Annotated in this window: 59 protein-coding genes (2 of these 59 cut by a window edge); 30 read left to right on the forward strand and 29 right to left on the reverse strand. The window is 64.5% G+C overall.

What is annotated here, in order from left to right; translation table 11 throughout:
- The 5 genes from gspD to gspH all read left to right on the forward strand — a co-directional run.
- Nucleotides 1–183 carry the 3' portion of a type II secretion system secretin GspD gene (gspD, locus tag C7451_RS00585; protein ID WP_110297042.1) on the forward strand. It extends 2016 nt beyond the left edge of the window, so only the last 183 of its 2199 coding nucleotides appear in the window; its start codon lies beyond the left edge, outside the window; its stop codon occupies nucleotides 181–183.
- Nucleotides 184–275: 92 nt separating this feature from the next.
- The gene (gene gspE, locus C7451_RS00590; protein WP_244181503.1) at nucleotides 276–1769 is read left to right on the forward strand and encodes a type II secretion system ATPase GspE; all 1494 of its coding nucleotides are present in this window, start codon (nucleotides 276–278) and stop codon (nucleotides 1767–1769) included.
- Nucleotides 1762–2970, forward strand: coding sequence for a type II secretion system inner membrane protein GspF (gspF, locus tag C7451_RS00595; RefSeq protein ID WP_110297044.1), 1209 nt, complete (start codon nucleotides 1762–1764; stop codon nucleotides 2968–2970). Before gspE ends, gspF begins: the two co-directional genes overlap by 8 nt.
- An 11-nt stretch (nucleotides 2971–2981) precedes the next feature.
- Entirely contained in the window at nucleotides 2982–3452 is a 471-nt protein-coding gene (gspG, locus tag C7451_RS00600) for a type II secretion system major pseudopilin GspG (RefSeq protein ID WP_110297045.1), read from the forward strand.
- Nucleotides 3442–4035 carry a type II secretion system minor pseudopilin GspH gene (gene gspH, locus C7451_RS00605; protein WP_110297046.1) on the forward strand — a complete coding sequence of 198 codons (594 nt, stop codon included), beginning with the start codon at nucleotides 3442–3444 and terminating at the stop codon, nucleotides 4033–4035. The genes gspG and gspH overlap by 11 nt, the downstream gene beginning before the upstream one ends.
- On the opposite strand, the gene C7451_RS00610 is transcribed toward gspH, so the two are convergent.
- The 3 genes from C7451_RS00610 to ypfJ all read right to left on the reverse strand — a co-directional run bounded on the left by C7451_RS00610 (nucleotide 4036) and on the right by ypfJ (nucleotide 6815).
- Nucleotides 4036–5202 carry an alpha-hydroxy acid oxidase gene (locus tag C7451_RS00610; RefSeq protein ID WP_110297047.1) on the reverse strand — a complete coding sequence of 389 codons (1167 nt, stop codon included), beginning with the start codon at nucleotides 5200–5202 and terminating at the stop codon, nucleotides 4036–4038.
- Between the two features lie 125 nt (nucleotides 5203–5327).
- Nucleotides 5328–5855, reverse strand: a complete 528-nt coding sequence (locus tag C7451_RS00615) for a hypothetical protein (RefSeq protein WP_146215262.1) — start codon at nucleotides 5853–5855, stop codon at nucleotides 5328–5330.
- 81 nt (nucleotides 5856–5936) lie between these two features.
- Nucleotides 5937–6815: a KPN_02809 family neutral zinc metallopeptidase gene (gene ypfJ / locus C7451_RS00620; protein WP_110297399.1), complete on the reverse strand. Its 879-nt coding sequence runs from the start codon at nucleotides 6813–6815 to the stop codon at nucleotides 5937–5939.
- A gap of 145 nt (nucleotides 6816–6960) precedes the next feature.
- Here ypfJ and C7451_RS00625 point away from each other — a divergent pair, with 145 nt between their 5' ends.
- From C7451_RS00625 to C7451_RS00635, 3 genes are all read left to right on the forward strand, one after another.
- A complete protein-coding gene (locus tag C7451_RS00625; RefSeq protein WP_110297049.1) occupies nucleotides 6961–8115 on the forward strand; it encodes a patatin-like phospholipase family protein in 1155 nt (384 codons plus the stop codon).
- Between the two features lie 21 nt (nucleotides 8116–8136).
- Complete coding sequence (locus C7451_RS00630) at nucleotides 8137–8727, forward strand: DUF4893 domain-containing protein (protein WP_110297050.1); 591 nt, start codon at nucleotides 8137–8139, stop codon at nucleotides 8725–8727.
- A gap of 168 nt (nucleotides 8728–8895) precedes the next feature.
- Nucleotides 8896–10233 carry an amidohydrolase gene (locus C7451_RS00635; RefSeq protein WP_110297051.1) on the forward strand — a complete coding sequence of 446 codons (1338 nt, stop codon included), beginning with the start codon at nucleotides 8896–8898 and terminating at the stop codon, nucleotides 10231–10233.
- On the opposite strand, the gene C7451_RS00640 is transcribed toward C7451_RS00635, so the two are convergent.
- Complete coding sequence (locus tag C7451_RS00640) at nucleotides 10234–11052, reverse strand: division plane positioning ATPase MipZ (protein ID WP_208625108.1); 819 nt, start codon at nucleotides 11050–11052, stop codon at nucleotides 10234–10236.
- Between the two features lie 113 nt (nucleotides 11053–11165).
- Between C7451_RS00640 and panC the strand changes: the two genes are divergently transcribed.
- Nucleotides 11166–12011: a pantoate--beta-alanine ligase gene (gene panC / locus C7451_RS00645; RefSeq protein WP_110297401.1), complete on the forward strand. Its 846-nt coding sequence runs from the start codon at nucleotides 11166–11168 to the stop codon at nucleotides 12009–12011.
- Between the two features lie 107 nt (nucleotides 12012–12118).
- On the forward strand, nucleotides 12119–12415 hold the full coding sequence (locus tag C7451_RS00650) for an SEL1-like repeat protein (protein ID WP_023839049.1): 297 nt from the start codon (nucleotides 12119–12121) through the stop codon (nucleotides 12413–12415).
- Between the two features lie 3 nt (nucleotides 12416–12418).
- Here C7451_RS00650 and C7451_RS00655 read toward each other — a convergent pair whose 3' ends face one another.
- The 6 genes from C7451_RS00655 to C7451_RS00680 form a co-directional block, all read right to left on the reverse strand.
- Nucleotides 12419–14473 carry a S9 family peptidase gene (locus C7451_RS00655; protein ID WP_110297052.1) on the reverse strand — a complete coding sequence of 685 codons (2055 nt, stop codon included), beginning with the start codon at nucleotides 14471–14473 and terminating at the stop codon, nucleotides 12419–12421.
- A 78-nt stretch (nucleotides 14474–14551) separates the two neighbouring features.
- The gene (locus C7451_RS00660; RefSeq protein WP_110297053.1) at nucleotides 14552–15700 is read right to left on the reverse strand and encodes a GNAT family N-acetyltransferase; all 1149 of its coding nucleotides are present in this window, start codon (nucleotides 15698–15700) and stop codon (nucleotides 14552–14554) included.
- Nucleotides 15697–16494 carry a glycerophosphodiester phosphodiesterase family protein gene (locus C7451_RS00665; RefSeq protein WP_167398384.1) on the reverse strand — a complete coding sequence of 266 codons (798 nt, stop codon included), beginning with the start codon at nucleotides 16492–16494 and terminating at the stop codon, nucleotides 15697–15699. Before C7451_RS00665 ends, C7451_RS00660 begins: the two co-directional genes overlap by 4 nt.
- Nucleotides 16466–16933, reverse strand: coding sequence for a RidA family protein (locus C7451_RS00670; RefSeq protein ID WP_110297054.1), 468 nt, complete (start codon nucleotides 16931–16933; stop codon nucleotides 16466–16468). Before C7451_RS00670 ends, C7451_RS00665 begins: the two co-directional genes overlap by 29 nt.
- Nucleotides 16934–16958: 25 nt before the next feature.
- Nucleotides 16959–17564: an HAD family hydrolase gene (locus tag C7451_RS00675; RefSeq protein WP_110297403.1), complete on the reverse strand. Its 606-nt coding sequence runs from the start codon at nucleotides 17562–17564 to the stop codon at nucleotides 16959–16961.
- An 82-nt stretch (nucleotides 17565–17646) separates the two neighbouring features.
- On the reverse strand, nucleotides 17647–17937 hold the full coding sequence (locus C7451_RS00680) for a DUF3572 family protein (RefSeq protein WP_244181462.1): 291 nt from the start codon (nucleotides 17935–17937) through the stop codon (nucleotides 17647–17649).
- 73 nt (nucleotides 17938–18010) lie between these two features.
- Here C7451_RS00680 and C7451_RS00685 point away from each other — a divergent pair, with 73 nt between their 5' ends.
- A complete protein-coding gene (locus C7451_RS00685; protein WP_110297056.1) occupies nucleotides 18011–18373 on the forward strand; it encodes a response regulator in 363 nt (120 codons plus the stop codon).
- A 25-nt stretch (nucleotides 18374–18398) separates the two neighbouring features.
- Here the strand turns inward: C7451_RS00685 and C7451_RS00690 are convergent, their stop codons facing one another.
- Both C7451_RS00690 and C7451_RS00695 read right to left on the reverse strand, forming a co-directional pair.
- Entirely contained in the window at nucleotides 18399–19646 is a 1248-nt protein-coding gene (locus C7451_RS00690; RefSeq protein ID WP_110297057.1) for an acetyl-CoA C-acetyltransferase, read from the reverse strand.
- Nucleotides 19647–19708: 62 nt separating this feature from the next.
- Complete coding sequence (locus C7451_RS00695; protein WP_110297058.1) at nucleotides 19709–21571, reverse strand: ABC-F family ATP-binding cassette domain-containing protein; 1863 nt, start codon at nucleotides 21569–21571, stop codon at nucleotides 19709–19711.
- A gap of 259 nt (nucleotides 21572–21830) precedes the next feature.
- Here C7451_RS00695 and C7451_RS00700 point away from each other — a divergent pair, with 259 nt between their 5' ends.
- The 6 genes from C7451_RS00700 (at nucleotide 21831) to C7451_RS00725 (ending at nucleotide 26814) form a co-directional block, all read left to right on the forward strand.
- Nucleotides 21831–22439, forward strand: a complete 609-nt coding sequence (locus C7451_RS00700; protein WP_110297059.1) for an EF-hand domain-containing protein — start codon at nucleotides 21831–21833, stop codon at nucleotides 22437–22439.
- A 99-nt stretch (nucleotides 22440–22538) separates the two neighbouring features.
- Nucleotides 22539–23273 (forward strand): response regulator, encoded by a 735-nt coding sequence (locus C7451_RS00705; protein WP_110297060.1) that lies wholly within the window; start codon nucleotides 22539–22541, stop codon nucleotides 23271–23273.
- Entirely contained in the window at nucleotides 23270–24676 is a 1407-nt protein-coding gene (locus C7451_RS00710; protein WP_110297061.1) for a sensor histidine kinase, read from the forward strand. The genes C7451_RS00705 and C7451_RS00710 overlap by 4 nt, the downstream gene beginning before the upstream one ends.
- Nucleotides 24677–24726: 50 nt before the next feature.
- Nucleotides 24727–25740: a porphobilinogen synthase gene (gene hemB / locus C7451_RS00715; RefSeq protein ID WP_110297062.1), complete on the forward strand. Its 1014-nt coding sequence runs from the start codon at nucleotides 24727–24729 to the stop codon at nucleotides 25738–25740.
- Between the two features lie 6 nt (nucleotides 25741–25746).
- Nucleotides 25747–26298, forward strand: a complete 552-nt coding sequence (locus C7451_RS00720; RefSeq protein WP_110297063.1) for a gamma carbonic anhydrase family protein — start codon at nucleotides 25747–25749, stop codon at nucleotides 26296–26298.
- A 9-nt stretch (nucleotides 26299–26307) separates the two neighbouring features.
- Nucleotides 26308–26814, forward strand: coding sequence for a PAS domain-containing protein (locus C7451_RS00725; protein WP_110297064.1), 507 nt, complete (start codon nucleotides 26308–26310; stop codon nucleotides 26812–26814).
- Between the two features lie 7 nt (nucleotides 26815–26821).
- Here C7451_RS00725 and C7451_RS00730 read toward each other — a convergent pair whose 3' ends face one another.
- A complete protein-coding gene (locus C7451_RS00730) occupies nucleotides 26822–27079 on the reverse strand; it encodes a hypothetical protein (protein ID WP_146215263.1) in 258 nt (85 codons plus the stop codon).
- Between the two features lie 155 nt (nucleotides 27080–27234).
- Between C7451_RS00730 and C7451_RS00735 the strand changes: the two genes are divergently transcribed.
- Both C7451_RS00735 and C7451_RS00740 read left to right on the forward strand, forming a co-directional pair.
- On the forward strand, nucleotides 27235–27597 hold the full coding sequence (locus tag C7451_RS00735; RefSeq protein ID WP_110297066.1) for a DMT family protein: 363 nt from the start codon (nucleotides 27235–27237) through the stop codon (nucleotides 27595–27597).
- A 55-nt stretch (nucleotides 27598–27652) separates the two neighbouring features.
- On the forward strand, nucleotides 27653–28180 hold the full coding sequence (locus tag C7451_RS00740; RefSeq protein ID WP_244181464.1) for a thermonuclease family protein: 528 nt from the start codon (nucleotides 27653–27655) through the stop codon (nucleotides 28178–28180).
- A gap of 3 nt (nucleotides 28181–28183) precedes the next feature.
- On the opposite strand, the gene C7451_RS00745 is transcribed toward C7451_RS00740, so the two are convergent.
- The 6 genes from C7451_RS00745 to C7451_RS00770 all read right to left on the reverse strand — a co-directional run bounded on the left by C7451_RS00745 (nucleotide 28184) and on the right by C7451_RS00770 (nucleotide 36806).
- The gene (locus C7451_RS00745; protein WP_110297067.1) at nucleotides 28184–29176 is read right to left on the reverse strand and encodes an aspartyl protease family protein; all 993 of its coding nucleotides are present in this window, start codon (nucleotides 29174–29176) and stop codon (nucleotides 28184–28186) included.
- Nucleotides 29177–29256: 80 nt separating this feature from the next.
- Complete coding sequence (locus tag C7451_RS00750; protein ID WP_110297068.1) at nucleotides 29257–31665, reverse strand: ligase-associated DNA damage response DEXH box helicase; 2409 nt, start codon at nucleotides 31663–31665, stop codon at nucleotides 29257–29259.
- A gap of 47 nt (nucleotides 31666–31712) precedes the next feature.
- Nucleotides 31713–32393: an NnrU family protein gene (locus tag C7451_RS00755; protein ID WP_110297069.1), complete on the reverse strand. Its 681-nt coding sequence runs from the start codon at nucleotides 32391–32393 to the stop codon at nucleotides 31713–31715.
- 60 nt (nucleotides 32394–32453) lie between these two features.
- Nucleotides 32454–33764: an amidohydrolase family protein gene (locus tag C7451_RS00760; protein ID WP_110297070.1), complete on the reverse strand. Its 1311-nt coding sequence runs from the start codon at nucleotides 33762–33764 to the stop codon at nucleotides 32454–32456.
- Complete coding sequence (locus tag C7451_RS00765) at nucleotides 33761–35179, reverse strand: amidohydrolase (RefSeq protein ID WP_110297071.1); 1419 nt, start codon at nucleotides 35177–35179, stop codon at nucleotides 33761–33763. Before C7451_RS00765 ends, C7451_RS00760 begins: the two co-directional genes overlap by 4 nt.
- A gap of 43 nt (nucleotides 35180–35222) precedes the next feature.
- Nucleotides 35223–36806 carry a peptide MFS transporter gene (locus C7451_RS00770; RefSeq protein WP_110297072.1) on the reverse strand — a complete coding sequence of 528 codons (1584 nt, stop codon included), beginning with the start codon at nucleotides 36804–36806 and terminating at the stop codon, nucleotides 35223–35225.
- Between the two features lie 155 nt (nucleotides 36807–36961).
- Here C7451_RS00770 and C7451_RS00775 point away from each other — a divergent pair, with 155 nt between their 5' ends.
- The gene (locus tag C7451_RS00775) at nucleotides 36962–37555 is read left to right on the forward strand and encodes a nitroreductase family protein (RefSeq protein ID WP_110297073.1); all 594 of its coding nucleotides are present in this window, start codon (nucleotides 36962–36964) and stop codon (nucleotides 37553–37555) included.
- Nucleotides 37556–37581: 26 nt separating this feature from the next.
- Here C7451_RS00775 and C7451_RS00780 read toward each other — a convergent pair whose 3' ends face one another.
- From C7451_RS00780 to C7451_RS00795, 4 genes are all read right to left on the reverse strand, one after another.
- Nucleotides 37582–37854, reverse strand: a complete 273-nt coding sequence (locus C7451_RS00780) for a hypothetical protein (RefSeq protein ID WP_110297074.1) — start codon at nucleotides 37852–37854, stop codon at nucleotides 37582–37584.
- Between the two features lie 176 nt (nucleotides 37855–38030).
- Nucleotides 38031–38990: an alpha/beta hydrolase family protein gene (locus tag C7451_RS00785; protein WP_110297075.1), complete on the reverse strand. Its 960-nt coding sequence runs from the start codon at nucleotides 38988–38990 to the stop codon at nucleotides 38031–38033.
- A gap of 81 nt (nucleotides 38991–39071) precedes the next feature.
- Complete coding sequence (locus tag C7451_RS00790) at nucleotides 39072–39272, reverse strand: type II toxin-antitoxin system antitoxin (protein ID WP_060977552.1); 201 nt, start codon at nucleotides 39270–39272, stop codon at nucleotides 39072–39074.
- An 8-nt stretch (nucleotides 39273–39280) separates the two neighbouring features.
- A complete protein-coding gene (locus C7451_RS00795; protein ID WP_110297076.1) occupies nucleotides 39281–40195 on the reverse strand; it encodes an SPFH domain-containing protein in 915 nt (304 codons plus the stop codon).
- Between the two features lie 217 nt (nucleotides 40196–40412).
- Between C7451_RS00795 and C7451_RS00800 the strand changes: the two genes are divergently transcribed.
- On the forward strand, nucleotides 40413–40691 hold the full coding sequence (locus tag C7451_RS00800) for a hypothetical protein (RefSeq protein ID WP_110297077.1): 279 nt from the start codon (nucleotides 40413–40415) through the stop codon (nucleotides 40689–40691).
- Here the strand turns inward: C7451_RS00800 and C7451_RS00805 are convergent, their stop codons facing one another.
- Nucleotides 40692–41114, reverse strand: a complete 423-nt coding sequence (locus C7451_RS00805; RefSeq protein ID WP_110297078.1) for a hypothetical protein — start codon at nucleotides 41112–41114, stop codon at nucleotides 40692–40694. It lies immediately after the preceding gene.
- Between the two features lie 153 nt (nucleotides 41115–41267).
- On the opposite strand from C7451_RS00805, the gene C7451_RS00810 reads away from it, so the two are divergent.
- Together C7451_RS00810 and C7451_RS00815 are read left to right on the forward strand one after the other, a co-directional pair.
- Nucleotides 41268–42809 carry a M20/M25/M40 family metallo-hydrolase gene (locus tag C7451_RS00810; RefSeq protein ID WP_244181467.1) on the forward strand — a complete coding sequence of 514 codons (1542 nt, stop codon included), beginning with the start codon at nucleotides 41268–41270 and terminating at the stop codon, nucleotides 42807–42809.
- Between the two features lie 59 nt (nucleotides 42810–42868).
- Nucleotides 42869–43990, forward strand: a complete 1122-nt coding sequence (locus tag C7451_RS00815; protein WP_110297079.1) for a zinc-binding dehydrogenase — start codon at nucleotides 42869–42871, stop codon at nucleotides 43988–43990.
- A gap of 667 nt (nucleotides 43991–44657) precedes the next feature.
- On the opposite strand, the gene C7451_RS00825 is transcribed toward C7451_RS00815, so the two are convergent.
- Nucleotides 44658–45548, reverse strand: coding sequence for a LysR family transcriptional regulator (locus tag C7451_RS00825; protein WP_110297081.1), 891 nt, complete (start codon nucleotides 45546–45548; stop codon nucleotides 44658–44660).
- A 136-nt stretch (nucleotides 45549–45684) separates the two neighbouring features.
- Here C7451_RS00825 and C7451_RS00830 point away from each other — a divergent pair, with 136 nt between their 5' ends.
- Genes C7451_RS00830 through mmsB form a run of 3 tightly spaced genes read left to right on the forward strand, consistent with a single transcriptional unit; the run spans nucleotide 45685 to nucleotide 48471 of the window.
- Nucleotides 45685–47184, forward strand: coding sequence for a CoA-acylating methylmalonate-semialdehyde dehydrogenase (locus tag C7451_RS00830; protein ID WP_110297082.1), 1500 nt, complete (start codon nucleotides 45685–45687; stop codon nucleotides 47182–47184).
- A 4-nt stretch (nucleotides 47185–47188) separates the two neighbouring features.
- On the forward strand, nucleotides 47189–47566 hold the full coding sequence (locus C7451_RS00835; RefSeq protein WP_110297083.1) for a VOC family protein: 378 nt from the start codon (nucleotides 47189–47191) through the stop codon (nucleotides 47564–47566).
- A 29-nt stretch (nucleotides 47567–47595) separates the two neighbouring features.
- The gene (gene mmsB, locus C7451_RS00840; protein WP_110297084.1) at nucleotides 47596–48471 is read left to right on the forward strand and encodes a 3-hydroxyisobutyrate dehydrogenase; all 876 of its coding nucleotides are present in this window, start codon (nucleotides 47596–47598) and stop codon (nucleotides 48469–48471) included.
- A 20-nt stretch (nucleotides 48472–48491) separates the two neighbouring features.
- Here mmsB and C7451_RS00845 read toward each other — a convergent pair whose 3' ends face one another.
- The 4 genes from C7451_RS00845 to purF form a co-directional block, all read right to left on the reverse strand.
- A complete protein-coding gene (locus tag C7451_RS00845; RefSeq protein WP_341866607.1) occupies nucleotides 48492–49289 on the reverse strand; it encodes a sensor domain-containing diguanylate cyclase in 798 nt (265 codons plus the stop codon).
- Nucleotides 49290–49301: 12 nt separating this feature from the next.
- Nucleotides 49302–50285 carry an MASE1 domain-containing protein gene (locus C7451_RS00850; RefSeq protein WP_208625109.1) on the reverse strand — a complete coding sequence of 328 codons (984 nt, stop codon included), beginning with the start codon at nucleotides 50283–50285 and terminating at the stop codon, nucleotides 49302–49304.
- A gap of 132 nt (nucleotides 50286–50417) precedes the next feature.
- Nucleotides 50418–51131 carry an SDR family NAD(P)-dependent oxidoreductase gene (locus C7451_RS00855; protein ID WP_110297087.1) on the reverse strand — a complete coding sequence of 238 codons (714 nt, stop codon included), beginning with the start codon at nucleotides 51129–51131 and terminating at the stop codon, nucleotides 50418–50420.
- A gap of 13 nt (nucleotides 51132–51144) precedes the next feature.
- Complete coding sequence (purF, locus tag C7451_RS00860) at nucleotides 51145–52605, reverse strand: amidophosphoribosyltransferase (protein ID WP_110297088.1); 1461 nt, start codon at nucleotides 52603–52605, stop codon at nucleotides 51145–51147.
- 138 nt (nucleotides 52606–52743) lie between these two features.
- On the opposite strand from purF, the gene hisI reads away from it, so the two are divergent.
- The 4 genes from hisI to C7451_RS00880 form a co-directional block, all read left to right on the forward strand.
- Nucleotides 52744–53109, forward strand: a complete 366-nt coding sequence (hisI, locus tag C7451_RS00865; RefSeq protein WP_110297089.1) for a phosphoribosyl-AMP cyclohydrolase — start codon at nucleotides 52744–52746, stop codon at nucleotides 53107–53109.
- Nucleotides 53109–53636 carry a hypothetical protein gene (locus tag C7451_RS00870; protein WP_110297090.1) on the forward strand — a complete coding sequence of 176 codons (528 nt, stop codon included), beginning with the start codon at nucleotides 53109–53111 and terminating at the stop codon, nucleotides 53634–53636. Before hisI ends, C7451_RS00870 begins: the two co-directional genes overlap by 1 nt.
- Nucleotides 53637–53679: 43 nt before the next feature.
- Nucleotides 53680–54108: a MerR family transcriptional regulator gene (locus C7451_RS00875; protein ID WP_110297091.1), complete on the forward strand. Its 429-nt coding sequence runs from the start codon at nucleotides 53680–53682 to the stop codon at nucleotides 54106–54108.
- Nucleotides 54109–54212: 104 nt separating this feature from the next.
- A protein-coding gene (locus C7451_RS00880; RefSeq protein WP_110297092.1) for an acyl-CoA dehydrogenase C-terminal domain-containing protein crosses the window boundary here: on the forward strand, nucleotides 54213–55144 show its 5' portion. Its footprint extends 871 nt past the window's final position; the window shows 932 of its 1803 coding nt (coding positions 1–932); its start codon is at nucleotides 54213–54215; its stop codon lies off the right edge, out of view.

Genomic DNA, 55144 nt, shown 5'->3' on the forward strand with positions numbered 1-55144 from the left:
GTGCTGGAATATCTTGGCGCGAACGTGCCGGTTGCGCCGGCCGCCGGACCGAACGATCAGGTGATCGCGCCGCGCGCCATGCCGAGCACCGCGCCGATCGACAGCACCACCTTGCCGCCGAGCATGCCCGCGCAGGGACAGCAACAGCAGCAGGAACTCCCGCCCAACGGAGGCCAGCCATGATCATCCGCAAGGGCGATGCGCCTGACGAGGCCGCCGCAAGCACTGACGTCAGCGAGGCGACCGTCGCCGTCGAACGCACGCTCACCCGCGTCATGCTCGATATCCCCTATGGCTTTGCCCGTGACAATGGCGTGGTGATGCTGGGCGAATCCGGCGGGCGGCTCAAGGTTGCACTGCGCGAGGGTGCGGACCCGGTCGCGCTGCTCGAAGTGCGCCGGTATCTGGCGATGCCGTTCGATGTCGAAATGGCACCAATCGCGCAGTTCGAGCGCTATCTGTCCGATCATTATGCGGTCGAGGGCAATGCTGCCGCGATGGCTAGCTCGCTCAACATCGATGGCGGCGATCTTGAGCTGCTCGCCGCAGATCTCCCCAGTGCCGAGGACCTTCTCGACAGCGCCGACGATGCGCCGGCGATCCGGCTGATCAACGGCGTGATCGCCGAGGCCGCGCGCCAGGGCGTGTCGGACATCCATATCGAGCCCTATGAGACCGGTCTGGTCATCCGCATGCGCATGGACGGGGTGTTGCAGGAAAAGCTGCGCATGCCGCCCAATGTCGCGCCCGTGATCGTCAGCCGCATCAAGGTGATGGCGCGGCTCGACATTGCCGAACGCCGCGTACCGCAGGACGGCCGTATCGGCCTCACCATCGGCGGCAAGCTGCTTGATGTGCGTGTCTCGACGCTGCCCAGCCGCGCCGGCGAACGCGTCGTACTGCGCCTGCTCGACAAGGAAAATGCCAATATGGATCTGGGGCTGCTGGGCATGAGCCCGCGCACCCACAAGATCCTCGCCGAGGCCCTGGCCGAGCCCAATGGCATCATCCTGGTCACCGGGCCCACCGGATCGGGCAAGACGACCACGCTCTATTCGTGCCTCAAGCAGCTCAATGACGGTTCGCGGAACATGCTGACGGTCGAAGACCCGGTCGAATATGCGATCGAGGGTGTCGGCCAGACCCAGGTCAATGCCAAGGTCGGGCTCACCTTCGCAGCAGGGCTGCGCGCGATCCTGCGCCAGGACCCTGATGTCGTCATGATCGGCGAAATCCGCGATCACGAGACGGCAGAAATCGCGGTCCAGGCGTCGCTGACCGGGCATCTGGTGCTCTCGACCGTGCACACCAACGATGCGATCGGCGCGATCACGCGCATGCGCGACATGAAGATCGAGCCGTTCCTGCTCGCCTCGACGCTGCGCGCCGTCGTCGCGCAGCGGCTGGTGCGGCGGCTTTGCCCCGAATGCCGCGAACCTGTCCAGGCCGATGGCTCGCTCGCCTCGCTGCTCGGCTTCGACAAGGGGACGGTGGTCTATCGCCCGGTCGGCTGCGATGCCTGCAACCATACCGGCTTTGCCGGGCGCATCGGCGTGTTCGAGGCGGTGCGGGTGGACGAGACCATCCGCCGTCTGATCAACGACAATGGCGACGAGGCGATCATCGCGCGGCACGCCTTCCTCAACGCGCCGAACCTGGGTTCCGCCGCACGCGAACTGGTGCGCACCGGGCAGACCACGGCGGAAGAGGCGATCCGGATTTCCCGGCGCGAGGCGGAACCGGCTCCGCCCGAAACGATCGATGGCTGACTTTGCCTATCGAGTGATCGATGCGGCCGGGCGCGAGCGGGAAGGGCGCATCTCGGCCGCTTCCGACGCGCAGGCGCGCGCCGCGCTCATCCGCAAGTCCTTCCATATCGTCGCGGTGTCGCCTGCGCCGCCGCGCAAACCGTTATTGTCCCGCGACGCGACCGCGCGGCTGAGCCCCAAGCAATTGACGCTTTTCACCCGGCAAATGTCCTCGCTGATGAGCGTCAGCCCCCTGGAAGAGGCGCTGCGCACGATCAGCCGCCAGACCGAGAAGGCGAACGCGCGCGCCGTGCTCATCAACGTGCATGCAGGCGTGATGGAAGGACAATCGCTCGCTGAGGCGATGGCGCGCGAGCCGCGCAGCTTCCCCCCGCTCTATCGTGCGATGATCAGCGCGGGCGAAAGCTCCGGCTCGCTGCCCGTCATCACCGAGCGGCTGGCGATGCTGCTCGAACAGCAGGCCGAGGTGCGCGGCAAGCTCATCTCCGCGCTCGCCTATCCGATCATCCTGACCCTGGTCGCGCTGGGCGTGGTCGCGGGCCTGATGATCTCGGTGGTGCCGCGCGTGGTCGAGCAGTTCGACAATGCCCAGACGCAGCTGCCGCTGATCACGCGCATCGTGATTGGCATCTCCGCCTTTCTGGCCAACTGGTGGTGGGCGATTGTCGTCGCGCTGCTGCTCGCAGGATTTGCCTTCTGGCGCGCGATGAAGGTGCCGGCGTTCAAATACCGGGTCGATACGCTGCTGCTGAAGCTGCCGTTTATCGGCCGGCTGATCCGCGACATGAACGCCGCGCGGCTGGCGCGGACGCTCGCGACCATGGTGCAGAGCCGCCTGCCGTTGCTCGAAGGCATGAAGCTCACCACGCGCACCGTACGCAACAGCGTGCTGCGCGAGGCGCTGGAACAGGCGGTCGAGGCTATCCGCTCGGGCGGGTCGCTCTCCGCGGCGTTGCGCAATGCGGGCACGTTCCCGCCGCTGCTGGTCTATCTGGTGGCGAGCGGCGAAAGCGCGGGGCAACTGGACATCATGCTGGAACGCGCGGCCGATTATCTGGAGCGCGAGTTCCGCAATTTCACGACCACCGCGATGGCGCTGCTGGAACCGGCTATCATCGTGGTGATGGGCGGGGCGGTCGCGCTGATCATCCTGTCGATCCTGCTGCCGATCCTGCAGCTGCAAAACCTGACCGGACTCTAGAGGAAGACCCCATGTTGAACATCCGAACCCTGCTGTTGAAGCGCCTGAGCCGCGAAAACCGCAAACGCGCCAACGGCTTCACCCTGGTCGAACTGATGGTGGTGATCTTCATCATCGGCCTGCTCGCGACCATCGTCGTCATCAACGTGCTGCCCAGCCAGGACAAGGCGATGACCGAAAAGGCGCGCAGCGACATCGCGACGCTTGGCCAGGCGCTCGAAATGTATCGGCTCGACAATCTTGCCTATCCGGGCACGGCGGAAGGGCTCAACGCGCTGGTCACGGCGCCGCCCACGCTCGCCCAGCCCGGCCGCTATCGCAGCGGTGGCTATATCAAGAAACTGCCGCAGGACCCCTGGGGCCGCCCGTATCAATATGTCAGTCCCGGCACGACCGGCGCCTTCGACCTCTATTCGCTGGGTGCCGATGGCGCGCCGGGCGGCGAGGAGGAGAATGCGGATATTACTGCAGATGGCGCTTGAGGGCGGATTGATACCAAAGTCACCCTCACCCTTCCCACGACGCTTCGCGTCGCGGGCCCCTTCCCTCTCCCGGTGGGAGAGGGAGGGAGCGCCGAAGGCGCGGAAGGGTGAGGGCGATCAGGGCTTCACCCTGATCGAGCTGATGGTGGTGCTGTTCATCATCGGCCTTGTCGCGGGGGCTGTTGTTCTGGCGCTGCCGGGGGATAGTGCCGCCTTGTCGGAAGACGCCGATCGCTTCGCCGCACGCGTCGCGGCGGCGCGCGACGAGGCGGTGGTGAGCGCAAGGCCGATTGCGGTGTGGATCGCGCCTTCGGGCTATGGCTTCGATGCGCGGCAGGACCGCAAATGGGTGCCGCTCAACGCCCGCACGCTGGCCAATCGCGACTGGAACCCCGGCACGATTGCGCGGATCGAGGGCGCGACGGGCGAGGGCGAGCGCACGCCCGAGGATCAGGGCCGCGCACGCTTCTGGTTCGATGCGACAGGCTTGCCCAACATGCCCGTCACCGTGGTGCTGGCGCGCGGCACCAACAGCGACCGCATCGTCATCAGCGCGACCGGCGAGGTCGGCCGTCCGAAATAGCTAGCGCCAGCGCAGATTGCTCCGGCTGAGCTGGTCGATGCTGGTCACGCCCATCAGCTTCATGCCGCGCTCGATCTCGCCCCGCAGATTGGCAAGGGTGCGCTCGACCCCGCGTTGCCCTCCGGCGGCGAGCGCGTAAAGATACAGCCGCCCGCCCGAGCACGCTTTTGCCCCGACGCTCAAGGCTTTCAGCACATGCGTGCCCCGCGTGATGCCGCCATCGCAGATCACCTCGATCCGGTCGCCTACTGCATCGACGATCTCGGCGAGTTGATCGAACGGCGCGCGGCTGCCGTCGAGCTGCCGCCCGCCATGGTTGGAGACCATGATCGCGGTGGCACCGATATCGACCGCGCGCCGCGCGTCCTCGACGCTCATCACGCCCTTCAGGCAGAAGGGGCCGCCCCATTCGGCTCGAATATGCTCGGCCATTTTCCAGTCCATGTTCTGATCGAGCATGGTGTTGAAATAGTCCGCGACCGAGATCGCCGCATCGGTGCCAGCGGCGACATGGCTCTCGAGATTGGGCAGCGAGAAACGCTCACGCCCCAGATAGTTGAGCGTCCAGCCGGGATGCGTCGCGAAGCTGATAGCAGACGACGGCGTAAGGCGCGGCGGCGAGGTGAAGCCGGTGTGCAGGCAGCGCTCGCGCTTGCCCGAGACGATGGTATCGACCGTGAGCGCCAGCGCATCGAATTTCGCTGCCTTGGCTGCCTGGATCAGCGCGGCGTTCAATCCCTTGTCCTTGTGGACGTAGAGCTGGAACAGCTTGGGACTGGAAATGCTCTCGCCGATCTCGGCCAGGCTCACCGTGGCGAGCGAGGAAATGCCGAAGAACGTCCCGAACTTCTCCGCTGCCGCACCGACCGCCTTCTCGCCGCGCCAGTGGAACAGCCGCTGCAGTGCGGTCGGGGAAAGGAACAGCGGCATGTCGATCCTGCGGCCCATCACTGTAGTCGACATGTCGATATCGGCGACACCCGCGAGCACGTTGGGGACGAGGTCGCAGTCTTCATAGGCCTGGGTGTTGCGGTTGCGGGTCACCTCGTCATCGGCGGCACCGTCGATATAATGGAACACCGGATAGGGCAGCTTCTTGCGGGCCAGTTCGCGAAAATCATCGACCGTATGGCAATCGCCCAGCCGCCGCACCGGAAAACGTCGCATGTCGTGTATACCTTGCTGACCGTCACCGTTTTCCGGCGAAAGCCGGAATCCAGTGGCGAGATGGAACCACCCCACTTCTGGACTCCGGCTTTCGCCGGAGAACGGCAATTCATCAAGGGCGGAGTTTACTTCACTGCCTTCGGGTCGGGTGCCGCCGGATATTTGCAGCCGCGCTGCAATCCGACGCCCTTCAGGAAGCTGCGCCGCACGACGCCGGCATAGACGGCTGCATTGTACCGCCGCTCCTGCGCAGCTGCGCCGGAAATCTCGCGGATCACGCCGCGGAAGGGAATGATCGAGTTGACCAGCAAGCCGCCGATCTTGCCCGCCGTGTCCTTGCGCTTGTCGTCGCGCGTCGCTTCGTAGGGAACGTCCAGATCCTCGCCCAGAACGGCGTCCATGTCGCCGATCGCGCTGCGGATCTGCGCGCAGGTCTTGATGCCGACCAGCGAATAGGGCTTGTCCTGGATGCGCAGCAGGTTTTCCGGAATGTCCTTCTTGTCGATCCCGACATCCTCGACAGGCTGGGTCACCACGTCTTCGGCCATCTTCTCGGTGGAGCGCGGTTTGTCGGCCGCCTGGTTCTGCGCGGCGGCGGGCAGTGCAGTGCCCAGAAGCGCGAGCGTGGCAATAGTGATAACGGTCTGGCGCATATGTCGTCCCCTGTTGTCGCGCGCCTGTTCAGGCGCCTTGTGACAGCGCATACGCATCATACTGGCAAACGATGCCTCCGGTTACAATCGCGCGGCGCTGAACGTGTCGCACTGGGCCGGATCGCCGGTCGTCAATCCTTTCTTCAACCATGCCATGCGCTGTGCCGAGGTGCCGTGCGTGAAGCTTTCCGGCACTGGCCTGCGCCCTGCCGCCTTTTGCAGCGTATCGTCGCCAATCGCGTTGGCCGCAGTCAGCCCTTCCTCGATATCGCCCGGCTCGATCCGGTCGCGGTTGCGCGCTGCCCAGAGGCCCGCATAGCAATCTGCTTCCAGCTCCATGCGGACCTGCAGCTCGTTGCCCTCGGCCTCGCTCGTAGCCTGCTGCGCGCGGCGGACCTCGTTCGATCGGCCGGTGATCGTCTGGATATGATGGCCGACCTCGTGCGCGATGACATAGGCCTGGGCAAAATCGCCCGCCGCCTGGAAGCGCGTCGCAAGCTCGTCGAAAAAGCTGGTGTCGAGATAGATGCCGTTGTCCGCCGGGCAATAGAACGGCCCCATCGCGCTTTGCGCCGCGCCGCAACCGGACTGGCCGTTGCGATCATAGAAGGTCAGCGTGGCGGGCTGATATTGCTGGCCTTGTTCGCGAAATATTGCGCCCCAAGTGTCCTCGGTGCTGGCGAGCACCTGGCAGCTGAACTTGCTCTTTTCGTCGACGGCGCAGCTTTGCGCGGCATTCTGGCCGCCTTGCTGCGTCGCGACCGGTGCACCGCCCGGCAGCCCGCCGCCCTGCATCAGCTCCATCGGATTGATGCCGAAGACGAGTGCGGCAATGCCCAGGATCAGGATGGTCCCGATCCCCATCTTCCCCCCACCGATAGGCAGGTTGAATCCGCCGCCTCCGCCACCGCCGCGCTGGTCGGAAATATTGTCGCTGGTGCGGTAATCGTCGAGCTTCATGACCGCGGCTGTTCCCTTTTGCAGCTTGAGTTCGAACAGTAACACCTGAAGGTGCGATTTAGCACCATCGATTTTTGCGCGGATTGCCCTATTGTGCGCTGCGGCATAAATGCGCTGCGCCGATATACTGGCTGGAGAAACTGTCATGCCCGCATCGCCTGAAGAGATAGACCTGCAATCGGCCGCCGTGCCGCTGCCGCCGACAGTGGCGCTGCTGCTGCAGGGCGGCGGAGCGCTCGGCTCCTATCAGGCTGGGGTGTTCAGCGAGCTCGTGCGCCAGAATGTGCGGATCGATTGGGTCGCAGGGATTTCGATCGGTGCGATCAACTCGGCGATCATCGCGGGCAACGAGCCGATGCAAGCCTGCCAGCGGCTTCGCGAGTTCTGGGAGCTGGTGACCTCAGGTGCGCCAGATTTCGTCTGGGGCGACAGCGATGCGCTGCGTGAAATCAACCATTTCGCTGGTGCCGCGACCGCTGCGACGATCGGCGTTCCGGGTTTCTTTCGTCCGCATCTTGTACCTGCGCCCTTTGCCTGGCCCGGAACTCCTGCGGCGGTCAGCATGTACGATACCAGCGAGATGGCCAGGACGCTCGACCGTTTTGTCGACTGGGACCGGCTGAACAAGGGTCCGGTGCGCCTGTCGGTCGGCGCGGTGAACGTGGAATCGGGCAATTTCTATTATTTCGACACGCGCGATCCCCACGGGCCGCAGACCATCGATGCGCGCCATATCCTCGCCAGTGGCGCGCTGCCGCCCGGCTTTCCGCCGATCGAGATCAACGGCAAATACTATTGGGACGGCGGATTGGTGAGCAACACGCCGCTTTCCTATGTGCTCGACAACCAGACCAGCGACATGCTCGCCTTCCAGGTAGACCTGTTCCCGGCGCGTGGCGAGGTGCCGACCAAATTCGCCGATGTCATGAGCCGCGAAAAGGATATCCGCTATTCCAGCCGAACCCGGCAGGTGACCGACTATTATCTCAAGCTACGCAAGGAACATGCGGCGCTGCGCAATGTGCTGTCGATGCTTCCGGCGGACATGTGCTCGCAGCCGGATGTGCAGCGCATGCGCGCGCTGGTCGAGGACAATGCCGTCAACATCGTCCATCTGATCTACAAGGTGCAGAACTGGGAGAGTGGGATGCGCGATTTCGAGTTTTCGCGCGCTACGATGGAGGTGCATTGGCAACAGGGCATCGACGCGGTGCGCGCGACCATGCAGAAGGGTGACATCCTGGCGCAGAACATCCTCGACGGAAAGACCGCCGCGTTCGACCTTGCGCCGCACAAATGAGCTGATCGAGCGGGAGCGTTTATGGCGACATTCTGGAAGGCAGTGGCCGCATCGGCGCTGATGGTGAGCGCGAGCGCCGCCTCTGCCGAACGCTGGCAGGATATCGCTACGCCGGCCGATGCCGCGCGCATCAAGCAAAGGGATGCGACTTTTGCTGCGGCGATCAAGGAAGTGCGCAATTCCGAACATGCAGGCGCGCTGGCCAACAACCCCTCGCTCTACGATCCCGACAAGCGGCTCGACGATCCGTTGCCGCCCGAGGGCAAATATCTGTGCGCCACGCACAAGCTTGGCGGGCAATTCCTTGCCTTCATTGCCTATCCCGATTTCGCCTGCGCCATTTATGGCAGCGGCGACAAAAGACAGTTCGTCAAGCTGACCGGGTCGCAGCGCCCGGTGGGGTATATCCACGCTGATACCCGGCGGAACGGCGTGTTCCTGGGATCGCTGATGCTGGGCGATGACGAAGGGCTGGTGCCCTATGGGCAGGATAGGGAACGCGATCTGGCCGGAACGGTCGAGCGGATCGGCAAGGACCATTGGCGGATCGTCTTCCCCCGGCCCTATTACGAATCGACGATGGACATCATCGACTTGAGGCCGAGGAAATAGAGGCCTCCTCCATCGTCACCCCCGCGAAGGCGGGGGTCCCCCTTCCTGTTTCCCGGGTCACGCAAAAGCGGGATTCCCGCGTTCGCGGGAATGACGGGTGGAAAGCGATTGGCGTAAGCGCATCAGGACGTTAGCGTCTCCGTCAAACATCTGTCTGGGGAGACACATATGCCGGTCGCCAAGCATTTCGCGCGAGCCTTTGCCGCATCCATTCTCGCGCTGGCCGCAGCCTCGCCGCTCGCCGCGCAGGATACGATCCGCGCCGATATTGCCGCCGACATGCCGTGGCTGATGGACATCTATCGCGACCTGCACGCCAATCCGGAACTGAGCTTTCAGGAGGTGCGCACCGCGAAAAAACTCGCCGCCGAAGCGCGCAGTCTGGGCTTCGAGGTGACCGAGAGCGTCGGCAAGACCGGCGTGGTCGCAGTCATGAAGAACGGCCCCGGCCCGGTGGTGATGCTGCGCGCCGACATGGACGGGTTGCCGGTGGTCGAGCAGACCGGCCTGCCTTTTGCCAGCAAGGTGCGCGCGATGAGTCCGGCGGGCATCGAGACCGGCGTGATGCACGCTTGCGGCCATGACACGCACATGACCGGCTGGGTCGCGACCGCGCGTCAGCTGGTCAAGCGCAAGGCCGAATGGTCGGGCACGCTGGTGATGATCCTGCAACCGGCCGAGGAGATCGGCTCGGGCGCGGTCGCGATGCTCGAAGACGGATTGTTCACCCGCTTCCCCAAGCCGCAATATGTGCTGGGCTTCCATGACGCTGCGCAGGCCCCGGCCGGGTTCATCGGATATACCCCCGGCTTTGCGCTCGCCAATGTCGACAGCGTCGATATCAAGGTGAAGGGGCTGGGTGGACACGGTGCCTATCCGCAATCGACCAAGGACCCGATCGTCCTCGCTGCGCGCATCGTCACCACACTGCAGACGCTGATCAGCCGCGAGCTGGATCCGCAGGATGCCGCCGTGGTCACTGTCGGCAGCTTCCAGGCAGGGGCCAAGCACAACATCATCTCGGACGAGGCGACGCTGCTGCTCACCGTGCGCAGCTATTCCGACGAGACGCGCGCGAAAATCCTCGACGGAATCAAGCGCATCGCCCGAGGCGAGGCCATTGCCGCCGGCGTGCCCGAGGACAGGATGCCCGAGGTGAAGCTGGCCGACACGTTCACCCCGGCGGTCTATAACAGCCCCGAATTCACCACCGAGATCGGGACATTCCTCAAGAGCCGGTTCGGCGACAAGCGTGTCGCACAGGTCGCGCCCTCGATGGGCGGCGAGGATTTCAGCCGCTTCTACCGCGCCGACCCCGACAATATCAAAAGTATGATCTTCTGGGTCGGCGGGGTGCCTTTGCCTGAATACAACAAGGCGAAGAAGGAGGGCATCGAAATGCCCTCGCTGCACAGTCCCTTCTGGGCGCCCGAAGCCGATACCGTCATCGCGACCGCAGCCGAAGCGATGACCGCAATGACGCTCAAGCTCATGAAAAAGCCCTGATCAGATCAGCTGTGGCTGGCGCTCGGGCGAGCGGCTGCCCACGCCCGGCAGGTTCAAAGCGGAAACCATCTCGCGCAGCTCCTGCCGCGCGATGATATGGCTGGTGCCCAGATCTGCAAGGTGTCCCTTGTCGAGCAGCGTCAGGCCCGAGGGGAAAAGCTCGCGATAGACCACGCGCTCGGACAGGCCCTGGACATAACGGAACCCGACGCGCTTGGAGAGTTCGGCCAGCGCGGCGTCGAGCCTGCGCTTGTTGCGCGCATCGGTCTGCTGGGTGCGGTTGCGCAGGACCACCCAGTCGATCTCGATCCCGTCGGTCTTGGCGCGCGCCTTGCGCGCTTCCCAGATCAGCTCGGCATAGAAGCTGAGGCGCCGGACCTTGAAATTCTCCGGATCGACCTGACCGATCAGGTCGAAATCGACGAAGCTGTCGTTGAGCGGCGTCACCAGGGTATCGGCGCGGGTGGCGACGAAGCGCGCGAACTTGTCGTCGCGACCCGGCGTGTCATAGACCAGAAAGTCGCAATCCTGGCTGAGCGTTGCGACCATCTGTTCCAGCCGGGCCTGGTTGTCATCCTTGAACACCTCGAAATTCGGGGTGGGCAGGCTGATGCCGCGACGCTGCTGGGTCTGGACGCGATTTTCCAGATAACGGTGCAGCGTGCGCTGGCGCGGGTCGAGATCGATCGCGCTGACCCGGAAACCGAGATAGGACAGGGCAACGGCCACGTGCACCGCGCTGGTCGATTTGCCCGTGCCGCCCTTTTCGTTGGCGAATACGATATGGTGCGGGGACGCCTTGCGCGTCATCATGTCCATGGTCTTTCCAGCCCCTTCCAGCAGGCCCGTGATTGTGCCAGTGCTGCTGTGTGAATCGTTTGGCGAACACGCCGCCTGATGTTGCGGGGTTCCCTATCGGAGGCTTTACCAAGGTGCAAATCTTACGTCGGGTTGACAGGCTGCGGTCGGCTGTGTCGCTGCTCAGGGGGCAGGGGGGGCATGTCGCGCTCGTCCCCACCATGGGGGCGCTGCATGCCGGGCACATGCAGCTGGTGAAAGAGGCGAAGCAGCGCGCCGATCATGTCGTGGTGTCGATTTTCGTCAACCCGAAGCAGTTCGGGGCGAACGAGGATCTGGACGCCTATCCGCGCCAGGAAGAGACCGACGCTGCAATGCTGAGCGAGGCGGGCGTCGCGATCCTGTGGGCGCCGGATGTCGAGCAGGTCTATCCGCAAGGCTTTGCCACCAATATCAGCGTGGCCGGTGTCAGCGACGGGCTGTGCGGTGCAGCCCGGCCCGGGCATTTCGACGGTGTCGCCACCGTGGTCGCCAAGCTGTTCAACCAGGTTCAGCCCGACATGGCGCTGTTCGGTGAGAAGGATTACCAGCAGCTCGCGGTGATCCGGGCGATGGCGCGCGACCTCAATTTCGGGCTCGACATTATCGGTGTGCCGACCGTTCGCGATTCCGATGGTCTCGCGCTGTCATCGCGCAATGCCTATCTCTCGCCCGAGGAACGCGCTGCAGCAGCCATGCTGCCACGCGCCATGCAGGCGGGAATTGCCGTGATCGAGGCAGGCGGGCCGGTAAGGGTGGCTCTCGACGGCATCGAGCAGGCGCTGACCGCCGCCGGCTTTGCTTCCATCGACTATGTCACGCTTGCCGATGCGGCGACGCTCGAGCCGATGGACGCGGCTGATCGCCCGGCGCGTCTTCTGGTCGCGGCGCGTCTCGGCAGGACACGCCTGATCGACAACATGCCCGTAGCCCCGGTTTGATTGTAAAACTTCTGGCATGGTGTATGCCGAATTAACCATTTCTTCACCCCCCTTTTGCACTGTTCGCCTGTCGGAAAAACCGGCCATGCAATAGAGGGGCATGTGAGATGGCAAACAGTCTGAAGTCAGCTACCTTTCTGATCGAGAGTAAGCTCGCGGCGGCCGCGCGCGGCGATATCAACGCCTATTTCGAACTGGGCGTAGCGTTTTCCACCGGCGGCCACGGGGTCAATGTCGACCTGATCGAGGCGCACAAGTGGTTCAACCTCGCCGCCGTGAAAGGCCATGAGGAAAGCCAGTTGTGCCGCGCCGAAATCTCCGAAGAGATGACCGCACGGCAGATTGCCGAAGCCCAGCGCGAAGCTCGCGCCTGGCTCCAGCAGATCGCAGCGCGCGCTGCCTGATTTCTATTTCGGCGCTGCCTTGTTGCGGTAGCGTTCGAACCAGGCGATGATCGCCGAAGCCTTGGCCGCGCTCTGCGACGGCCTTGCCGCGATTCCGCCATGGCTGGCGCCTGGAACCTTGACCAGCGCCGTCGGCACGCCGACCAGCTTGAGCGCGGTATAATATTGCTCGGACTCGCTCACCGGGGTGCGATAATCCTCGCTGCCGACCACCACCAGCGTCGGCGTCTTCACATTGGCCACAAGTGAAAGCGGCGATCGCGCCCAATAGCTTTGCTGATCCTCCCACGGCATCTTGCCGAACCAGTATTTCGCAAAGAACGCCGGCCCGTCTGCGGTGAGCGCCTGGCTGGTCCAGTTGATCACTGGCTTCTGTGTCGCTGCGGCCCTGAACCGGTTGGTCTTGCCGACGATCCAGCTGGTCAGCACCCCGCCACCCGAGCCGCCGGTCACGAACAGCTGGTCAGGATCAACGACGCCATCGGCAATCGCCTTGTCGACCATCGAGATCAGATCGTCATAGTCATTGCCCGGATAGGCATGGTGGATGAGATTGGCAAATTCCGCGCCATAGCTGGTCGAACCGCGCGGGTTGACCGATAGCACCGCATAGCCCGAGGCGGCGTAAAGCTGGTTGTCGGTCGAGAAATGCGGGCCATAAGCCGAGAACGGCCCGCCATGAATTTCCAGAACCAGCGGCACGCGCTGCCCGGCGACATAGCCGGGCGGAAGGGTGAGCCAGCCCTCGATCTCGCGGCCATCGAACGAGGATGCCACGGTCATCTTGCGCACTTCGCCGAGCCGCCTGGAGGCCATGAGCGAGCTGTTGAGCCGGGTCAGCGCCCGCGTCTTGCCGCCGCTCGCCAGCATGACATCGGCAGGCCTGGTCGCACTGCCGCCCGAATAGGCGATGGTGCCGTTCTTCGCGATGCTGAACGAACCGCCCGAATAGGGGCGATCGAACGACGATCCCGACAATCCTCGCACGATTTCGCGCACCGATCCATCGAGGCCGATCCGCGCGACCAGCGTCTCGCCATGATCGTCATATTGGGCGATCAGTGCCTGACCATCCGGGGCCCAGACCATGCTGTCGATGCCGCGATCGAGCGTCGGTGCGATGGCGCGCTTGGCAGAGCCGTCGCGGTTCATCACATACGCCTGGGTGTTGTGATAGCCGAGCAGCTTGTCGTCAAAGCCGAGATAGGCGATTCTGCTGCCATCGGGCGAGACGACGGGCGATGCATCGGGTCCGTCCCGGTCGGTCAGCGCGGTGATGCGACCGCTGGCAATATCCAGTGCGTAGATTTCGCCATCCTGCGGGTCATTCTCCCAATCGGGCGAGCGGTTGCCGCTGAAATAGAGCGTCTGCCCGTCCTTGCTCCATGTGAGGCCGCCGCCGTCATGATAGTCGCCAAAGCTGAGCTGGCGCGGTGCGCCGCCAGTTGCAGGCACGACAAAGATCTTGTCGAAGCCGGGCTTGAGATAGCCTGCGCCATCGGCGCGATAGGTCAGCAGATCATAGGTTTCGAGCGGCGCCGCCCAGGTTGCACCCTCGGGCTTGTCGGGCGCCTTGCCCAGCTTCAGCCCCTCGCTGGGCACGAACATCGTATAGGCGATCTGCGTGCCGTCCGGTGCCCAGGCGATATTTCCGGGACTTTCGGGAAGGCCGGTGATCCGCACCGACTGGCCTGTGCCGACCCAGCGCACATAGAGCTGCGGCGCGCCGCCTTCGGCTGTGGAGACATAGGCAAGCCGCTTGCCGTCGGGCGACCAGCTGGGCTGACTGTGGCTGCCGGGTCCTGCGGCGAGCGGGGTCATCTCGCCGCTGGCATTGTCGATCAGCCAGATCGAGGAAATGGCGCGGTCGCTCATCACGTCGTTGGCGCGCCTCACGAATGCGGTCTTGCTGCCGTCGGGCGATATCTGCGGATCGGCGGCAGCTTCGAGCGAGAAGAGGTCCTGACCTGTCAGCCGGGTGTCCGGCGCGTTCTGCGCCAGAAGGGCGGTGGGGCTGGCAAAGGCGAGCAGCAGGATGGCCAGACGGGTTGCGCGCATGGAATCAGGCTTTCTGATGGAAGAACAAGGGTTTGAACGGACGATCGGGCACGATGGTGCGCCCGCTTGCCGCTCGCGTCAAGCCTGTCGCTCGCCCTTGCGGAAGGGCAGCATCTCGGTCAGCATCTCGCGATCGGCGGCTACCGCGGCGCGCTCGCGTTTCAGGAAATCGGCCACCGCGCGGCGGAAGCCGGGATCGGGAATGTAATGCGCCGACCAGGTGAGTTCGGGTGCATAGCCGCGCGCCATCTTGTGTCCGCCCTGCGCGCCTGCTTCCACCCGTGTCAGCCCCCGTGCCAGTGCCGCGTCGATCGCCTGATAATAGCAAAGCTCGAAATGCAGGAACGGCTTGTCCACAGTGCAGCCCCAATAGCGACCGTAGAGCGTGTCGCTGCCGATGAAATTGAGCGCACCTGCAATCGGGTGCCCCTCGACCTGGGCCAGGATCAGCAGGATGCGATCGGCCATCGTCTGGCCCATCAGGCTGAACGCCTCGCGTGTCAGATATGGCTGCCCCCATTTGCGGGCGCCGGTATCCTGGTAGAAGATCCAGAACGCGTCCCAATGCGCCTCGGTGATCATGTCGCCGGTCAGGTGGACGATTTCCACGCCCTCCTGCGCCCTGGCCCGTTCCTTGCGCAGGTCCTTGCGCTTGCGTGAGGTCAGCGAGCCGAGAAAGCCCTCGAAATCGCCATAGCCCTCATCGTGCCAGTGAAATTGCGTGTCGGACCGCATCAGCCAGCCCGCCTGTTCGAACAGCGGCAGTTGCGCGGGCTCGATAAACGTCGCGTGGACCGACGACAGGCCGTTCTGGTCCGCCAGATTCTCCGCCGCGCTGAGCATCGCTGGCGCCCATTGCGGATCGGCGAGCAGCAGGCGCGGGCCGGTGGCGGGGGTGAAGGGGACCGAAATCTGCAGCTTGGGGTAGTAATGCCCGCCCGCATTTTCCCAGGCATGCGCCCAGCTATGGTCGAACACATATTCGCCCTGGCTGTGGCTCTTGAGATAGGCAGGGATTGCAGCGACCAGCCTGCCGTCCTCGCCCTTGATGGTGATCGGCGCAGGGTTCCAGCCAGTGCCGCGCCCGACGCTGCCCGATTGCTCGAGCAGGCTCAGGAACGCGTGGGACACGAACGGATTGTCCCGCCCTGCCAAGGCGTCCCATTGCGCCGCGTCCAGCGCGGCGATGCTGCGACCGACCTCGGCGGTGATCGCGCGTTCGCTCATGGCTGGATTTGAGGCTGGGGCTGGCCGCGCTCGAAGATCGGCGCGTCGGCATGTTCAGCGGCGAGGGCATGCTGCTCGTCGGTCCGCACCGTCCAGGTCAGCACGGGCAGCCCGCGCGCCCGCTGGCTCGCGGCGAAGCTGCTCGGCAAATCGCGAATGTCATAGGCGAGGAAATCGGGCTTGGCGGCCCAAAGGTCGCGATGGCGACTCAGATTGCCCCTCCAGCCGCGCGCCTCCTCCTCGGTGATGACCAGCCCGCGCGTGATATGCTTGGCCTGCCGCCGGAACCAGGCGCAAACCGCAGGATCGAAGCTCATCACCGCCGCCTTGCCGCCATAGCCTTCCAGCGCGCGGCGCACCGCCAGGCAGAGCGGAGCAACATGGCCGCTTTCGGTCTTGATCTCGATCAGGATCGGCGCGCGCCCGCGAACGACGCCCAGCACCGCGCCCAGCTCTGCAATCGCGCCATTCTGGCCGAGCAGACGGATCTGGGTCAGTTCGGCGGCTGTCTTGCTGGCGACGCGGCCCTGCGCCAGCGTCAGCCTGCTCAGCGAAAAGTCGTGAAACACCACGGCGCGGTTGTCGACGCTGCGCTGGACATCGCATTCGATACCATGGCCCGCCGCAATCGCTGCGGTGAAGGCGGGCAGGGCGTTTTCCAGCACCGGCCCATCCCACATGTCGTCATGCAGACCGCGATGGGCATAGGGCTGCTCGCCCAGCCAGGCGATACGTCGCTGTGCTGGCGCGGGGGCCAGCCAGCGGTCAAGCAGGCCGAACGGCGACAATGGCATCGATTTCCACCGCCGCGCCCAGCGGCAGAACTGGAACGCCGACCGCGCTGCGGGAATGCTGTCCTGCAGGGCCGAAAACCTGCACCATCAGGTCCGACGCGCCATTGGCGACCTTGGGCTGGGCGTTGAATTCGGGCGTGCTCGAGATGAAAGCGCCGAGCTTGACGATCCGCTCGACCCGGTCGAGCGAGCCCAAAGCCGCCTTCATCTGTGCGATCAGCATGATACCGCAGGCGCGTGCGGCGGCTTCGCCCTGTTCGAGCGAGACATTCTCGCCCAGCCGGCCGGTCACGACCTTGCCGTCGATAAAGGGCAACTGGCCCGAGATGAAGAGCATGCCGCCCGCTTCCACGGCGGGAACATAGGAAGCGACGGGTGCCGCGGGCTGGGGCAGTTCGACGCCCAGTTCGGCGAGTTTCTGTTCGATCGTGTCGGTCATGCTTGTATCCTGTCAGAGCTGTGAATCAGGCCGCAGCCTGGATGCCCGGCGCGTGCACGCCTGCAGCGAAACGTTCGAGTATCCAGGCGAGCGCCTCGTCCCAGCGGTCGATGCGTGCATGGGCATGGCCGGCACTGGCGGCGCAGGCGATATGCGGAGCCAGGCCTTCCTCGCCGACCATGTGCAGCCGCCAGACATGTGGAACATGCTCGGTCGCCGACTCATGGTGCTGCGGCAGATCGTCGACAAAGATCGCGACGCGGGGATTATGCTCCTCGACGATCCGCTTGAGCGGTTCGCCCTTGGGCCCCTGGTTGCACACGACGCGGTGGTGGAGGCCGAAACGCGCGAGCTGTTCGCTGCGCGCCTGCTGGCGGTTGTCCATCAGGTTGGTCAGCACGACGATATCGGCATGCTCGCCTATGGTCTTGAGCGCCTCGATAGCCCCGGGGATGGGCATCTGTCGGTGCATCTCGGTGTCGAAGAACGCGCCCAGCAGCGGCCAGATATCACCCGGCTTCACGGCCTCGCGGGTCTTGCGGTCGATCAGCGCCTTGGCAAAATCGCCGCCGGAAAAGTCGAAATCGATATCATGCTCTTCATCAAGCCAGGCCTTGAACGGTGCGACCATGTACAGCAGCACCTCGTCACAATCGGTGACCAGCAATGGACGGCTCGGGGTGGCAATTGCGTTCACAAGGTCTCCATTCGGTTCAACTCTGTCGTTCCAGTTCGATCCGCGCATTGACCAGGCTGGCAGGCGTTGTCCCCACCGATTCGGCCGCTGCCACGAGATCCCGCTCGCACCCCTCCAGATAGCGGATGATTTCTGCCAGCATGCGGGGGTTGTCCGCACCCTTGCGAAGGCCATCCGCCGTCATGCCCGTCAACGCCAGCAGCCGCGAGGCGCGGTCGGCATCGCTCAGCAACCATCCGAGCGCCAGCAGCGCCAATGTCGCCGCGTCGCCGGATTCCCCCCCGTTTGACCTGATTGTGTCGCCCACGGCTTTCGCCTACATCCCCGGTTGGTATCAACCCACCGGACGTTCCCGACCGGCAGATTGGATAAGCGGTTCAGTGGCAAAAAGAGTGCTGGTTGTCGAGGATAACGACCTCAATCGCAAACTTTTCTGCGATCTGCTCACCGCGCATGGCTTTGCGGTGGAGGGGTTGGCAGATGGCCGCGAGGTGCTGGAGCGCGCGCGCCAGTTCGTGCCGGGACTGATCATCATGGACATCCAGCTGCCGCATGTCAGCGGGCTGGAACTGATCGAGGCCATCAAGGCCGATCGCGACCTCCGGCTCATCCCGATCATGGCGGTGACCGCCTATGCGGGCAAGGGCGACGAGGACCGTATCCGCGCCGCCGGGGCCGAGGGTTATGTGTCAAAGCCCGTATCGATCGGCCCGTTCATGGCGGCGGTGAACGCGCTCGTCTGAGCTGCGCCCACCGCCTCGCTGCGCGTCAGATACGCTCGATGATGATCGCCGGGGCCATGCCGCCCGCCGCACACATCGTGATCAGGCCATAGCGGCCGCCCGAGCGCTCGAGTTCGTCAAGCGCGGTACCGATGAGCATCGAACCCGTTGCGCCAATCGGATGGCCCAGCGCCATCGCGCCGCCGTTGATGTTCACCTTCTCGCGGTCGAGTTCGAGATCGCGGATGAACTTTTCGGCGACGACGGCGAATGCCTCGTTGATCTCCCAGACGTCGATATCGTCCTTGTTCAGCCCCGCGCGTTCCAGCGCCTTCTTTGCGGCGGGGACCGGCGCGTTGAGCATCAGCGTCGGGTCATCGCCCATGTTGACATAGGTGACGACGCGCGCGCGCGGCTTGAGGCCGTGCTTGTCGGCATAATCCTTCGAGGCAAGCAGCACGGCGGCGGCGCCATCGACCACGCCCGAGCTGTTGCCCGCGTGATGCACATGCTCGATCTTGAGGTCGGGATAGCGCCGGTTGATCTGCTTGCGGAAGGTGGTTCCGCCGATCTCGAAATCGGCCATGCCGGCAAAGGCCGGCTTCAATGCGGCCAGGCTTTCGGCAGTGGTATCGGGGCGGGGAAACTCTTCCTTGTCGAGCGCGACGGTGCCGTCCGGGTTGTGTACCGGCACGACCGACTTGTCGAAACGGCCCTCGGCGATCGCGCGTGCGGCGCGCTGCTGGCTGACCAGGGCCAGCGCATCAAGATCCTCGCGCGAAATGCCCTCCATCGAGGCGATCGCATCGCCGCACACGCCCTGGTGCGATTGCGGGTGCAGCTCGTCGAGCGCAGGGTTGTGCGATCCCATCAGCGGCGGCGGCATGCCGGCATTGGCTTCGGCAGCAGCGACGACCTGGGTATAGCTCATCATCTCGGTACCACCGGCGATGACGCAATCTTCCATGCCCGACATGATGGCGGCGGTGGCGAGGTTGACCGAGGTGATGCCGCCACCGCAGAAACGGTCGAGCGTCATGCCGCTCGCCTTGATGTCATAGCCCGCCGCCAGCGCTGCCATGCGGCCGAGATCGCCGCCCTGCTTGCCCTTCTGGGTCGAGGTGGACCAGATCACGTCGTCGACCGTCGCGGTGTCGAGCCCGTTGCGCTCCTTGATCGCCTTGAGCACGGTCGCGGCGAGATCCTGCGGATGCAGATGCGACAGCGCGCCCTTGCCGGGCTTGCCGACCCCGCGCGGGGTGCGGACGGCATCGATGATATAGGCTTCGGCCATGGTTCGGCTCCTCTCGACTGGTTTAATCGTTCGGTTAAACCACTCGGAAGCGCCCGGCAAGCCTATTCCAGCGCCTCGAGCATTTCGTTGTTCTCGAGCCAGGATGCCTCGACCTCGGCGAGCTCGTCCGCAATCTTGGAACGGCGTCGCGACAATTCGCTCATCGTCAGCTTGGCCAGTTCGCCGCTCGCCGACGAAGGATCGAACATCGCGCGGTCGATCTCGCTCATCCTCGCCTGGAGTGCTGCGATCTGCTTTTCTGCCGCGCTCACCTTGTTGCGGATCTGCCGGGCCTGTTCGCGGCGCTCGGCCTCGGCCTTCTTGTCTTTTTTCACCTTGGGCTTGGCCTCGCCCTTGGGCTGATTCACGCCCAGGATGAAGTCGATATAATCGTCCATGCTGCCCGCATATTCGGTGGCCGTGCCGCTATCGACCAGCACCAGACGGTCGGCGGTAAGCTCGACCATGTGCCGGTCATGGCTGATCAGCAGCACCGCGCCCGAATAGTCGTTGAGCGCCTGGACCAGCGCCTCGCGCGCATCGACATCGAGGTGGTTGGTCGGCTCGTCGAGGATCAGCAGGTGAGGCGCATCGCGGGTGATCAGCGCGAGCGCAAGCCGCGCGCGCTCTCCGCCCGACAGCGTGCCGACCTGAGATGTCGCGCGGTTGCCCGAAAAGCCGAACCGGCCGAGCTGCGCCCGCACCGCTGCCGGGGTCTTGCCCTGCATCGCGCGGGTCATCTGTTCGAGCGGGGTGCTGTCCGCCTCGAGCTCTTCGACCTGATACTGGGTGAAATAGCCGACCTGCATCTTGCCCGCAGTGTTCATCGCGCCGTCCATCGGCGGCAGCTGCGCGGCGAGCAGCCGGGCGAGCGTGGTCTTGCCGTTGCCGTTGCGCCCGAGCAGGGCGACCCGGTCATCCGGGTCGATGCGCAGGTTCAGCCGCTGCAGGATCGGCTTTTCCTCCGAATAGCCGACGGCGGCGAGGTCGAGCGTGATCAGCGGCGGCCTGAGCTCCGACGGGCTCGGGAAATCGAAGCTCAGCGACGGGTCCTCGATCAGCGCGGTGATCGGCTGCATCTTTGCGAGCATCTTGGCGCGCGACTGCGCCTGCTTGGCGGTCGATGCACGAGCCGAGTTGCGCGCGATATAGTCCTGCAGCTTGGCACGCTGCGCATCCTGCGCCTGTTTCGCGGCCGCAAGCTGTGCGGCGCGTTCGGCGCGCTGGCGCTCGAAACTGTCATAGCCGCCGGGATAGAGCGTCACCTTGCCGCCCTGCAGGTGCAGGATATGGTCGACGACATTGTTGAGCAGATCGCGCTCGTGGCTGATCACGATCAGCGTGGCGGGATAGGCCTTGAGGAAATTTTCCAGCCAGACCGTCGCTTCGAGGTCGAGATGGTTGGACGGTTCGTCGAGCAGCAGCACATCGGGCTGCGAGAACAGGAGGGCACCCAGCGCGACGCGCATCTTCCAGCCGCCAGAGAAGCTGTCGAGCGGGCGGTTCTGCATCTCTTCATCGAACCCGAGGCCGGTGAGGATGATCGCCGCGCGCGAGGGGGCACTATAGGCGTCGATCGCGAGCAGCCGTTCGTGCACATCGCCCAGCCGATCGGGATCGGTGCAGGTCTCGGCCTCTTCGAGCAACGCGGTGCGCTCGACATCGGCGGCGAGCACCGTATCGAGCGGCGTCCTGTCGCCATGCGGCGCTTCCTGCGCGACATAGCCCAGCCGCGCGAGCCGGGGCATGTCGATCTCGCCGTCATCGGGCTCCAGCTCGCCAATCATCACCTTCATCAGCGTCGATTTGCCCGCGCCATTGCGGCCGATCAGGCCGACGCGGCTGCCCGGAGGAATGGCCGCCGTCGCGCCGTCCAATATGGTGCGGCCACCCAGGCGCACGGTGATGTTGTTCATCGAAAGCATGGGATGAGCGCCTATCAGCAGACGCGGCGTTCGCCAAGCGGTCCGATGCTGCGGCGCAGCGAAAAGCCTTGCATGGGGATGAACGGGGTGGTCGATCTGATACACTTTGCGACACTTTTGCCGGGCTGGCGGCATAGAAGTGCGACAATGCCGGGCTAGAACAGTGGTCATGGGAGCCGCTTCGGACCGTGACCTTGCCCCCTGCTAGCCTGGTCCGGAGCGGCTTCCGCCCCCAAGATGGAACTGAAGGAATACCCCCATGAAGAAGACCCTCATCGCCGGCGCTGCGCTGGCTGCAATGCTCACCGGCAGCATGGCGCTTGCACAGCCCGCGCCCGCCCAGAAGCGCGGCCCCGATGCCAATCAGGACGGTGTCGTCACTCAGGACGAGGCCCGCGCCCAGGCGCGCAAGATGTTCGAGCGCATCGATTTCAACAAGGACGGCAAGCTCGACAAGGCCGATCGCGATGCCCGCATGGCCGAGCGCTTCAAGAAGCTCGACACCGATGGCAGCGGCGAGGTCAGCCTGGCCGAGATGACGGCCGCCCGCGAGGCGCGGCAGGAAAAGCGTGCCGAGCGCATGGCGATGCGCGCCGATCGCGGTCCTGGTGAGCCCGGTGCCCGCATGGGCGGCAAGTGGCGCGGAGGCCACAAGATGGGCGGGCGCGGCATGCGCGGCGGGATGATGCGGCTTGATGCCAACAAGGATGGCGCCATCACCCTGGCCGAGTTCGAGGCTGGTGCCCTGGAGCGCTTCGCCCGCCACGACACCAACAAGGACGGCAAGATCACCCAGGAAGAGCGCGCCGCCGCGCGCGAGGCGATGAAGCAGCGCTGGCAGGAGCGCAAGGCTGCGCCGCAGGGCTGATCGTCGGCCTGACCCACTTCCGGCTCCGGGCGCAGACTCCCCTGATGCGCCCGGGGCCGGTTGCCTTTCTCCGCCGCTCCCGGCACATGCTGAAGCCCGATGACCGATCCTGTCCATATCCTGTTGATCGATGACGAACCGACCCTGCGCGAGCCGCTGGCCGAATATCTTGTGGGCCAGGGCTTTGCCGTGACCGAGGCAGGCGATGCAGCGAAGGCGCGTACGCTGATGCGCGACCAGCGCTTCTCGATCCTGCTGCTCGACATCATGATGCCGGGCGAGGATGGCCTCAGCCTCTGCCGCCATGTGGCGGCACAATCGGAAACGCCGGTCATCCTGCTCACCGCCAAGGGCGAGGCGATGGACCGCATCATCGGACTGGAAATCGGCGCGGACGATTATGTCGTCAAGCCCTTCGACCCGCGCGAGCTGGTGGCCCGGATCAAGACCGTGCTGCGCCGTGCCGCGCGCGTGCCCCAGCCTGCCGAAGACGAGATCCAGGGCTTCGAGTTCGATGGCTGGACGCTCGATACCGTCAAGCGCCGCCTGACCGATCCCGATGGCGCGCTGGTTCCGATTTCCACCGCCGAGTTCAAGCTGCTCCAGGTGTTCTGCGAACATGCCGGTCACGTGCTCAACCGCGACCAGCTGCTCGATCTGGCGCATGGCCGCGAGGCGCATCTGTTCGACCGGGCGATCGACAATCAGATCAGCCGCTTGCGCAAGAAGGTGGAGGCGGACAATCGCAGCCCCCGCCTGATCAAGACGGTCTGGGGCGGAGGCTATACCTTGGCCGCGCGCGTGCGCCGCCTCGCCAGTCCGGGCGCAGCATGAACGTGCTCAAGCGGTTCTGGCCTTCGAGCCTTGCTGGACGGCTGCTGCTGACCATCGCCCTGGCGTTGCTGGTGGGGCAGCTGGTGAATGCGGCGCTGCTGGTCCGCGCTCAGCGCGAACAGGCGCTCGACCGGATCGCGGCAGAGGCTTCGGTCAGGCTGATTGCCGCCACCGATCGCCTGCAGCAGGGCCGCCCGCTGCGCGAGCGCTTTGGTGGCCGCATCGAGCGAACCCCGGGGTTCCGGCTGCGCCGCACCGATCTGACGCCGGACAATCCGGTCCAGCCCGATATGCGTCCGGTTCCGGCGTTGGTATCGCGGCTTGAGGCCATCCTGCCGAGCTATGGCGTATCGCCCCTGGCGATCGACGCGGCGCTGATGCCGGCGCCCCCCCGCGCTCGTCGGGTGGACCGGCTGGCTGCTGAAATCGGTGGGCGCAATGAGCATCCGGTCAGCCAGCTGGCCTTGATCGCCGTTCAGCGACCAGACGGTCAGTGGCTGAGTGTCCGCGTTCCTGTCCCCGAGGCGTCGGTGCGCATTCTGGCGACCATCATCGGCCAGACGGTGATCCTGTATGTGATCATGCTGGTGCCTCTCATCTGGCTGACGCGCAGGATCGCCCGATCGATGGGCGTGCTGCGCGATGGGGTGGCACAGTTCGAGCGCACCCAGGAGGCACGGCGGATCGAGCCGTCCGGACCCAGCGATCTTGCCGACCTCACTCGCTCCTTCAACGCGATGAGCGCGCGGATCTCTGCCATGCTCAACGAGAAGGACGTGATGCTCGGCGCGATCGGTCATGACCTGAAGACCCCGCTCGCCGCCTTGCGGGTGCGGGTCGAATCGGTGCCCGATGATCGCCAGCGCGAGCGGATGGTTGCGAGCATCGACGACATTACCCGCACGCTCGACGACATCCTGACGCTGGCAAGGATCGGCCGAACCGCCGATGCGCCTGAGCAGGTCAATCTGGGCGCTCTGGTCGAGATGATCGCCGACGAGTTTCGTGACCTTGGCCAGGATGTCGCGCTGGAAGATACCCCGCGCATCGTCGTGCCGTTGCAGCTGACCTGGATCCGGCGGGCATTGCGCAACATCATCGGCAACGCCGTGCGCTATGGTCAGCGCGCACGGGTCAGCATCGCGCCGCGGGCGGGGCATGTCGCGATTGTCATCGACGATGACGGCTCCGGCATTCCCGATGACCAGATCGAGCGTATGTTCGAGCCGTTCACCCGGCTGGAGGCATCGCGCAACATGGCGACTGGCGGGACCGGCCTTGGTTTGACGCTCGCCCGCGCGATCCTGCAGCAGCATGGCGGATCGCTGCGTCTGGAGAACCGTCGCGGGGCAGGCGGGGCGATCGAGGGGCTGCGTGCGGTGCTGACATTGCCGGCGCAATAGGAGCGCCAACACCGCTTCCCCTGCAGGGGTCCAGTCGCTAAGACTGTTCCATGAGCTTTACACCCATCGCTTCCGCCTATCCCGCTACCCGCTTGCGCCGCGTGCGTGCCACGACGTGGAGCCGCGACATGGTGCGCGAGACGAGCCTGTCTCCCGCCAATCTGATCTGGCCTCTGTTCGTGACGGACGGCGAAGGGGTCGTCGAACCGATCGCATCTCTGCCGGGCGTCTCGCGATGGTCGGTCGACGGAATTGTCGAACGCGCGCGTGAGGCGGTGGATCTCGGCATCCCCTGCCTGGCGCTGTTTCCCAATACGCAAGCCGACCGGCGCAGCGAGGATGGCAGGGAGGCGCTCAATCCCGACAATCTGATGTGCCGGGCGATCCGTGCGATCAAGGATGCGCTGGGCGATTCGATCGGTGTGCTCACCGATGTCGCGCTCGATCCGTATACCGCACACGGCCAGGACGGCTTGATCGACAGTGACGGCTATGTGCTCAACGATGCGACGGTGGAGGTGCTGGTCGGCCAGTCATTGAATCAGGCCCGGGCAGGCGCGGACATCATCGCGCCCTCGGACATGATGGACGGTCGCATAGGTGCGATCCGTGCCGCGCTGGAAGCGGACGGCCACCACAATGTCCAGATCATGAGCTATGCCGCCAAATATGCGAGTGCCTTCTATGGCCCGTTCCGCGACGCGGTGGGCTCTTCTGGCCTGCTCAAGGGCAACAAGAAGGGTTACCAGATGGACCCTGCCAACACCGACGAGGCCTTGCGCGAGGTCGCTATGGACATTGCCGAGGGGGCGGACAGCGTGATGGTCAAGCCCGGCATGCCCTATCTCGATATTGTCTCGCGGGTAAAACAGGCGTTCGGCGTGCCGGTCTATGCCTATATGGTCTCGGGCGAATATGCGATGATCGAGGCAATGGCAGCGGCAGGCGCGGGGGACCGCGACGCTGTGGTGCTGGAAAGTCTGCTTGCCTTCCGCCGTGCGGGGTGCAGCGGGGTGCTGACCTATCATGCTGCGCATGCCGCGCGCCTGCTGGCAAAGGGCTGAGCGATCATGAACGACGTGTCGATCATCAGCCTGCACGGCAAGACCCCGCGCATCCACGACAGCGCATTCATCGCGCCCGGTTGCCGCATCATCGGCGATGTCGAGATCGGCCCCGATGCCAGTATCTGGTACAATTGCGTGATCCGGGCCGACGTGAACCGCATCGTCATCGGCGCGCGCACCAATGTGCAGGATGGCACCGTGATCCATTGCGACAGCCCGCGCCCCGGCGCTCCGCAAGGCTTTCCCACGATCATCGGAGAGGATGTGCTGATCGGCCATATGGCGATGGTGCACGGCTGCATTCTGGAGGACCGCGCATTTGTTGGCCTGGGCGCGATCGTGATGGATGGCTGCCGCATCGGCGGTGATGCCATGCTGGCGGCAGGTGCGATGCTGACGCCGGGCAAGTCCATGCCTTCGGGCCAGCTCTGGGGCGGGCGGCCGGCGCAGTACATGCGCGATCTCCCCGAGCCGGCGATCATGGGCATGCGCATGGGCGTCGCGCATTATGTCGAGAACGCCAAGGCGCACCGGGCAGCCTGCAGCGAGGGCTGAGATTGCGCCATGGGCGTGACCCTGATCGAACATATCCCGTGGATCTGCGCGCTGGTGGCGACCCTGGCCGCGCTCGAACTGCTGCGGCGGCTGCGGCTGGCGCATTGGCAATTGCAGGCGCAGGGCGAGGGCCAGGGGGGCAGCGCCCAAGCGCTGGAACAGGCATTGTCGGTTGGCAGGATCGGCAACTGGCACTTCGAATGGTCGGACACCTCGCTTGTCTGGTCCGACGAGGTGTTCGCCATCTACCAGCGCGATCGGAGCCTCGGGGAGCCTTCGATGTCTGAGGCGATCATGGCCTATCATCCTGACGATCGCCGCAAGGTGCGCGAGGCGGTGCAGCGGGCGCTCGACCATGGCGACGACATCAATCTGCACGCGCGCCTGGTCAACAATGCCGGGGAGGTCCGCGAAATTCTGGTGCGCGGCACCAGCCGTCATGGCAGCGACGGAACGACCACCGGCGTGCTGGGCTTCATCATCGATCTGGGGCCAGCGGCCCAACAGGCGGGTTGACCCGCGATCAGCCGCCCCGATAATCGCGCGGGGGCACGAAACGCTCGCCCCGCGCCCGCGCGGTCATCGCTTCGTCCGCAATGGCGGTCTTGCGTTCGACCGCGGCGATGCGGGTCGCCTTCCGCTTCGTGAGGCCTCCGCTTTCCTGGCCAATGGCCGTGGCAATCTTGCGGATTTCATCGCCGCGCGTGCCGATGATCAGCGCCAGAAAAACCGATGCGAGCGAGATCGACATGAAGGAAATGAACAGATTATCCGGTGACATACTGACCCCCATTTTTGGCGTTGGTGATGGTTTGAGTGACGTCTGGTTAAGCAGGGCCTGCTGCGAAAGGTTAAGCAGGCGTTGACGACAGATTTATCTTATCTTTACCTCCCAGGGCCCGTTCCGGTCCTCCCGACATCGTCTGAAAGCCGTTCATGCCCAACCAGATCGCCCCAACCCTGGTGCTGCTCACCATCTCGAACATCTTCATGACGATCGCCTGGTACTGGCATCTGAAGGGCGGTCCGGCAGCCGCAGCGTCGCGCCCGCTCTTCTGGGTGATCCTGACCAGCTGGGGCATTGCGCTGATCGAATATTGCTTTGCCGTGCCTGCCAACCGCATCGGCTTTGCCCATGGCTGGACGCCGGGACAGCTCAAGGTGGTGCAGGAGGCGCTGGCACTCACCGTCTTCGGCGTGTTTATGGTCACGGTGCTCGGTGAGGCGCTGGGCTGGCGGCACTTTGCGGCCTTTGCCTGCATCATGGCGGGGGTGGGCTTTCTGTTCGTCGGAAAGTGATGCGGTTCGTCGTGCGGGTAAGTTTTGATTTACCTGTCGGGAACATTCTGCGGCGATGGCTCGGCTCCGTTCCATTCCTGCATCGCGAAACGACAGCACGCGCCCGTTCGTGTTGGGGATCGCTCTTGCAGCGCTTGTCGGCTGGAATGCGCCGGACTGGATCGGGCCGAAAGCCGCCGGGCCGATGACCCTGACAGGTCCGGCTGGCTTTGCGACCGGGTCGGCACCAGCATCCGGCACGACCCATTTTCCCATATGCGGCAATGGCCCGCGCGTCACCTGCGTGGTCGATGGCGATACCTTCTGGCTGCAAGGGGAGAAGATCCGCGTGGCCGATATTGATACGCCCGAAATCTCTTCTCCGCGCTGCGATGCCGAACTGCGCCTCGGCCAGCGCGCCAAGGAACGGATGCAGCAACTGCTGAACGCGGGGCCAATCGCACTGGAGCCGATAGACCGCGCAACCGACCGCTATGGCCGTTCGCTGCTGCGCGTCACCCGCAATGGCGAAAGTCTGGGCGGAACGCTGGTGGGCGAGGGGCTGGCTGTGTGGTACGGGAACGGCAAGCCTGACTGGTGCTGACGTTCAGATCTTCGCGCGTTCTGTCTTCACCCGGGCCGCTCTTGGCATGTCGAACAGCACGCGGCGCTGCTTGAAATCGATCATCATCCGGCTGAACTGGCGCAGGGTGCTCATGCCCAGCAGCAGTGCCGGAGTCTTGTCCAGGCCCAGCTCGCGGAACGCATCGGCATCGGCAAAGACGATCGGCACATAGTCGAACTGCGCGCGCCCGATGCGGAAATCCGCTGCCAGACCGGCATCGGCCATGATCGCCTGGCCGGTGACCGATGTGAGCGTCGCCTGCTGTGCGCTCAGCTTGTTCGATGCGCCCAATCGCTTGAGCAGCGCCAGATTGCCGATATTCGATTGCGCGCCCGTATCGATCACCACGCTGATCCGCTTGCCCCCCAGGGTGGCATCGGTGAAGATCAGCTGGCCCGATTTGCGTCGCGCGCTCACGACGATCTCGAAGTCGCTGGTGTGCGGCCGCTCGGTGATATCCTCGACGGTAATCGCGTTCTCGAGGAAGTCGAACAGGATGCGCTGGTCCTGCAGGCCGTCGAGCCCGAGAATTCCATCGGCGCCGATATGATGCGATTCCAGCATCGGCGCGACCAGTTCGCCGTAATTGCGGCGGCCCAGCGTCACCTCCGGCAGATAGACGGTCTGCACCATCTTGCTGCCCGCGATGCTGACCAGCCGCGCGATCTCCGCCATTTCGAGCGACAGCACCGAAGCGATGTCGCTGGAAACCACGGTACGCTCCGACCCGGTATCGATCATGAACGAGAAAGGACCGCGCCCGTCGATGCTCACCGGTACGGTCATGCGGGCAGCACGATCGCGTGCAAGGTCGATCGTTTCCGCGTTGCCGGCCAGAGCATCGGCCTCGGTCATTTCGCCGACCGTGGTGTTGGCAAAGCCGCTTGCGGGGAGCGCGTCCTGCGCCAGCGCGGCGGGCGAGACGGCAAGAGCCGCCCAAAGGGTCAACGTACCGACCAGCGGGCGATACAGCATCTGTTTGATCCTCTCACGCCGCAATCCGTGCGGCCTGTCATTATGCGTCAGATGTAACACGTCGCTGCATCGGCTGACAATCAGTCTGCGCGCATTGCGGTGGCGGCGAGCGATTCCGCCTCGGTCAGCAGCGCATCGTCGGTCGATCCCTGCGCGACGCTTTCGCGCCCGATCATCACCAGTACCGGCACCGCGAGCGGGCTGACCCGTTCCAGCTCGACATGCAGCATCGTGCCCGCAGCGCGGTCGAGCAGATCGCCCAGCCGCCCGATATCGGTCATCCGCGCGCGCGCATCGGCCCAGGCGGCCTCCAGCAGCACATGGTCGGGCTCGTACTTGCGCAGCACGTCATAGATGAGGTCGGTCGAGAAGGTGACTTGCCGCCCGGTCTTCTTCTTGCCGGGATGCTGGCGCTCGACCAGTCCGCTGATGATCGCGACCTCGCGAAAGGCGCGCTTCAGGAGGTACGAGCTTTCGACCCAGTCGGTAAACTCGTCCGCCAGAATGTCTGCGGAAAACAGGTCGGCAGGGTTGGCGACGCGCTTCAGGCTCCAGACGGCGAGCGCATAGTCATTGGCGACAAAGCCCATCGGTTGCAGGCCGCGATCCTCCATCCGCCGGGTGATGAGCATGCCCAGCGACTGGTGCGCGTTCCAGCCCTCGAACGGATAGCAGACCATGTACTCGCGGCCATGATGCGGAAAGGTCTCGACCAGCAGCTGATCGGGCTCGGGCATGGCAGAGCGCCAATCCTGCATTTCCAGCCATTCGCGCACGTCATCGGGAAAGCGCGCCCAGCCCGCGCGGTCGGTCAGGAACTCGCGCACCCGTGACGACAGATGCGTGGTCAGCGGCATGCGCGCGCCATTGTAGCTGGGGATCTGCGTCGCCTTGGCCGAGGCCTTGACGATCAGGTCGAGATCCTTGATTCGCTCGACCTCCAGCCCCATTCCGGCAAAGACGAAGGTGTCGCCGGGCGCGAGCTGCGCGGCGAAATCTTCCTCGACCCGGCCCAGCGAGCGGCCGTTCCTGAAGCGCACGTCGAGCATCGGGGTGTCGACGATGATGCCGGCATTGAGCCGATAGGCCTGTGCGAATTTCGGGTGCGCCAGCCGCCAGGTGCCGTCCTTCTCGCGTACCAGGCGCTTGAACTTGTCATAGGCGCGCAGCGAATACCCGCCATTCTCGACGAACCCGAGCACACGCAGGAACGCCGCGCGGGTGAGCGCGCTATAGGGCAGGGCGGATTGCACCTCGGCGCACAGGGCGTCCTCGTGGAACGGCCCCGAACAGGCCAGGCCCAATATGTGCTGCGCGAGCACGTCGAGCCCGCCGGGGCGGAAGCTTTCGCCATCGCGCTGGCCCTCGTTCACCGCGTCGAATGCCGCCTGCGCTTCCAGATATTCGAAACGGTTGCCGGGGACCAGGATCGCCTTGGAAGGGCAATCGAGCCGGTGGTTGGCGCGGCCGATGCGCTGCAACAGCCGCGACGATCCCTTGGGTGCGCCCATCTGGATCACGCAATCGACATTGCCCCAGTCGACTCCGAGATCGAGGCTGGCGGTGGCGACCAGCGCGCGCAGCTCGCCCCGCGCCATCGCGCCTTCGACCTTGCGCCTCGCCTCGACCGAGAGCGAACCGTGATGGATGCCGATCGGCAGATGCTTCTCGTTCAGTTCCCACAGCTTCTGGAAGATGAATTCGGCGAGGAAGCGTGTGTTGCAGAAGACGAGCGTGGTCTGGTTGCGCTCGATCTCCTCGAGTACCTGCGGCACCGCATAATGGCCGCTATGCCCGGCCCAGGGCACGCGATCGTCGGTGATCAGGATGGTGAGGTCGGGGTCCGCGCCCGGCTCGCCCTCGACCAGCGCGACCGTATCGATATCGCCATGCGGGGCGAGCCAGGCGCGGTAGCTGTCGGCATCCGCCACCGTCGCCGACAGCGCGACCCGGCGCATACCGGGGCTGAGCGCCTGGAGCCGGGAGAGCGAGAGGCTGAGCAGATCGCCGCGCTTCGACGCGGCAAAGGCGTGCACCTCGTCGATGATCACGGTCTTCAGGCTCGCGAACATCTCGGCGCTTTCCGGATAGGAGAGCAGCAGGCTCAGCGATTCAGGGGTGGTCAGCAATATGTGCGGCGGGCGCGCGCGCTGCCGGGCCTTGCGGTCCGAGGGCGTGTCGCCGCTGCGCGTTTCGATGCGAACGTTGAGCCCCATGTCCTGCACCGGCGTCAGCAGGTTGCGCTGCACGTCATGCGCAAGGGCTTTCAGCGGTGAGATGTAGAGCGTGTGCAGCCCGTCCACTGCCTTGCCGTCGGCGAAATCGCGCAGGGTCGGCAGAAACCCGGCGAGCGTCTTGCCAGCGCCGGTCGAGGCGACGAGCAGCGCGTGGCGACCCGCATCGGCCTGATCGAGCATATCGAGCTGATGCCGCCTTGGCGACCAGCCGCGCGCTGCAAACCAGTCGGTGATGATCTCGGGCAGCGCCATGGCGGCGATATAGGGGGCGTAAGCGCCGGACTGAAGGGGAGGGGGTGTCAGAGCCAGCGGAAGATGCCCGCCGCGCCCACGCCCAAGGGCATATGCGCCCATTGCGCGGCCAGCCAAAGCACGATCCCGCCGATCAACGCGGCCCAGCCGGGAAAGGCGAGTCCGCGCCCGAACGGCACGAAGCTGGTGTGCGACTGCCAGTGCAGCCAGGCATCGCCCATCAGGACGAACTTCTTGCCGTCCTGCAGCTTCGCGCCGACCAGCGCGAGTGTGACGATCGCGCCGCACAGGATGAAGGTATCGATGCGCGGTGCGACAAGGATATGTGCCACGCCCCAGAGCGCGAAGCCCCACATCATCGGGTGACGGGTGATGCGGAACACGCCGTGCGGATCCTTCACCGCGATGCGCTTGGCAGCCGCCTCGGGCACGGGCAGGGCAGGGTTGCCGATCAGCGAGCCGACGAACAGGATCGCGGAGACGAGCATCAGCAAGGTCGACACCGCCCAGAGCAGGTCATTCGCCGCCCAGAAAGGCGCGGTCACCGGCGCGCGCTGGAAGCCCTCGACCATCAGGAACAGGGTGGCGAACGACACCAGAGTATAGGCGATCTGGAAGCCCTTGTCCCCCAGCCGCCGGACCAACCCGGCACGCAAGGGGTGCGACATCGCGAAATGGCTGCCGACAAAGCCGACCGCCCCCGCCAACAGCATCGCGTAATCCTGCATCGCCGCCCGTCCCCTGCGTGACAGGAGGATCGCCGCAGCGAATCCTCCGTTCACCGCATCTTAGCGATCGTAAGCTTTCGGCAAAGCCCCTTCCTGCGGGGTGCGATACCGGTCGCGCAGCCGCGCCTGACGGTTGTCTAGCGGTTGCTGGACGCCGTCGATCATCACGGCGACGGGCGCGCTCGACAGTTCGAGCGGGTCGCCGTCCCAGATCACGACATCGCCGGCGCGGCCGGGCTTGAGGCTGCCGAGCATCGCGTCGATGCCGAGTGCCTGCGCAGGGCCGGACGAGATCGCGGCGAACGCCTGATCCCAGCTAAGCCCCGATGCGCCCGGAACACGCTGCAGCGCCACCAGATTGCCTGCATATTGCGGTGAATAATGCAGTTTATGCGCGTCGCTGTCGTTGATCATGCCGATCGCAACGGTCACACCTGCGCGCTTCATGCGGCCGATATTGGATTGGGTGGCGGCGGTCTTCTCGAATTCCGACGGCAGATCGTTGAGCGCCGAGGCGATGACCGGGATGCCCGCTGCGGCGATCTGATCCGCGACCAGCCAGCCCTCCGACACGCCGACCAGCACGATCTTGAGCGCCGGGAATTCCTCGCGCAGTTTCAGCACATTGAGGATGTCGGCAGCACGCTCGACATGCACCAGCAGCCGCATCTCGCCATTGACCACCGGCACGAGCGCGGCGGCATCCTGGCGATTGAGCAGCGCATCGTGCGGATGCGCAGGCAGCCCGCGCTGGCCGTTGGCAAGCGCGCGCGCTTCGATCAGCGCGTTGCGGAATTCGAGGAACGCCGAGGCGCGGCTGCCGCCTGCCTTGGCCGAGCCTGTCTCGCCCAGTTCAACAAACTGGAAGGCGCGTCCCTTGGTGACCGCGTTGTAATCGTCGCCCAGATCGATCACCGCGCCCATGCCGGCAAAGATCGCCGCAGGAGCGATCGGAGCAACGACCGCGCGGGTGATGCCAGCCGCCCGGTTGACCGCGACCGCGCTGACCTTGGGGTTGATCGCGGGTGTCACATCGATCGCGGCGGAGAATTCGCCTCGGCTCGCGCTGGCGTCGTTGGTCTCGTTGACCGCCTCGACCTCGACCAGCCCCAGACGGGTAAAGCCCGCGAACAGGCCTGGCGTGACCCAGCGGCCCGAGGCATCGACGACCTGTGCGCCAGCAGGCACGGCGATGCCTGATCCGGCGGCAACAACCTTGCCGTCACGCAGCACGACGGTGCCGCCCTCGATCGGCGCGCTTCCATCGCCGATCACGACCTTGCCGCCGGTGATCGCGACGGTCTGCGCGGTGGCAGGAGAGGCGAGCAGTGCGGCAGCGGCCACACTTGCGGAGAAAAGGGACTTGATCATTTCGTGTCTCCCTCACCCGGCTGGCCCAGCTCGAAATCGCTCACCGGACGGCGCTTGGGATCATTGGCATCATACAGCATCGCCCCATCGACCCAGACCTTTTCGGGCCGGGCATAGACGGACAGCGGATTGGCGTTCCACAGCACGACATCGGCCATCTTGCCGGGCTTGAGGCTGCCGGTCCTGTCGGCAACGCCCATCGCCTTGGCGGGATTGTAGGTCAGCCAGCTGATCGCGGTGGCGTCCGAGATGTTGAAGCCCATGCGGCGGCCATCGCCCAGCGCCTTGGCGGCTTCCTGGTTGAGCCGCTGGATCTGGTCCTGATCGTCCGAATGGATGATCGTGCAGGCTCCCGCGTTCTGGATGATCGCGGCATTTTCCGGAATGCCGTCGTACGATTCCATCTTGAAGCCCCACCAGTCGGCCCAGACGGCGGAACAGATGTTGTTCTCGCGCAGCAGGTCGGCGATCTTGTAGCTCTCGACCGCGTGGTGGAAGGTGGAGACGGTATAGCCGAACTCCTTGGCCATATCGATGACGATGGCCATTTCGTCCGCGCGATAGCAGTGGTTGTGGATCTGGATCTTGCCTTCAAGCGCACCCTTCAGCGTGTCCATGCCGATATCGCGCGCCGGGGGCGTGCCGCCCTTCTTCTCATACTCGTCCCAGCGTGCCTTGTATTCGGCAGCGCGTGCCCAGGTCTGGCGGTTGACGGCAAGGTTGCCCATCCGGCTCGCGGGCTTCTGGTTGCGGCTGCCATAGACGCGCTTGGGGTTTTCGCCGCACGCCATCTTGAGGCCATAAGGCGCATCGGGGAACTTCATCGCCTGCATGGTGCGGGCGGGGACGTTCTTGAGCGTGACCGAGCGGCCGCCGAACAGGTTGGCCGAGCCGGGCAGGATCTGCAGGCTGGTAATGCCGCCGTTGGCCAGTGCGCGGCTGAAACCCGGGTCCTGCGGCCAGACGCTGTGTTCGGCCCAGACATCGGCGGTGACCGGGCTCGTCGCCTCGTTGCCGTCCGAATGTGCCTGCACCCCGGGCGAGGGATAGTCACCCAGATGGCTGTGAATATCGATGATGCCCGGCGTCACGAACTTGCCCTGGCCGTCGATGACGGTGATATCTGCCGGGATCGGGGTGCTGGCATCGCCGACCGCGGTGATCTTGCCGTCGCTGAAGAACACCACGCCATTGTCGATCTGCCCGCCCTCGCCATCGAAAATCGTGACGTTGCGGATCGCGGTCGGCTGGCCCGGATAGGGCTTGTAGGTGCTGGGATAAGGGTTCTCGTTGAAGCTGACCTTCTCGGCCTTCTGCCCACTGGCGCTGGTGGAGGAGGGCCCTTCGGCACTTGTCGTGTTGGCGCAACCGACGACCGCTATGGCCGCCAGAGGCGCAAGATACCCGTATCGCATAGTTTTTCCCTGTCGCAGTTCGGAAGTGAGGATGGGACGAAGATCAGACACCGCGCGTCGCCGGATGCACGCCCGCCGCCTGGTTTTCGGCGAGCTCGCTTTCACCCGCCAGCGGTTCGGCATCCTTGAGCGTATCGAGGTGCATCAGCTTCTTGATCAGCGGCGCGATGACGAGCACGCCGACGCCCACGGCAATCGCGATCCAGCCGATCTGCGAATAGACGTCGAGCACCGTCTGCTGACCCGCGCCTTCGCCGCTCGCCTTTTCCGAACCCGTCGCCGCCGCGATCAGGCCGGCAACAAAATTGCCCGAGGCCGAGGCGAAGAACCAAGTGCCCATGATCAGCGAGGCCATATGCGCCGGGGCGAGCCGGTTCATGGCGCTCAGGCCCACCGGCGACAGGCAAAGCTCGCCCATGGTGTGGAGCAGGTAGATGAGGAAGATGAACAGCACCGGGGTCGGAACGCCAGCACCGGCTGCTGCAGCACCGGCGACCAGCACCAGGAAGCCCGCACCGAGCTGGATCATCGCCAGGCCGAACTTGGCCGGTGCGCTCGGTTCCAGTCCCTTGCGGCCCAGCCAGGTCCATAGAGCCGCGAAAATCGGTGCCAGCAGCACGATGTAGATCGCGTTGATCGACTGGAAGATGGACGCTTTCACGTCGCCGCGATCGACATAGCGGTCGGTATAGAGATTGAGCGAGGATCCGGCCTGTTCGAACAGCGCCCAGAACAGCACCGAACCGAGGATCAGGAACATCGCCGCGAAGATGCGGTCACGGTCTTCGCGCGGCAGCTTGGTGACCGCGGTCAGCAGCACATAGCCTACCAGAACCGCGCCCGACGCGAGCAGCAGCCAGCCGACGAGTTCCTGGTACTGGATCAGCACCCAGATGCCGAGAACAGCGGCGATGCCGATGATATAGAGGAGCCATTCCAGCTTTACGCCCAGCACAGGCTTTGCCAGCGCTGCTGCATCGGGTGCTTCGCCGCGACCGCACAACAGAGGCTTGCCCAGGATGAACACGACCAGGCCCAGCGCCATGCCGACGCCTGCTGCGCCGAAGCCATAGGACCAGCCATAGGTTTCGCCGAGATAGCCGCATGCCAGCGAACCCAGCGCCGCGCCCAGGTTAATGCCCATGTAGAAGATGGTGTAGGCACTATCACGCCGCACATCGGTGCGCGGATAGAGCTGACCCACGATCACCGAGATATTGGCCTTGAGGAAGCCCGAGCCCACGATGATGAAGGCGAGCGCCAGCCAGAACACGTTGAGGGCGGCGGGGTCCTGTCCGCCCGTACCTTCGAAGCCCATCAGCAGATGGCCGAAGGTCAGCAGGATTGCGCCATAGGTTACTGCCTTGCGCTGGCCGAGATAGCGGTCGGCCAGATAGCCGCCCAGCACGGGAGTGATGTACACCAGGGCGGTATAGGCGCCATAGATGACGCCCGATTGCGAGTCCGAAAACAGCCAGTGCTTGGTGAGGTAGAAGATCAGCAGCGCGCGCATGCCGTAATAGGAAAAGCGTTCCCACATCTCCACCAGGAACAGCACAAACAGTCCCCAGGGGTGTCCCAGGAATGTGCCCTTGGAATCGCCGCTCACGGCATAACCGCTGGCCATTATTGCATATCTCCCGTCAATTTTTCTGTTGGCGGCCCGCCCCCTGGCCGTCCATAGCGTGGGCTGCAACCTAGACAAAAATGCGCGGGTGTGAAGCGCCTTGTTGCAGTTGATACCAGACTGCCGCCTCCCGACCCGCCGCCGGAGCTCCTTGCGTGACCGAATTCAACGACCTGTCCTCGCTGCCCCGCTATCTCGCCAGCCGCCGATCGGGCCGCCCGCGCGATATGATCGCGCCCGGTCCCGATGCGGCGCAGATCCGCGAGATCGTGAGGATGGCGCTGCGCACGCCCGATCATGGCAAATTGAACCCCTGGCGCGTCGTGCATGTGGCCAGCGACCGGCGCGATGCCTTCGCCGCAAAGCTGACAAGCGCCTATCGCGCCGAAAAGCCCGAGGCCGGGCGGCTCGAGATCGAGGCGATGGAGACGTTCGCGCGTCAGGCCCCCGAACTGCTCGTCGTGCTCTATTCCCCGCGCGAATCGAGCAAGATTCCGCTTTGGGAACAGCAGCTTTCGGCGGGCGCGTTCGTGATGAACCTGCTCCATGCGGTCCATGCGCACAGCTTTGTCGGCGGCTGGATCACCGGCTGGCCGAGTTATAGCGACGCTGTGCGCGACCTGTTCGGAGTTGCCCCGGAGCAGATCGCGGGGTTCGTCTTCGTAGGTTCCTCCAGTCAGCCACTGGAAGAACGACCCCGGCCAGAGCTGGACGCGGTGCTGAGCGCGTGGGTGCCCGGCGCGGGCTGATCTTCGCCAGCCAGCCCCTCACCTGATCAGTGCAGGGCAGGAACGGCAGTTTCCGTCGCGGCCTCTTCCTCGACCACCCAGCCAGCCGCATCCTCTTCCGCAAATTCGCGGACGATTGCCGCATCGAGCCTGTCGAGCGGTTGCTGCCCCGCCTCGTGCTTGTGCGCAATCCTGGCCGCAGCATCCCACGCCTTGGCGGCGGCGAGCGCGATGCCCTGACGGTTCTTGAGCGGCTCGGCAGCGGCCTTGGCGATCTGCAGATTTTCCTGCTCGCGGCAGAATTTTTCGGTCATGCGCATGGCTTGCTCTCCTCGTCGGACTTCCAGACGATCAGGCAGCAGCGCGCGCGGTTGCGCGCGTTATCGGCGATCCAGGTTATCGGATACGCCCTAGCACGGCCGTGCCGCAATAGCGAACGATGGTTCGAACGCCTGTCTGGCGAACAGGCGGCGATGTCCGGCGATGAAGGGGCGCGCTATCCGCTCAAGCCAGCCACCCACGCAACGATGGCATCGGCAACCGCCGGATCGCTTTCGGTTTCCAGCGCCATGATCTGCATTGGCAGCAGGCCGTCTGCTGCCTGCTTGTAGAAATGCGTGAGTGACGGGAAAAAGGCGGTGCCGGTCGGTAGCGATCCCCGCGCCGCCCTGAGGCGCTCGGCATGGGCGAAGGGCACGGATTCATCGCGGCCACCATGTACGATCAGCACCGGTTGCGGCACGCGCGCAATCTCAGCCAGCGGGTCGATGGCGTCAACGCTGCGCAGGTACCGATGCGCGGCTTCCGGCATGCTCGCCAGCATGGCGCTGAAGGAATTGGTGCTGGCCTCGGGTGGGAGGGCGGCCCCGGTACGGATGGCCGCAACCGTCCGGTCGAAAATGCCCAGTTCTGCCGGAACGCCCGGCGGGGCCATGCCCGAGACCTGATGCCGCAGCAGGTCGAGCAGATGCTCCGCAGCGCCAGACAGGCTCACCACGCCGTCGATCCGGCCCGAGGTGCTGCCCTGAGCCAGCAGGTTCGCGACCTTTGCGCCCTCGCTATGTCCTGCGACGATCACCGGACCCTGATCGGCGGAGCGCAGCAGCAGGTCCAGCCCGGCCTCTGCCACCGCGACGCGCATGCGGAAGTCGCCATGCGCTGCTGCCGCCTCGGCATCGATCGTACGCGACCCCGTGCCCGGCCCGATCTTCGCCATCCGCACCACCGCAAAGCCGCGCGAGGCCATCTGGCGGGCCAGGTCGGCATAGGCATGCGGCCGCATGTTCATCGAGGGATAATTGCCGTCGACATCGCTGTAGAGCGATCCGGGCAGAAGCAGCAGCCGTGCCAATGCCGGACCGGCTGGCAGGCTGATGCGGCAGGCGATTTCGACGCCCGAGACGGTGACTGTGGCATCCTCTTCGCTCGCCGCGCTCTTGGTTTGTGGCTGTTTCATCTCTGGTCCCCCGGCTGATTCGCCTCAGCTTATGCCAGTTGACGCAAGGTCAGCTTCAAGAGCCAAATGTGCGCCCATGACCTATTCCTTCGGCGGCCGCCCCCTTGGCCGCTGTTCGGGCGGCGCGAGCTTGATGCCGCGCCGGGCCAGTGCCTCGCGCAGCAAAATCTCGATCTCGGCATTCACGCTGCGCAATTCCTGCGCGGCGGCGCGCTCGATCGCCGCGTGAAGCGACGGATCGAGGCGCAGCGCGAAGGATTTCTTGGGCGGCGGATTGGGCATTGTTCAGGTCAATAGAGCGACCCGGCATTGACCACCGGCTGGGTGTCGCGCTCGCCGCATAGCACCACCATAAGGTTGGAGACCATCGCCGCCTTGCGCTCGTCGTCGAGGTGTACGACGTTCTTCTCGCTCAGCATCGCTAGCGCATGCTCGACCATCGTCACCGCACCTTCGACCAGCCGCGAGCGCGCCGCGATCACTGCCTCGGCCTGCTGGCGGCGCAGCATCGACTGGGCGATCTCGGGCGCATAGGCGAGGTGCGTAAGGCGGCATTCGTCGATCTGCACGCCTGCCGCGCCGACGCGCTCCTGCAGCTGCTTTTCCAGCTCGTGGCTGACCTCGTCGGCATCGCCGCGCAGCGTTACCTCGTCGGCATTGAAATCGTCATACGGATAGCGCGCGCCGATCACGCGGACCGCGCTCTCGATCTGGATGTCGACGAATTCCTGATAGTTCTCGACATCGAACAGAGCTTTCGCGGTGTCCGACACACGCCATACCACGTTGGTCGCGATCTCGACCGGGTTGCCGCGCAGGTCGTTCACCTTGACCTTTTCCGAGGTGACGTTGTGCACGCGCACCGAGATCTTCTTGCGGCTGAGCCACGGCCAGCGCCAGCGCAGCCCGGTGTTGCGATCGGTCCCCTTGTAGCTGCCGAACAGCTGGATCGCCGCCGCCTCGTTGGGATTGAGCATGTAGAAGCCAGAGATGATGAACAGAAAGGCGAGGGCGCTCACCCCCGCCAGCACCAGTCCTAGCATGTTGCCACTCTTTGCCATTCCCACGCCCAGCACCGGTAGCAGCATGGAAACCAGCATGAGCAGGAGGAACACATAGCCGTTGAACGTGCTGGCCGGGCTTTCGGTGCTAGCGACCATGGCACCGCCGCCCGACGAGCCGTCAAAAGAAGAATTCTGCTGCATCTGAAACGCCCTCCGATTCGATAATTATGATATCATAATTATATCAAATGTTGGTGGGCGCAAGCCGGATTCGTTGTGCACCGTTCAGCAGGATCATGCGGTCCTTCACAGCGTGTAGCCAGGGGGAGGTGTATCAAAGCCACGAACGGTCCACCGCTCCAGGAAACCGTTCTGCCGTCCGTGCGTAAGGCATGGGATCGATGAAGGACGCACAGCCATGACGATGCACTATGCCCGCCCCGCATTTGACCCCGCCCGCTCGCTAGCGGCGGGACACGGATTTGCGCGCCGCATTGCCGGACGCGGCTTCATGCCGCTCTATCACGCGGGCGATGTCAACCATTGCCCGGGCTGCGGCGGCAAGCACTGGCATGTCGGGCGCATGAGCGCGGAATGCGCGACATGCGCGACGGCAATCCCGCTCGCCGATGTCGCTGCGCAGCCCATGCAGCCGCTGTTCCGCGTGACCCGCAGCCGCACTGCCTGGGCGGAATAGTCACCGTCGAACCGGTTCGGCCAGGATCGCAGGGTAGAAGACCTGCTCCTCCCAGCGCACACGGGCCTTGAGCCGATCGGCAAGCCCGCGGAAGTCCGCAATGAAGCCGGCGCGGTCGTTGGCCACTTCGCGCTGCGGCCAGTTTGTGTTGCAGTCCATGAGGTCTCCGCGCCACATCAGCAGCTCGTCGTGAAACCGCCGGATCAGGGCACGCCTGTCGGAGTCTGCGTCGAACTGCGGCGCGCGTGCGTTCACCATGCGGATCTCGACGCTGCAGTGGCTGTTGACCAGCCGGGCAAAGGCCAGCCGCAAAGCAGGCAGATTCTGCAATTCCGTCTCTGAGCCGTTCGCCGCAGCAGCGAGGATCGCCTCGGCGTGGGTCAGCAATTCACCATGCTGATGGGCAAAGGTCTGGGTGCTCATGACGGTATCTGCCCGATGGTGTGGCCCTGGAATAAGGCCAAGATAAATCAGGGATTTATGGTGATTCGGTTACCATCGTCTTACGCCTTGCAAGTTTCCCGGCGCCGGTTCAGGTTGCAGGTGTAAACCATGTTTCTGCGAGGCCTAGAAACCATGTCCAATCCGTTCTCGACCCAGCCCGATCGCCGCACGATGCTCCGTTCAGCCGCCTTGGTCGGCTCGGGACTGGTGCTCACTGGCGGGGGCGCTGCTGCAGTCGCGGCGGCGGAAGGCGAGATGGCACGTATCCGCAAGGCGGCCGAGAGCAATCGCGATGCGGACATCAGGCGCATCCAGGATTGGATCAGACTTGTTTCCATTGCGGCAGAGAATCTCAACATGGCCGAAGGAGCCGCCTATATGGCGGACCTCGCCAAGTCTGCGGGCTTTACTGGAGTGACCACCGTCCCGTCGGACGGCCATCCCGGCGTGTTCGGGGTGATGGACAATGGCGCCAAGCGCACGCTCGGCATCTATTTCATGTACGACGTCAAGCAGTTCGATCCGGCGGAATGGTCCTCGCCGCCGCTCGAGGCGCGGATCGTCGACAAGCCCGGCTGGGGCAAGGCGATCATGGGGCGCGGCGCGGTGAACCAGAAGGGACCGGAAGCGACGCTGCTCGCCACGCTGCACGCGATGAAAAAGGCGGGCGTGAAGCCGCCGGTCAACCTGGTCCTGCTGTGCGAGGGCGAGGAGGAGATCGGATCGCCGAACTTCAAGCAGATCGCAACGCGGCCCGATGTGCTCGCCGCGCTGAAAAAGTGCGAGGGCATTTTCATCCCGGCGAGCTGGCAGGGGCCGAACGGCGAGGTGCAGGTCAATCTCGGCTCCAAGGGCGTGATCGAGCTGGAACTGGTCGCCAGCGGCGCGCAATGGGGCAGGGGCCCCAAGGGGGACGTGCATTCCAGCTACAAGGCGATGATCGATTCGCCGGTCTGGCGGCTGGTCCAGGCGCTGCAGACTCTGGTCACGCCTGATGGCAACAATGTCGCGATCGGCGGGTGGAGCGACAATGTGCGGCCGCTGACGGATCGCGAAAAGGCGCTGATCGCCGAAGCCGCCAAGGGGATGAACGAGGCGCAGATGAAGCAGTCCTTCGGCGTCACCCACTGGATCGACAACCTGCCGTTCGACCAGGCGCTGGTGCGGCTGGCGCAGGAGCCGACGGCGAATATCGAAGGGCTGGTCGCGGGCTATACCGGTCCCGGCGGCAAGACCGTGCTGCCCGGACGCGCGGTCGCCAAGCTCGATTTCCGCCTCGTGCCCAACCAGACCCGCGCCGAGGCCGAAGCGAAGCTCCGCGCGCATCTCGACAAACATGGTTTCACCGACATCGAGGCCAATGTCTCGGGCGGCTATGACCCGACCGAGGTTGCCGAGGACAGCCGATTGATCAAGGCGGAACTGGCCGCGTACGCCAAGCTCGGCGTCAAGGCGAACCTCAACCCCAGGCTCGCAGGCTCCTGGCCGGGTGCGGTGTTCACCGCGCCGCCGGTGAGCATCCCCGCCGGGCATTTCGGCATCGGCCATGGCAGCGCCCAGCATGCGCCGGATGAATATTATGTGGTGGAATCGACCAATCCCAAGGTCGCCGGGATGACCGAGGCGACCTTGGGCTATGCCGAAATCATGTATCAGCTGGCATCTGTTCGCTAGGCGGGCGAGCAAGCCGCGCGGCGCTTGCGGGCGGGCGGGCGAGGCGGCATGACGGATACATGAAGATCACCGCGACCATTCTCGACCGCATCGGCCATCAAGGCCCCTATGCGCAAACCTGCCCGCTGCGCCTTGCCGAGATCGACCTCGCGCCACCGGGGCCGGACGAGATGCTGGTGAAGATCGAGGCGGCAGGGCTGTGCCATAGCGATCTCAGCGTCATCAACGGAGACCGCCCGCGCCCGATGCCCATGGCGCTGGGGCATGAGGCGGTGGCGACGGTGCTCGAACCCGGCAGCATCGCCGCCAAGCATTTCCTCCCCGGCGACCGTGTGGTGCTGAGCTTCCTGCCCCTGTGCGGATACTGCCCCAGCTGCCATTCGGGCGAGGGGTATCTCTGCGGCAACGGCGCGGCGGCCAACGGTGCGGGCACGCTGCTGAGCGGCGAGCGGCGGCTGTCCGAGAACGGCCACGAGGTGCAGCATCATCTCGGCTCCTCGGCCTTTGCGAGCCATGCGGTGGTGGACCGGCGCTCGGCGGTGAAGATCGACAGCGACATTCCGGTCGAGATCGCCGCCTTGTTCGGCTGCGCGGTGCTGACCGGCGCGGGCGCGGTGCTCAACGGCGGCGCGTTGCGCGCGGGCGAGAGCGTGGTCGTCTATGGCCTTGGCGGCGTCGGCCTTGCCGCGCTGATGGCGGCGATCGCGGGCGGCGCGCATCCGGTGATAGCGATCGATCCCGTCCCGGAAAAGCGCGCGCTGGCGCTCGAACTCGGCGCGCTCGCTGCCGTGCCTCCGCAAGACGGCGAGGAGGCGGTGGTCGCGGCGCTGGGCAAAAAACCCGATCTGGTGATCGAGACCGTCGGCAAGGCCCCGGTGCTCGCGAAAGCCTATGGCCTGGCGCGGCGCGGCGGGCGGATCGTCACCGTGGGCCTGCCCAACCCGGCGGATATGCTCGCAATCCCCGCCGTCTCGCTGGTCGGCGACGGCAAGACACTGATGGGCAGCTATATGGGCAACGCCATCCCCTCGCGCGACATCCCCCGCTATATTGCGTTGTGGCGCGCGGGGAGGATGCCGGTGGAGAAACTGCTGACCTCGGTCAGCCCGCTGTCCGAGATCAACGCGCTGTTCGATGAGCTGGCGAGCGGGACGGCGATCCGGCAGGTGGTGGTGCCTTGATGGGCGAGGCCGCAATGATAGTTGCGCGCCAGCGTTAGCTATTAATTTCGTGCTCGGTTGTGACGCTCGCAAGCGACGCCGTATACGCGGTGAAAGCTATCACAACGACAAAATAGATACTTGCAATGGCTGGTTCTGAAATCACCGGGCGAAACCAAGAAGCAACGAACACCACGGGCGCAGTCCATCCGGCGACAAGCCACCAGCCGGGACCGCCATCATATGACCAGTCCAGAACATCCGAGATCATCAAGGCCAATGGCACCGACCATAGATAGGCCGCAATCCAACGGAGACTTGCAACAGTTCGCTTCGATGACATTTTCATTTTGGCATGAATAGCAGGCCAATAGGCATCTACAATGCTTGGTGAGTGGGCAATAGCGTGCCATCACGATTTTGGTAGCAATCACCTCCGCTCAGCCTGAGCTTGTCGAAGGCCCCGCTATACGGCCAGCATGGGCGCGGGTCCTTCGACGACGCGGGCTGAAGCCCGCTGCTCAGGATAAGCGGATGTTGTTGGGGGTGGTGCAAGAATGCCCTCTCCGCTCTAGGGGGGAGGGTTGGGAGGGGGGCTGCGCTGCAGCTGGCCCCTCTCAACTTCGCCTAGCCAGACAAGCTGGCAAGGCTTCGTATCTCTCCCCTGAAGGGGAGAGAGCAGGCATGGTCACTCCTCCCCCATCACCGGCGCGATCCTTTCCGCCAGCGCGTCGAGCCACCTTATGAACGCATCCACCCGCGCGAGCTTGCGCATGTCGCGGTGGACCACGAGCCAGAAACTGCGATGGATCGCCACCTTGTCCGCCAGCACGCGTTCCAGCCGCGCATTCTGTTCGCCGATAAAGCACGGGAGAATGCCCACGCCCGCGCCGGAGGCGATCAGGCTGTGCTGGACGTTGATGCTCGAGCTGGTCAGCACCGGTTCGAGCCCGGGGCCGATCTCGTCGAGATAGCGCAGCTCGTCGGCATAGATGAAATCGGGGATATAGCCGATCAGCGGGTGGCGGCGCAGGTCCTCGACGCTGTGGATCGGCCCGGCGGCGGCGAGATAGTCGCGGTCAGCATAGACGCCGAGCTGATAGTCGACCAGCTTGCGTACCTTCAAGGGTCCGGCGGTCGGGCGCGAGAGCATGATCGCGAGGTCCGCCTCGCGCTTGCTGGGATTGAGGAAGCCGTTGGTCGCAACGAGCTCGATGCGGATCGCGGGGTGCTGGCGGTGAAAGCTCGCGAGATTGCGGCTGATGATCCAGGCGGCGAACCCCTCCGCCACGCTGACCCTTATGGTGCCAGCAAACACCGTCTGTTCGCCGGTCAGTTCGGTGCGGGCGTCGACCAGCGCCTGTTCCGCGCCTTCGGCATAATGCAGCAGTTTCTGCCCATGTTCGGTGAGCGCAATGCCCTTGCCGCTTGCCTCGAAGAGGGTGGATTGCAGATCGCCCGAGAGCCTTTGCAGTCGGCGCGCCACCGTGGTGGGGTCGATCTCCAGCCGCCGCGCGGCCTCCGCCACCGATCCGGCGCGCGCCAGCATCAGGAAGATGCGCAGATCGTCCCAGTTCATTCATCCGCTCCTGCGCTGCGTTGTTGCCTCTCTGCGGCATTTATGCAGCCTTATGTGATGTTTTTACGCAATTGCTTGCAGGAATGCCAGAGGCTATTGCGGCCCCCAAGCGACAAGCACCCATAGGAGAGCATCGATGCGCACCGTCACCCATCGCCTGGCCGCAGGCGTCACCGCGCCCGCCAGCACCCGCCAGTCCGACATTTTCGATCCCAATAGCGGCACCGTGCAGGCCAAGGTCGATCTCGGCAGCGCCGCCGTGCTCGATGCCGCCGTCGATGCCGCGCTCGCAGCCCAGCCCGCCTGGGCCGCGACCAACCCGCAGCGCCGCGCCCGCGTGATGTTCAAGTTCAAGGAGCTGGTCGAGGCCCATATCGACGAACTCGCCGCGCTGCTTTCGAGCGAGCATGGCAAGGTGCATGCCGATGCAAAGGGCGACATCCAGCGCGGGCTCGAGGTCATCGAGTTCTGCTGCGGCATCCCGCATGCGGTGAAGGGCGAATATACGCACGGCGCGGGCCCGGGCATCGACGTCTATTCGATGCGCCTGCCGATCGGCATCGGCGCCGGCATCACTCCGTTCAACTTCCCCGCGATGATCCCGATGTGGATGTTCGGCCCCGCCATCGCCACGGGCAACGCCTTCATCCTGAAGCCGTCCGAGCGCGACCCATCGGTGCCGATGCGCCTGGCAGAGCTGATGACCGAGGCGGGCCTGCCCGATGGCATCCTGCAGGTGGTGCATGGCGACAAGGAAATGGTCGACGCGATCCTCGATCACCCGGCGATCGCGGGCGTATCGTTCGTCGGATCGTCCGATGTCGCGCATTATCTCTACCAGCGCGGTGTCGCGGCGGGCAAGCGCGTCCAGGCGATGGGCGGCGCAAAGAACCATGGCATCGTCATGCCCGATGCGGACCTCGACCAGGTGGTCAAGGACCTCGCCGGCGCGGCCTTCGGTTCGGCGGGTGAACGCTGCATGGCGCTGCCCGTTGTTGTCCCCGTGGGCGACGAGACCGCCGATCGGTTGCGCGCCAAGCTGATCCCCGCGATCGAGCAGCTGCGCCTCGGCGTCTCGTCCGATCCCGAGGCCGATTACGGCCCGGTCGTCACCGCCGCGCACAAGGCCAAGGTCGAAGGCTGGATCCAGACCTGTATCGATGAGGGCGGCGAGCTGGTCGTCGATGGCCGCGGCTTCACGCTGCAGGGGCATGAGAACGGATTTTTCGTGGGGCCCACGCTGTTCGACCGTGTCACCACCGACATGGAAAGCTACAAGGAAGAGATTTTCGGCCCCGTGCTGCAGATCGTCCGCGCGAAGGATTTCGAGGAAGCCGTGTCGCTGCCCAGCAAGCATCAGTACGGCAATGGCGTCGCCATCTTCACCCGCAACGGCCATGCCGCGCGCGAATTTGCCGCGCGGGTCAATGTCGGCATGGTCGGCATCAACGTGCCGATACCGGTGCCGGTGGCGTACCACACCTTTGGCGGCTGGAAGCGCAGTGCGTTCGGCGACACCAACCAGCACGGCATGGAAGGCGTCAAGTTCTGGACCAAGATCAAGACGGTGACCGCGCGTTGGCCCGACGGCGCGGTGGACGGCGGCAACGCCTTCGTCATCCCGACCATGGGTTGAGGTGATGCACCTCGCGTACAGCGCCTATCTCGTCCGCGAGTATGATGAGGCCATCGCCTGGTTCGACCAGGCGCTGGGCTGGCGCGTGATCGAGGACAGCGATCTGGGCGACGGCAAGCGCTGGGTGCGCGTCGGCGGCGATGGGGGCGGGCAATTGCTGCTCGCGCGCGCCACATCCGAAGCGCAACTGGCAGCGGTCGGCAAGGCAGCAGGCGGGCGCGTGGCCTATTTCGTCCACACGGGCGATTTCGACGCGGATCATGCGCGCATGCTCGCGGCGGGCGTCGCCTTTGCCGAAGCGCCGCGTCAGGAAGCCTATGGCAAGGTCGCGGTGTTTGCCGATCTGTACGGCAATCGGTGGGATTTGATCGAAGCGCGCTGAGACGCGTTGATGGAGAGCGGAGCAACGGCATGAGCACAATCGGATTCATCGGCCTGGGCAATATGGGCGGCGGCATGGCGGCGAACCTGGCCAAGGCGGGGCACAAGGTCATCGCCTTTGACCTTTCTGGTGAGGCGCTGGCGCGCGCCGGCGCGGCGGGCTGCCATCCGGTGTCCGATCCGGCACAGGCGGTGGGCGAGGCGGATGTCGTCGTCACCATGCTGCCCGCAGGCAAGCACGTTGCCTCTGTCTATAACGAGACCGTGTTCGGCGCGGCGAAGGCAGGCACGCTGCTGATCGATTGCTCGACGATCGATGTCGATACCGCGCGCGAGGTCGCTGCTGCGGCCAAGGCGCGCGGGCTCGAGGCGGTGGACGCGCCGGTCTCGGGCGGGATCGCGGCGGCCAATGGCGGCACGCTCACCTTCATGGTCGGCGGCAGCGCCGACGGTTTCGCGCGCGCCGAGCCGATCCTCGCGGACATGGGCAAGGCGGTGATCCATGCCGGCGACAATGGCGCAGGCCAGGCGGCGAAGATCTGCAACAACATGCTGCTGGGCGCGACCATGGCCGCAACCTGCGAGACTTTCATGCTGGCGAAGAAGCTGGGGCTCGATCTCCAGACCTTCTACGACATCTCGTCCAAGGCTTCGGGCCAGAGCTGGTCGATGACGAGCTATTGCCCCGTCCCCGGCGTCGGCCCGGCGAGCCCGGCGGACAACGGCTATGCCGGAGGCTTCGCCGCCGCGCTGATGCTGAAGGACATGCGCCTCGCGATGGAAGCCGCCAAGGCCAGCGGCGCAGCTGTGCCAATGGGCGAGCGCGCCGAGGCGATCTACGCGGCTTTTGTGGAGGCCGACGCGCAGGGTCTCGATTTCAGCGCGATCATTACGGCGCTGGAGTGAGGGGAGCGGCTCGCCGAAATTCAGGAGGCCAACCGGAGTACATTCCGGCCAGAAGATTTGGCGCGATACATTGCCGCATCTACTCGGCGCAAAAGCGCTTCTGCACTTTCGCCGGGCGCAAGCTCGGCAACCCCGATGCTGATCGTGACAGCCGGGTCCTGAGCGCTGCGTTCGACAGCCTCACGAACCCGCTCCGCCACTTTGGTGGCGTCGCGCGACGGGGTGCCGGGAAATACAATCACGAATTCCTCGCCACCAAATCGGCCAAGAATGTCCGCCTTGCGCAATTGCTGGGCTGCATCGCCGGCAACTCGCTTGATCACGTCATCCCCGGTATGGTGGCCAAAACGATCGTTGATTTGCTTGAAGTGGTCGATGTCGAAAATTGCGATCGCTAGAGGCGTGGCGTTCAATTCAGAGTGTCTGATCTCCTGCTCAAGCGCCATTGAAACCCGCCGACGGTTCGCAATTCCAGTCAGTTGATCGGTTTCTGCCATCGCCTTTGCTTCCGCGGCAGCGCGCTCCGCTGACAGGCTCGCCGCCCTCAGCGCCTGTTCGTGCTCGATCTGGGCGGTAACATCCTGAATGATGCCAAACAATCCGACGGATCGGCTCAGAACATCTTCGTCATACTCGCCGCGCGATAGCACATGGCGCTGGCTTCCATCTGGTCGCAATATGCGGGCCACAAACTCGAACCCATGCTGACCTTCAATGGCTTGAGCAAGCTTCTCGTTCACCATATCCCTATCGTCTGGATGATAGGCCAGGATGGCGTCTTCGAGCGATGGGGGCCTGTCGCCGTCCAGCCCGTGAATCTGAAAAACCTGCTAGGACCAGGTGACAGTCTCAGACTTTACGTCGAGCCTCCAGTGACCGAGCTGCCCTGTACTTTCAGCAAGCTGCAGCAAGCGAACGCTTTCACTCACCTGACCCAGTAGCTTGCGACGCGCCGCCAATAGCGCGCCGATCGGCAACGACGCTGAAAACAGGGAAAGGAGATAAAATTGAAAGAACAGGCTTTTGATCTGGGGGCCAGCGGCAATCAACATGATTGGCCCGCTTCCGAGGCTCGTTGAGACAGAGCCTATCGATCCAGCGATCAGAACGGCGCCAGCCGCGCCGGCCAAGCCAAGTCGTGACACCGCAATCAAGGCAGCCAGCATTGGCAGAAACAGCAGCGGGTAGGTGGACTGCGAGAAGGTTAAAGCACAGACTCCTGCAACCATGGCAAATATGCCGATCACTTCCGCCGAACTTCTGTTGCTGGGTCGCACGCCCTTTTTCCGGATTGCCGCCCTCGTGACCATGATGAGGGGGGTTACCAAGAGAATTCCCAATAAATCGGTCGAGAACCAAGAGAAGCAGAACAGCAAAGAAGGCGTTGGTATGAACCACATAGCAACAGAAGCGCTGATGATCGTCGATACAAAGGCCGCAATGCAGAAATCGATCAACTGATCCGGATCAGAAAGCGATAAATTATCGTTTTTCCTGTAATTGATCAGAAGCGCAGCTGTCGCTGACTCAAGCAGATTGGCGAGTGTAAACCCGGCCGACATCGTGCCGGGATTGCCGATTGCCAAGTTGGCGGCGAGACTTGCGATTGCTGCTGCCAAAAGATGCCATGCGAAAGCTGGGCGCGGGCTAATCAACAGGGCCGCAAGCAGGATTCCACTGGGTGGCCAGACCGTCGCAATGCCGTCTTGTCCCTGGCTCACATCGAGAGCGAAGATTGCCGCAATGTAATAAAGGATGCCGGTAATTACCGGCGCCAGGATATCGGCGCCCGATGTCTGCACTGAGGAAATCATGCGGGGCATGTTCCTCGACTGATGGAAAATGGTTAATAAGCTGTGCTCGAAAACCCAGCTGGCATTCTCGTTGCAAAAATTTTCATCCGATCACGGAGGCATGAGCCCGCGCGCAGCATCAGGGCTCCGATCTCACCCCTCCAGCACGACCCTCGTGCCCGTCTCGAACTCGCCCGAGACCAGCTCTGCAATCGCTTCACCCACCACCTCGGGCAGCTTCACCGTCGCGGGGTCTTCGCCGGGATAGGCCTTGGCGCGCATGGCGGTGCGGGTGCGCGCAGGATCGACGATCGCGGTGCGGATCTTGCCGATGTTGCGCATTTCATCGCCATAGGCCGCGATCAGCACCTCGAGCGCGGCCTTGGACGCGCCATAGGCGCCCCAGAAGGCGCGGGGGCTGGCGGCGACCGAACTGGTGAGGCCGATCACGCGGGCGTGCGCGCTCTTGCGCAGCATGGCATCGAAATGCGCGATCATCGCCTGGGTGCTGAGCACGTTGAGCGTCATCACGCGGTTGAACTCGCCGCCGTCGATGGTCGGCACGGGTCCCAGGCTGCCCAGCATCGCGGCGTTGAGCACCAGGATATCGAGCGCGTCCCAGCGCTGGCCGATCGCGGCGGCGAGACGGGCAATGCTGTCGCCATCGGTCAGATCGAGCGGGGCGATGGTCGCGCTGCCGCCCGCCTCGAAGATCGCGTCCTCGACGGCTTCCAGGTCCCTTGCCGTGCGCGCGGTGAGGATGACATGCGCGCCCCGGGCTGCGAGCGCCCTGGCGGTGGCAGCGCCGATACCACGGCTGGCGCCGGTGACCAGGGCAAGCTGGCCTTGCAGAGTCTTGTCGATCATGGTCGTGAAATCCTCAGCCGGCGACCCGTTCGGCCAGCAATGTCAGCTGGTTGGGCTGGTCGCGTTCGGCCAGATCGGTAAGGGTGGTGGGATAATCGCCGGTGAAGCAGGCATCGCAATAGCGGGGGCGATCATCGTTGCGGCTGGCTTCGCCCAGCGCGCGATACAGGCCGTCGATCGAGAGGAAGGACAGCGAATCCGCCTGGATGAACTGGCGCATCTCCTCGATCGATTTCTGCGCCGCGAGCAGCTTGGAGCGCTCGGGCGTGTCGACGCCATAGAAGCAGCTGTGCATCGTCGGCGGGCTGGCGATGCGCATATGGACTTCCGCCGCGCCGGCGTCGCGCATCATCTGCACGATCTTGAGCGAGGTGGTGCCGCGCACGATGCTATCGTCGATCAGCACCAGGCGCTTGCCCGCGATCAGCGGCTTGTTGGCATTGTGCTTCAGCTTGACGCCCAGATGGCGAACGCCGTCGCCCGGCTGGATGAAGGTGCGGCCGACATAATGCGAACGGATGATGCCGAGCTCGAACGGCAGGCCCGATTGCTGGGCATAGCCGATCGCGGCGGGTGTGCCGCTGTCGGGGACGGGGACGACCAGGTCGGCCTCGACCGGGTTTTCCATCGCCAGCTGTGCGCCTATCGCCTTGCGCACCGAATAGACCGATGATCCGTCGACGATCGAGTCCGGGCGCGAGAAATAGACATGCTCGAAGATGCAGGGGCGCGACTGCTTTTCGGCAAAGGGTCGGTGCGAGCGGATTTCGCCGCCGCTGACCACGATCAGTTCACCGGGCTCGACGCTGCGTTCGAATTCGGCGCCGACAATGTCGAGCGCCACGGTCTCGGACGCGAAGATGACCGCATCGCCGATCCGGCCCATCACCAGTGGACGGATGCCCAGCGGATCGCGACAGGCGATCATGCCGCTGTCGGTCAGGCAGATCAGCGAATAGGCGCCCTCGACCTGTTTCAGCGCATCGATGAACTTGTCTAGCAGCGTCCGGTAGCGCGAGGTGGCGACGAGGTGGATGATCGTCTCGGTGTCGCTCGTCGACTGGAATATCGATCCGGTGCGCACCAGATCGTGCCGCAGCTTCATCGCGTTCGAGATATTGCCGTTATGCGCGATGGCAAATCCGCCCGAGGAGAGCTCGGCATAAAGCGGCTGGACGTTGCGCAGCGCGGTCTCGCCGGTCGTCGCATAGCGGACATGGCCGATCGCCCAGTCGCCCTTGAGCTGGCGCATCGTGTCTTCGGAATCGAAATTGCCCGCCACATGGCCCAGCGCCTTGTGGTTGTGGAAATGGCGGCCGTCGAAGCTGCTGATGCCTGCCGCTTCCTGGCCGCGGTGCTGCAGCGCGTGCAGCCCCAGCGCGACCATGGCGGCGGCATCGACCGCGCCGGCCACGCCAAAAACGCCGCACTCTTCGCGCAGCTTGTCGTCGTCAAAAGGATGTGTGGTGATCATGTTGCGCGCCCGATTCGGTTGCAGCCGGGTGGTTCGGCACCCCTATAGGCATGCAGATGGGGTTTGTCTTGCTTTTGTCACAGGTCATTTTTCGTTAACCGTGTTGCACCGCGCGCTGGGTACGATTAACCCGGCCATATGGCCGATATGCGCGAAGCCGGGCTGGACCTGGACCCGAAATATGATGCCTCCGGGCTGATCACCGCCTGCGTCACCGACGCGGCAAGCGGGGCGTTGCTGATGGTTGCGCATATGAACGAAGAGGCGCTGCGGCTGACGACCCAGACCGGCGAAGTGCATTTCTGGTCGCGCTCGCGCGCCAGTCTCTGGAAGAAGGGCGAGAGCTCGGGCAACGTGCTCAAGCTCGTCGAATTGCGCATCGACTGCGATCAGGATGCCGTCTGGGTGATCGCGTCGCCCGCCGGGCCGACCTGTCATACCGGCGCCCCCTCCTGCTTCTATCGCCGGGTCGCTGCGGACGGGTCGCTGGAACGGATTGCCTGATGCGGCGCGCGCTGCTCGCCTGTCTGCTGCTTGCCGGATGCAGCGTTTCGCAGGCGGGAGGCGATGAGGACGCTGTCACCCCACTGGATGCCGCCGCCATCAATGCAGGCGTGATTGCCGACCCGCATGCGCTGGATCTGGCCGGCAGCTTTTCCGATCCCGGGGCGGCAGGCAATGATGCCTTTTGCGCGCGAGGCAATCGCGAAAAGGGGTACAAGGTCGGCGTCCTGGTGACTTTCGGTGCATCCAGCCAGTGCGAGGGCACCGGCATCGCGCAGCTTGCGGGCGAGGCGGCCGAGCTCAGCCTTTCGCGCAATGGCGAGGGTGATGCGATCGCGGACTGCCGCTTTTCGGCGCAGTTCGACGGTAATGCATTGGTGCTGCCCGGAAGCGTGCCTGCGGCCTGCGAGGCTTTGTGCAGCAGCCGCGCGAGTCTGGCCGGAGCCTCGTTTGCGCTGGTCGAGCCGGGCAATGCAGCGGCGGGCGGCGCGACCGGACGGTCGGTGAAGCGCCTCTGCGCAGGCTGAAATTCACTTGACGTTTACGTCAAGGTAATGTAGCGCGGCCTCCATGCACGACCGTTCGACCCTTGGCCGCATCGACACTCCCGATCTGCAAAACCGGGACAGCTATACCATCTCCGATCTTTCGGACGAATTCGGCGTCACCGCGCGGGCGCTGCGCTTCTATGAGGACGAAGGCCTGATCGCGCCCGAGCGGCGCGGGCTGACCCGCGTCTATTCGAAACGCGACCGCGCGCGGCTTGCCTGGATCATGCGCGCCAAGAATGTGGGTTTCAGCCTCGGCGAAATCCGCGAGATGATCGACCTGTACGATATCGGCGACGGGCGGCGCGAACAGCGCCGCGTGACACTTCAGCGCTGCAAGGAACGTATATCCCTGATGCGCAAGCAGAAGAAGGACCTCGAGAGCGCGATCCAGGAGCTTTCGCAGTTCGTAAAGATGGTCGAGCAAGTGGATCGTGCCGACCAGGGCTGATGCCCGCGTTTCGATCCGGGCGGTTGCCGCAGACGGACCACGCCCTCATTCCAGGCTCTCCCCGGCCTGGTATTTGACCCTTATGTTTTGAGAGGACCCGCAAGATGCCCAAATATACCGCACCGGTGCGCGATACCCAGTTCATCCTGAACGAGGTGCTGGGAATCGAGAAATATTCCAACCTGCCCGGCTTCGACAATGCCGCGCCCGACGTGCTGTCCGCCGTGCTCGAGGAAGCCGGCAAGTTTGTCGAGGAAGTGCTGTTTCCGCTCAATCAGATCGGTGACCAGCAGGGCTGCACGCGCCACCCCGATGGCACGGTGACCACGCCCGACGGCTTCAAGGAAGCCTATCAGCAATATTGCGAAGCGGGCTGGGGCACGCTGGCTGCGCCGGAAGAATTCGGCGGACAGGGGATGCCGCATGTCGTCGGCATCGCGTTCGAGGAGTTCATGTCATCGAGCAACATGGCGTTCGCCATGTACCCAGGCCTGACGCACGGCGCGGTTTCGGCAATTCTCGCCAAGGGCAGCCAGGAACAGAAGGAAAAATACTGCCCCAACATGATCAGCGGCAAGTGGGGCGGCACGATGAACCTGACCGAACCGCATTGCGGCACCGATCTCGGCCTTATCCGCACCAAGGCCGTTCCCAATGCCGATGGCAGCTATGCGATCACCGGCACCAAGATCTTCATCTCGTCGGGCGAACATGACCTGACCGAGAACATCATCCATCTGGTGCTCGCCAAGACCCCCGACGCGCCCGACAGCGTCAAGGGCATCTCGCTGTTCATCGTCCCGAAGTTCCACGTCAACGACGATGGTTCGCTGGGCGCGCGCAACGCGGTGTCGTGCGGCTCGATCGAGCACAAGATGGGCATTCACGGCAATTCGACCTGCGTGATGAACTATGACGGCGCTACCGGCTATCTCGTCGGCGAGGAAAACAAGGGCCTCGCTGCCATGTTCATCATGATGAACGCGGCCCGGCTTGGCGTCGGTGGCCAGGGCCTGTCGATGGGCGAGGTTTCCTA

The organism is Blastomonas natatoria (genome assembly GCF_003201955.1).
Taxonomy (GTDB): Bacteria; Pseudomonadota; Alphaproteobacteria; order Sphingomonadales; family Sphingomonadaceae; genus Blastomonas; species Blastomonas natatoria.

Coding starts and splice junctions, on each gene's coding strand:
- gspE (WP_244181503.1), top strand. CDS start 276: ATGCTCGATATCCCCTATGGCTTTGCCCGTGACAATGGCGTGGTGATG.
- gspF (WP_110297044.1), top strand. CDS start 1,762: ATGGCTGACTTTGCCTATCGAGTGATCGATGCGGCCGGGCGCGAGCGG.
- gspG (WP_110297045.1), top strand. CDS start 2,982: ATGTTGAACATCCGAACCCTGCTGTTGAAGCGCCTGAGCCGCGAAAAC.
- gspH (WP_110297046.1), top strand. CDS start 3,442: ATGGCGCTTGAGGGCGGATTGATACCAAAGTCACCCTCACCCTTCCCA.
- C7451_RS00610 (WP_110297047.1), bottom strand. CDS start 5,202: ATGCGACGTTTTCCGGTGCGGCGGCTGGGCGATTGCCATACGGTCGAT.
- C7451_RS00615 (WP_146215262.1), bottom strand. CDS start 5,855: ATGCGCCAGACCGTTATCACTATTGCCACGCTCGCGCTTCTGGGCACT.
- ypfJ (WP_110297399.1), bottom strand. CDS start 6,815: ATGAAGCTCGACGATTACCGCACCAGCGACAATATTTCCGACCAGCGC.
- C7451_RS00625 (WP_110297049.1), top strand. CDS start 6,961: ATGCCCGCATCGCCTGAAGAGATAGACCTGCAATCGGCCGCCGTGCCG.
- C7451_RS00630 (WP_110297050.1), top strand. CDS start 8,137: ATGGCGACATTCTGGAAGGCAGTGGCCGCATCGGCGCTGATGGTGAGC.
- C7451_RS00635 (WP_110297051.1), top strand. CDS start 8,896: ATGCCGGTCGCCAAGCATTTCGCGCGAGCCTTTGCCGCATCCATTCTC.
- C7451_RS00640 (WP_208625108.1), bottom strand. CDS start 11,052: ATGGACATGATGACGCGCAAGGCGTCCCCGCACCATATCGTATTCGCC.
- C7451_RS00650 (WP_023839049.1), top strand. CDS start 12,119: ATGGCAAACAGTCTGAAGTCAGCTACCTTTCTGATCGAGAGTAAGCTC.
- C7451_RS00655 (WP_110297052.1), bottom strand. CDS start 14,473: ATGCGCGCAACCCGTCTGGCCATCCTGCTGCTCGCCTTTGCCAGCCCC.
- C7451_RS00660 (WP_110297053.1), bottom strand. CDS start 15,700: ATGAGCGAACGCGCGATCACCGCCGAGGTCGGTCGCAGCATCGCCGCG.
- C7451_RS00665 (WP_167398384.1), bottom strand. CDS start 16,494: ATGCCATTGTCGCCGTTCGGCCTGCTTGACCGCTGGCTGGCCCCCGCG.
- C7451_RS00670 (WP_110297054.1), bottom strand. CDS start 16,933: ATGACCGACACGATCGAACAGAAACTCGCCGAACTGGGCGTCGAACTG.
- C7451_RS00675 (WP_110297403.1), bottom strand. CDS start 17,564: ATGGTCGCACCGTTCAAGGCCTGGCTTGATGAAGAGCATGATATCGAT.
- C7451_RS00690 (WP_110297057.1), bottom strand. CDS start 19,646: ATGGCCGAAGCCTATATCATCGATGCCGTCCGCACCCCGCGCGGGGTC.
- C7451_RS00695 (WP_110297058.1), bottom strand. CDS start 21,571: ATGCTTTCGATGAACAACATCACCGTGCGCCTGGGTGGCCGCACCATA.
- C7451_RS00700 (WP_110297059.1), top strand. CDS start 21,831: ATGAAGAAGACCCTCATCGCCGGCGCTGCGCTGGCTGCAATGCTCACC.
- C7451_RS00705 (WP_110297060.1), top strand. CDS start 22,539: ATGACCGATCCTGTCCATATCCTGTTGATCGATGACGAACCGACCCTG.
- C7451_RS00710 (WP_110297061.1), top strand. CDS start 23,270: ATGAACGTGCTCAAGCGGTTCTGGCCTTCGAGCCTTGCTGGACGGCTG.
- hemB (WP_110297062.1), top strand. CDS start 24,727: ATGAGCTTTACACCCATCGCTTCCGCCTATCCCGCTACCCGCTTGCGC.
- C7451_RS00720 (WP_110297063.1), top strand. CDS start 25,747: ATGAACGACGTGTCGATCATCAGCCTGCACGGCAAGACCCCGCGCATC.
- C7451_RS00725 (WP_110297064.1), top strand. CDS start 26,308: ATGGGCGTGACCCTGATCGAACATATCCCGTGGATCTGCGCGCTGGTG.
- C7451_RS00730 (WP_146215263.1), bottom strand. CDS start 27,079: ATGTCACCGGATAATCTGTTCATTTCCTTCATGTCGATCTCGCTCGCA.
- C7451_RS00735 (WP_110297066.1), top strand. CDS start 27,235: ATGCCCAACCAGATCGCCCCAACCCTGGTGCTGCTCACCATCTCGAAC.
- C7451_RS00740 (WP_244181464.1), top strand. CDS start 27,653: ATGGCTCGGCTCCGTTCCATTCCTGCATCGCGAAACGACAGCACGCGC.
- C7451_RS00745 (WP_110297067.1), bottom strand. CDS start 29,176: ATGCTGTATCGCCCGCTGGTCGGTACGTTGACCCTTTGGGCGGCTCTT.
- C7451_RS00750 (WP_110297068.1), bottom strand. CDS start 31,665: ATGGCGCTGCCCGAGATCATCACCGACTGGTTTGCAGCGCGCGGCTGG.
- C7451_RS00755 (WP_110297069.1), bottom strand. CDS start 32,393: ATGCAGGATTACGCGATGCTGTTGGCGGGGGCGGTCGGCTTTGTCGGC.
- C7451_RS00760 (WP_110297070.1), bottom strand. CDS start 33,764: ATGATCAAGTCCCTTTTCTCCGCAAGTGTGGCCGCTGCCGCACTGCTC.
- C7451_RS00765 (WP_110297071.1), bottom strand. CDS start 35,179: ATGCGATACGGGTATCTTGCGCCTCTGGCGGCCATAGCGGTCGTCGGT.
- C7451_RS00770 (WP_110297072.1), bottom strand. CDS start 36,806: ATGGCCAGCGGTTATGCCGTGAGCGGCGATTCCAAGGGCACATTCCTG.
- C7451_RS00780 (WP_110297074.1), bottom strand. CDS start 37,854: ATGCGCATGACCGAAAAATTCTGCCGCGAGCAGGAAAATCTGCAGATC.
- C7451_RS00785 (WP_110297075.1), bottom strand. CDS start 38,990: ATGAAACAGCCACAAACCAAGAGCGCGGCGAGCGAAGAGGATGCCACA.
- C7451_RS00790 (WP_060977552.1), bottom strand. CDS start 39,272: ATGCCCAATCCGCCGCCCAAGAAATCCTTCGCGCTGCGCCTCGATCCG.
- C7451_RS00795 (WP_110297076.1), bottom strand. CDS start 40,195: ATGCAGCAGAATTCTTCTTTTGACGGCTCGTCGGGCGGCGGTGCCATG.
- C7451_RS00800 (WP_110297077.1), top strand. CDS start 40,413: ATGACGATGCACTATGCCCGCCCCGCATTTGACCCCGCCCGCTCGCTA.
- C7451_RS00805 (WP_110297078.1), bottom strand. CDS start 41,114: ATGAGCACCCAGACCTTTGCCCATCAGCATGGTGAATTGCTGACCCAC.
- C7451_RS00810 (WP_244181467.1), top strand. CDS start 41,268: ATGTCCAATCCGTTCTCGACCCAGCCCGATCGCCGCACGATGCTCCGT.
- C7451_RS00815 (WP_110297079.1), top strand. CDS start 42,869: ATGAAGATCACCGCGACCATTCTCGACCGCATCGGCCATCAAGGCCCC.
- C7451_RS00825 (WP_110297081.1), bottom strand. CDS start 45,548: ATGAACTGGGACGATCTGCGCATCTTCCTGATGCTGGCGCGCGCCGGA.
- C7451_RS00830 (WP_110297082.1), top strand. CDS start 45,685: ATGCGCACCGTCACCCATCGCCTGGCCGCAGGCGTCACCGCGCCCGCC.
- C7451_RS00835 (WP_110297083.1), top strand. CDS start 47,189: ATGCACCTCGCGTACAGCGCCTATCTCGTCCGCGAGTATGATGAGGCC.
- mmsB (WP_110297084.1), top strand. CDS start 47,596: ATGAGCACAATCGGATTCATCGGCCTGGGCAATATGGGCGGCGGCATG.
- C7451_RS00850 (WP_208625109.1), bottom strand. CDS start 50,285: ATGATTTCCTCAGTGCAGACATCGGGCGCCGATATCCTGGCGCCGGTA.
- C7451_RS00855 (WP_110297087.1), bottom strand. CDS start 51,131: ATGATCGACAAGACTCTGCAAGGCCAGCTTGCCCTGGTCACCGGCGCC.
- purF (WP_110297088.1), bottom strand. CDS start 52,605: ATGATCACCACACATCCTTTTGACGACGACAAGCTGCGCGAAGAGTGC.
- hisI (WP_110297089.1), top strand. CDS start 52,744: ATGGCCGATATGCGCGAAGCCGGGCTGGACCTGGACCCGAAATATGAT.
- C7451_RS00870 (WP_110297090.1), top strand. CDS start 53,109: ATGCGGCGCGCGCTGCTCGCCTGTCTGCTGCTTGCCGGATGCAGCGTT.
- C7451_RS00875 (WP_110297091.1), top strand. CDS start 53,680: ATGCACGACCGTTCGACCCTTGGCCGCATCGACACTCCCGATCTGCAA.